Here is a 55,556-nt window from a genome sequence, read left to right as displayed (position 1 = left end):
GGGCTCGCACGCTGGACCGGCCCAACGAGCGCGGCATCGGCCGCAACTACTTCACTTATGCGGTCAAGCACAAGGACGCCAGCGTGCTGGCCAAGACGCTGGAGCAATTGCTGACCGGCTCGCGCCTGCGCAGCAGTGCCACGGCCACGCCGGCTGGAACGGGTGTAGGCAACGCCCAGGCCGCCGCCAGCAGCAGCGGCGCCAGCTCGGTGGTGGTGGACCAATCCACCAACACGCTGATCTTCCAGGTCGATGCCGATTCCTACTCGCAGATCGCGGCGTTGCTGCAGACCCTGGATCGCCCTGCCAAGGGCGCGCTGATCGAGGTCACCGTGGCCGAGCTGACGGTGGACGAGAAGAACCAGATGGGCGTGGAGTGGCTGTTCAGCCGCGATGTGGGCAACGGCCGCTACGTCAACGGCAGCACCATCGGTGGCACCGGCATCGGCAGCAGCGGCTTCAACCTGAAGGTGCTGGACGCAGCGGGCCTCGTGCATGCGGCCTTGAATGCGCTGGCCTCCAACAACCAGGCGACGATTCTCTCCAGCCCGCGCGTGCTGGCGCGTAATGGCGAGCAGGCGACCATCCAGGTGGGCCAGGAAGTGCCCATCATCACCAGCCAGCAGACCACCACCGGCACCGTGACCCTGCCGGGCCAGACCGGCGTGCTGCAGACCGTGCAGTACCGCAACACCGGCGTGATCCTCAAGGTCAAACCGGTGATCCACTCGGGCGACCAGATCGACCTCGAGGTGCAGCAGGAGGTGAGCGCGGCGCAGTCCACCAACACCGGCGTGAACGTTTCGCCCACCTTCAGCACCCGCAAGCTCGAAACCAAGCTGACCCTGCGCAATGGCGCCACCGTGATGATGGGCGGGCTGATCTCCAACAATGCGGGCAAGGGCAATGCCGGTGTGCCCTATCTGAAGGACCTGCCCCTGCTGGGCCAGCTGTTCGGCAGCCAGAACACCACCAACTCCAAGACCGAGCTGGTGGTGCTGATCACGCCCTACATCCTCAATGACAGCCACGACGCCGAGACCATGACCAACGCTTTCCGCAGCATGCTGGGGCCGTGGGCGCAGCCTGCTGCGGGCGCCGCATCCGCGGTGCTGGCGCCTACGCCGGCACCGGTGGCGACGCCGCCTGCGCTGCCCGCGCCCGCTGCCACGCGCACGCCTCCGGGCAATTGATCCGAAAGCGTCTTCTGCCATGCTGATCGGAGAACTGCTGCAGGCCAAGGGCCTGGTCAAGACCGCCGAGATCGAGAACGCCCTGCTGGTGCAGGCCAGCAAGGGCGGCAAGCTCGGCGAGGTGCTGGTGCGCCTGGGTGCGGTCTCGACCAGCAGCCTCTACGCCTGCCTGGCCGAGCAACTCGCCTGCCCCCTGCTGGCCCCGGCCGAGTTCGACGAGGCCGCCGCACGCGCCACCATGGAGCGCCTGCGCATGCCGGCCAGCTGGTGGCTGGACCGCCAGGTGCTGCTGGCCGAGACGGAGGCCGGTCTGCAGGTGGCCAGCACCGACCCGCTGGACATTGATGTGCGCGAGGCCCTGGCCGAGGAGCCGCTCGCCGCTGCCCACCATTGGCGCCTGCTGCTGCCCGCCGATGCCGAGGCGCTGGCCCAGCGCCTGCGCCAGCATGCCCAGGGTCAGAGCGGCAGCCTGGACGCGCGCACCCTGCGTGAGCTGGCCGAGGACGCCCCGGTGGTGGCCTTTGTCAACAACACGCTGGCGCAGGCCCTGGAGGCGCGTGCCTCGGACATCCATGTGGAGCCGGGCGAACGCGAATGCACGCTGCGCTTTCGCATCGACGGTGTGCTCCACACCCGCTCGACGATGCCCATGGACCGCTATCCGGCCATCGCCTCGCGCGTCAAGCTGATCGGCGGCCTGGACATCGCCGAGCGCCGCCTGCCGCAGGACGGCCGCATCGGCACGCGCGTGGCGGGGCGCGAGGTGGACATCCGCATCTCCTCCATCCCGGCCGTGCATGGTGAATCGCTGGTGCTGCGCCTGCTGCCCAAGGAACGTGGCGACATCGGCATGCACCGCATCGGCATGGAGCCGGACCATATGGACCAGTTCCAGGACTGGCTGCAATGGCCTAACGGCCTGGTGCTGGTGACGGGCCCCACCGGCTCGGGCAAGAGCACCACGCTTTACAGCGCGCTTTCGCATATCAACGATGGCGTGCGCAAGCTCATCACGGTGGAAGATCCGGTGGAATTGCGCCTGCCCGGGGTGGTGCAGATCCAGACCCAGGCCGACATCGGCTACACCTTTGCGCGCGCGCTGCGCTCCATCCTGCGCCACGATCCGGACGTCATCATGGTGGGCGAGATCCGCGATCGAGAGACCGCCGAGATCGCCATCCAGGCGGCGCTCACCGGCCACCTGGTGCTCGCCACCCTGCATACCAACGATGCGTTGTCGGCGGTGAACCGGCTGGTCGACATGGGCATCGAGCCCTATCTGGTGGCGGCCGCGCTGCGTGCCGTGATGGCGCAGCGTCTGGTGCGGCGCCTGTGCCCCAGCTGCGCCCAGCCGCACAACGATCCGGAACCGCTGGCACAGCGCTGGGCACGCCTGGCGCCGCGCACGCCGGCCGCCGCCAATTTGCCGGCGCAGCCGCAGTGGCTGATGGCCAAGGGTTGCGCGGCCTGCTCGGGCACCGGCTTCCGCGGTCGCGTCGGCATCTATGAGCTGGTGACGGTGACGGCACCGCTGCAACACGAGATCGCGCAGAACGCGCCGATCGAACGCCTGTTGGAGCTGGCCAACCAGGATGGGCGCCGCTCGATGGTGGACGACGGCTTGATCAAGACCTCGCGCGGCCTCAGCACCCTCGACGAAGTGATGCGCGCGGCCAGCGCGCAGGACGAGTAGGCGGCGCCCCATGCAGAGCTTCAAGTACCGCGCCCAGGACGCCTCGGGCCGCGAGGTCAGCGGCCAGCTGGAGGCGGGCAGCGAGGCCGATGCCGCACGCGAACTGCTGCGCCAGGGCCTGCGCCCCTTGCAGCTGCAATCCAGCGCGCCGCCCGCGGCGGCCGCTGTGGCGCTGGGCCGCCAGCGTGCCATCACGGTGGCGGATCGCGTGGTCAGCCTGCGCGAGCTGGGCACGCTGCTGAAGGCCGGCGTGGCGCTGGACGAGGCACTGGAATCGCTGGCCACCGGCCACGCCGCCAGCGGTGTGGGCGCCAGCATGGCGCGCGCCCTGGCCGATGTGCGTGCCGGGCAGAATCTGTTCGACGCGCTGACGGCCAGTGGGCTGGGCCTGCCGGAGCATTTGCTGACCCTGGTGAAGGTGGGCGAGGCGAGCGGCCAATTGGCCGCCGCACTGAGCGACGCGGCCGAACAGCTGGAGCTCTCGCGCCGTACCAGCGCCGAGGTGCGCAGCGCCCTGATCTATCCGACCGTGCTGGTCACCGCCGGCCTGGCCGCGGTGCTGATCATCTTCGTGGGCGTGATCCCGCGCTTTGCGCCGCTGCTGAAGAGCGCGCGCGGCAACGTGCCCGAATTCTCGATGTGGGTGATCGAGACGGCCGTCTTCATGAAGGCCAATCTGCTCTGGCTGGGCCTGGGTGCTGCGGCGCTGCTGATGGGGTTGGTGGTGGCGTTCTCGCGTGCAGCCGTGCGTCAGGGCCTGATGGATCGCCTGGCCATGGCCCCGCTGGTGGGGCCATGGCTGCGCGATGCCGAGGTGGGCCGCTGGGCCACGCTGATGGGCACCATGCTGCGCAACCGCGTGCCCTTGCTGGAGGCGCTGCGCCTGTCCATGGGTGCCGCCGGCCTGCGCGATTTCCGCCTGCTGGTGTCTTCTGCGGCGCGCGAGCTGGAGCATGGCCGCAGCCTGTACGAGTGCCTGCGTCACTCGCCCTGGATACCTCCGGCCCGGCTGAATCTGATCAAGGTGGGCGAGCGCTCCGGCACGCTGGACGCCATGCTCAGCTCGCTGGGCAGCATGCAGACCGATACGGCGCGTGAGCGTCAGAAGCAGGCGATGGCCTTGATCGAGCCGGTGGCCATCCTGGTGATCGGTGCGGTGATCGGCGTGCTGATGGTCTCAGTGATGATGGCCATCACCAGCATGAACAGCGGCGCCGTGTAAGTCGTCAAAGGGCTGGGTCTCGCTCGGACCCAGGCGTGCCGCACGCGCCTGCATGAAGGCGGCGATCTCGGCCGGGGAGTTCAAGCGACGCTGCGCCAGGGCCGGCACCAGCTCGCGCAGCGAGGTGGTGCTGACCGGGCCATCGAACTGCAAGCCCTTGCCCGCGGCCTGGCTAAACCAGACCATGAAGGGCACATGCTGGTCGCCCGCGCTCTTGCCGGCGCTGCCGCTGCCCGGGCCGCGCTGGCGTTCGTAGATGCCGGCCCAGAGCTCCTTCTCGCGCAGCCAATGGTCCGAGGTCAGCACCATGGCCACGTCGCCCTGGGCGGCCTGCAGCGCGTCGCGCAGCTCGCTGACCACGGTCTGCAGCAGATCCAGATTGGCCTGGTAGTCGAGCGCCAGGCTTTGCGCGCGGCCGCCCGCCAGCGCGATGGGCGGATGCGGCACGTTCAGATGCAGCCACACGACCTGGTTGCCCGGGTCGGCGAGGGTCTGGCGAGCCTGCGCGCGCAGCGCCGCCAGCGTGGCGCTCCACTGGCGCAGAAAGTCGGAATAGGGGTAGTCGAATTCCTGGCCGCGCTTGACGCTGCGCGTCAGGGCCGCCCACCAGCCGGGGAAGAACTGCACCGGCTCGGCATGGCAGCGCCGCGCGCCGCGCGCGATGGCGCAGTAGTCGTGATAGAAGCCCACCACGCCATAGCCGATGCCGGCCTCGTCCAGGTCGTTGAACAGGCCGGCATGAGCCTGGTCGAAGCGTTCGCCGCTGCGGTTTTCCAGATAGCCCGCGCCGCCGCTGTCCAGTGCGCCGAAGCGCCGGCCCTGCAGCATGCCGGGAATGGATACCAGGGTGTTGGGCCCCGCCGGCATGGCCCGTGTGGCCACAAAGCCCTGTGCCTGCATCTCGCGCAGCGGGCTGCGATCGAACAGGCCCGCGCGTTGCGAAATCTCCAGATCCCATTCGTCCAGCACCAGTACCAGTGTGCGGCGCAGGGTGGGCTGCAGGGTGGCGGGGGCAGGTCTTGCCTCGACAGATTTCACCAGGCTTAGCAGGTAGCCGGGCATGCCGGGTTGCAGCGCAAACATCGAGAGCATCGCCACGGCGGCGGCCGATGCCAGGCGCCATTGCGCTTCCAGTTGCAGGCGCCAGACCGCCAGCGCGGCGCCCAGCACGCAGGCCGTCAGCAGGGCCAGCTTGAGCATGCCGCTGAGCGCGAGGCCGGCGGCGAGCGAGCGGCGAAAGATCTGGAACAGCGCCACGAAGAGCAGGGCCAGCAGGAGGCCTCGGGCCGCGCCAGCCAGCCAGCGCGGACGCCGCGGCTGGTCCAGCACCGCGCCCAGCAGGGCCAAGCCGGCCAGCAGCGCAGCCAGGGCCCAGGCCTCATCGAGGTAGACGCGCGGCGCGAAGGCGAGATAGAGCGAGGAGGTGCTTTGCAGAACGCTCTCGGAGAGCGCGATCGCTGCCAGCGCGGCCAAGCCCAGCAAGGCGTAGCGCAGGCCTTGGCGCAGCGGCGAGGCCTCGCTCATCATCGGCGCGTCAGCAGCAGCAACTCGCGTTGCTCGGAGATGCGGATGCTTTGCGTCACGCTGAACCAGGGCGCTGCCGCGGCCACAAAGGCTTCGCGGCTCCAGCCCTCGTACAGCGCCAGATTCGCCGCGGCGATCTCGATGAAGCGCGGGTCATCGCGCGGCACGAACTCGATCAGCAACTGGCCGCGGCCATCGCGGCAATACCCCGCCACGGTCTCGAAGACCTGCGCCAGCGGCAGTCGCTCGGTGACGGCCAGGTGATGCACCACCGCCAGCATCAGCACCAGATCGAATTGCTGGTGCAGGCGGGCCGGCAGGGCCAGGGTCTCGGCCAGGCGCCAGCCGGTGGCCGGTGTGGGGCGCGCCATATTCGCGTGCAGGCACTGGATGGGCAGGCGCTCGGCTCGGGCCTGGCGGTGCAGGTCTTCCAGCGCGTTGAGGTCGTCGTCCAGGGCCAGCACCTGCGCCCCTTGGGCCACGGCCAGGCGCGAGAACTCGCCGCTGTTGGCGCCTACGTCCAGCACCTGTGCATAGGGGCGCGCGGCCAGGATTTGCGCCACAGCGGCACGCTTGGCCTGCAACTCGGCGTCGCCATAGTGGTCGCGGTTGACGGTGTATTCGCTCCAGGTGCTGGTGCCGCGGCAGGCGGCAGCCAGGCGCTCGACGAAGCCACGCAGGTTCTTCAGCAGCCAGGGGGTGCTGTCGGCGGCGGGCTTGGCCGCGCGGGCGGGGCCTGGCTTGTGCTCGGTGTGCGCAATGCGGCGGCGCTCCAGGCGTGCCGGCAGGCGCACGTGCAGCAGCATGGCCAGATTCCACTGCGCATGCCAGGGCACATAGCTGGCCACCTCGGCGGCCTTCAGGCCGTCGCGATGGGCCAGGAAGATGTCGCGCGGGCTGCGGCCCAGCTCGGCCACCGCCAGCAGCGGCAGCACGAAATGGCGCACGAACTGGCCGTAGGCCTCCCAGCCGGGGGCGTCGTCGTCGCGGCGCTGGCGCAGCGAGAGCAGGTCGCAAAAGCGCGGCTGCGGTCCATCGAACAGCACGTTGTTGGCGGCGGCGTCCTTGAGGGTCCAGCCCTGCGCCCAGGCGCGCGCCTGGATGTCCAGGGTCAGCAGGGCGGCATCGGCCAGCATGCCCGGCGTCCACTCGAAGGGGTAGCTGGGCCAGCGCACGCGCGCATGTTCCAGCAGCAGACCGCCGCCTTCCAGGGCAGGGTGCTCGGTGGCAGGGATCAGCAGGCCGTCACGGCACAGCGAGGCGTAGAGCTCGCTCGCCAGCAGGCTGTACGTTGCCTCGGCAGCCTCGGGGCGTACATGGCGCCATATCCTCGCACCGTCGTCCTCCACATGGCCGGACGGGTCGCGAAAGCTCAGGCTCATCAGGAACGGTCCCGGCCGAAGCGCCGCTTGATGGCGCGCCAGATTTCCTTGGGGTTGCGCAGGTAATAGAGCGCGCCCACCGCTGCGGCGATCAGGCCCTGGATGATCAGGTGCGCCGAGCCGCCGTCGATGTACGCATGGGCGAAGCCGGTGGTCGCCATCAGCATCAGCAGGACCAGCAGGGCGTAACGGAAGAAGGGCATGGGGCGCAACTCGAAGGCGGAACGGGTGACCGGACCGGCTTGGCAGGCAAGGCGATCCAGGGGCCGCATATTACCAGCCGGGCCTGCGCCGACCCGGGGCAGGGCGGCCTCGTACAATCCGCGGCCTTTGCGCATCCAACCTCTTACTCCCCGCTGCACCGGCCCTGGCTGCCGGTGCCTGGCCCCATTGTCTTGAAGCTCGCCCGGCATACCTTTTTCAACCTGCTCGGCCTGGGTGCGCCCCTGCTGTTCGCGCTGGTGTCCATCCCGGTGCTGGTGCGGGTGCTGGGGCCCGAGCGCTTCGGCCTGCTGACGCTGATCTGGGCGGTGACCAGCTATTTCGGCCTGTTCGATCTGGGTCTGGGTCGGGCGCTGACCCAGCAATTGGCGATCACCCTGGACCGCAAGGACGACGGGCAAGTGGGCCCGCTGAGCGCCACGGCGCTCGCCTTGATGGCCGCGCTGGGCCTGGTGGGTGGCGCGCTGATGATGGCCTTGGCACCCTGGGGTGTGGACCTGATCAAGCAGCTGCCCGATCGCCAGGAGGCCATCAACGCCACGTTGGTGATGGGTCTGGCGATGCCCTTCATCGTGCTCACCGCCGGGCTGCGCGGCATGCTGGAGGCTTGCCATGCCTTCGAGGTGCTGAATTACATCCGCCTGCCCATGGGCTTGTGGACCTTCGTCGGACCCTGGCTGGTGGTGCTGTGGCGTGGCCCCGACCTGTTCACCATCACCGTGGCCCTGGCCGCTGGGCGGGTGTTGGCCTGCGCTGTGCACGGCTGGCTGGCCTGGCGCGCGCTGCCGCAGCTGCGTGGCCGCCTGCGCCTGCAGCGCGCCTGGTTGCGCCCCTTGCTGGTATCGGGCGGCTGGCTCACGCTCAGCAATCTGGTGAGCCCCTTCATGGGCTATGTGGACCGCTTCGTGATCGGTGCGAGCGTGTCCGCCGCCGCGGTGGCCTTCTATGCCACGCCGCAGGAAATCGTCACCAAGCTCTGGATCATCCCGGGCGCGCTGACGGCGGTGCTGTTCCCCGCCTTTGCCGCCCAGGTGGCCAAGCAGGATGGCTCGGCCTGGGGCCTGTTCGATCGCGCCGTGGCCACGCTGTTCGTGGTGCTCCTGCCCATCACCGCGGCGCTGGCCCTGTTCGCGCACGAACTGCTGGGCTGGTGGATAGGGCCCGAGTTCGCGCGTCAGAGCGGCCCCATCCTGCAGGTGTTTGCGCTCGGCATCCTGATCAACTGCCTGGCCCATGTGCCGCTCACCTGGCTGCATGGCGCCGGCCACTTCCGTGCGCCGGCCCTGCTGCATTGCGCCGAGCTGCCGCTGTTTGTGCTGGCCCTGTGGCTGCTGAGCGCGCGCTGGGGCTTGATGGGGGCAGCGCTGGCCTGGTTGCTGCGCATGCTGCTGGATTCTGCGGCCCTGTTTGCGCTGGTGTGGCGTGAGCGCGGCGGCGCCGCGGGTGCGGCCGCAAAGCATGGCATGCTCGTGCCGGCCGCGCTGGCGCTACTGGCTTTTGCCGGCCTGGGCCTGGGCAGCGCAGCCTGGCGTGCGGCCTGGCTGCTGATGGTGCTGGCCGCTGCCGCGACAATGGCGGCGTCGCTCTACCGCGCATCACGCCCTTCCCATTGAAGCTCCCGCCGATGAATCCCACGCCGCTCGTCAGCATCGTCACCCCGGTCTACAACCAGGCCGAGTACCTGGCCGCGACCATGCAAAGTGTGCTGGCGCAGGACTATCCGGCGCTGGAATACATCGTCATCGACGATGGTTCCAGCGACGACTCGCTGGCGCTGGCGCAGCGCCTGGCCGACGCGCATCCCGGGCGGGTCACCGTGCTGACGCAGGCCAACGCCGGTCAGGCCGCCACCCTCAACCGCGGCTGGGGTCTGGCGCGCGGCGAGGTCCTGGCCTATCTCAGCTCGGACGACTGCCTCTGCCCGGGCGCCGTCACGGCCATGGTGCAGGCCCTGCAGGCGCGCCCCGCGGCGCCGGTGGTCTATTGCGATTTCTGGCTCATCGATGCGCAGGGCCGGCGCCTGCGCGAGGTGCAGACCGAGGACTTCAGTGCCGAGCGCCTGGCGGTGGACCTGGTCTGCCAGCCGGGCCCCGGCGCCTTCTTCCGCCGCAGCCTGTTCGATCGGACGGGCGGCTGGAACGCGGCGCTGCGTCAGGTGCCCGACTTCGAATTCTGGCTGCGCGCCGTCAACCAGGGCGATTTCGTGCGCGTACCGCAATACCTGGCCGAATACCGCATCCACGAGGGCTCGGCCTCGTTCCGCGTCATGCCCGTGGCGCGGGCCGAGGAGATCATCGGCGTGGTGAGCGGCTTCTGGGACGCACGCGCCCAGCAGCAGGGCCGGGCGCGCTCGATGGCCAAGGCGCTCAGCATCGCGGCCAAGAACCATGCGCAGTCCGGCCGTGTGTTCCCGGCGCTGCGGCGTTTTGCGCAGGCACTGGGCCAGCGCCCGGCGCTGGCGCTCGAGCTCGCCATGTGGCGGCAGTTGCTGGTGGGTTTTCTGCGCCGCTCCTGGTACCAGGCCAAGAGCTGGCGGAAGGCGGCTTGAGTCATGAAGGGTAAATTCTTCTGGCTGGGGCTGCTGCCTACCATGCTGCTTTTGGCTTGGCAGGCAGACCAGGCGGTGCAGCATGGTGGCCTGTACTGGCCCTTCACCTTCCTCAACATCGCGCTGCTGGTGGTGATGCGTGTGGCACCGGTGTCGTGGTTCTACAGTTTCCTGGCCGGCTTTTATGTGCTGGGCTGCTGGTTCAAGGTGATGGTGCATCACATCGCCGACTATCCGTATGTGGAGCCCGCTGGCAACTTCAGCGGTTCCGGCGCCGAGTGGCAGGAGTACTACCTGTTTGCCGGCGCCATGGGTGCTGCGATCTTGCTCGCCCGGCTGTTGACCGTTCCCTTTGCGTCGTCCAAACCGGTGGCCGAGGCGGACTTTCACTACCGGGCAGGTCCGGTCGGGACCGGCGAGTGGTTAGGGTTGATAGGCGCGGCGCTCGTGTTCTACATCATCAACAACCTGTTCGCCTTTTTCGTTACGGGCGTGAACACCAAGCTGAGTCTGCCCTTCGGGCTCAATGCGCCGCTGGCCTTCATGGCCCTGGTGGGCGTGGCGGTGGTGCTGGCGGCCTATGTAGCGCGCGACGTGCAGGCGAAAGGTTATCTTCGCCCGGGCGTGGCGTTGGCGGTGCTGGTCGTGACCGCGACTGCGTCTGTCTCCATGGCCAGTCGTGCCGCCATCGTCATGCAGGCGGTGCCCGTGCTGATGGGCGCCTATTACCTGCAGTCGCGCTGGCAACGCGTCAAGCTCAGCAAGGCGCCGGTGCTCTTGTTTGCGATCTTTGTGCTGGTGGTGCTGGTGGCGGTGTCGATTTATCGCGTCCGCGTTTTTTCGGGCGCCGGCGCCGGCGATACCGAGATGATGTCCTTCTTCCTGCTTGAAAGCGCGCTGCTGGTGGTGGATCGGTGGGTTGGTGCCGAGGCCATCATGGTGGCGGTCTCCGAGCCCACACGCTCGCTCGAAATGTTCTGGCGTCTGATGGGGGAGAGTCCGGCGATTGGCGCGGATTCAATCTATCAGCTGCTGTCCGGGGGCAAATACGAGTTGCTCAATGGTCTGACCTTTCTCACCTTGCCTGGCTACTTCGGCGTGATCGGCTTGCAGGGGCAGGTGCTGGCGATTTTTGGCTTGGTGATGCTGATGATGTTCTTGGGCTTGGCCTACGAGCGCCTGATGAATTGGCTTCTGCGCGGGCAGGTGGTGCCTGTCGCGCTGATTTGCGCGTCCATAGCTAACGCCCTGACGCAGCTGAGCTTCCCCATGCTGTTGCCACCCTTCCTGTTTCAAATGACGGCGCTGGCGGCATTGCTCGGTGTTTACATGCGGCGCAGCATGGGGCTTCAGCGAACTCAGCGCCCGCGTCATGGTCCGAACGACTACCGGGCTACGCACCGTGCTCCCGCGTAACTAGCACTTGCATTACATTCCCTGGGCCGGCGTCAGATCGGTGTACAGGGAGTGGAATAGAAGTGTTAGTGACGGATACGCCGTTACAAGCGCGCTGCGGCCGTGTTGCTGCGCGGCACTCGGTGCTGCCGCTTGTGATTTTGCTGATGACAGTTGGACCTGCCATCCCTGTGGGTGCAATTGGCTCTTCTGCCGGGCCTCATGTGCTGGGGCTGCTATTGCTGGGGGCGTGGCTACTTGCAGATGGGCGAGGGCCGGGGCACCTTTTGTGGGTATTCGCGTTTTCGGTCGGGCTACTAACGCTTCATAGCGTGATCGCCGCCGTTTTTTCACCTTGCCGCGATCTGCTGGCCAAGTCCGTCCTAAGCTTGCTGATGTTGTGTGCCGTGTTGTTCGCATGCACACAGGTGGCCTCGGCGGACAGGCTTGAACGCCTTGGCCGGATGCTGGTCGGCGTGGCAGTGTTTGTGACTGCATCGGTGGTGCTGGACAAGATTTATCTCCTGCTATCAGGAGCGTCGGACTTGATTCGTCCCAGTGGCATCTTTCTTGAGCCCAGTCATTTGGCGCTGGCCATTGCGCCCGTACTCGCTGCATTGATCGCTGCGCGCTCCCCCTGGGAGCGCCTGCTCGGGTGGATCTGCGCATTGCTAGTCTTTTTGCTCTCGGGGTCGGCGACCTTGTTTGTCGTGCTCGCTGCCTGCCTGGTTGCGACGTTGGCCAGCGGCCGCGTTGGTGTGGGGCGTCTGTTGGTGCGGATGGGCTTTGGCACGCTCGCTCTGCTGAGCCTGATCTGGCTGTCCCCGTTTCGGGATGCCTTTGTTGAACGCGTAGCCGGCGTGGCGAACTTTGGGGCGGACTCCAACTTGTCTAGCGTGGTTTACGTCCACGGCTGGCAACTCGCTCAGGCAAATGCTGAGGCGACGCTGGGCCTGGGGCTAGGCGTGAACAGGATGGGCTGTGAACCTCGACCGGTGACGTCCGCGGGCGAAATCCTCGACTACTTCGACCTGGGTGACGGCAATTACAACGACGGATCTTTCACATTCGCCAAGGCGCTGAGCGAGTTCGGCCTCTTGGCCCTGGCGCTGTGGGCGTTCATGTTCGTGCGGCTGTGGAAGGCCGTGCGACGCAGCCAGGCTAGCGAAGGTGAGCGCTTTCATCAGCATCGCGCGTACTTGATTTCAGCAGCCCTGGTCGCGGTGTTTGGCTCACTGGTGCGCGGCACGGGTTATTTTGCGGGAACGTTCTTGCTGGGTGTGATCGCCCTCATGATGTTGGCTCGCGAGGACATCTGGCGCTGAACTCCTGCAAAGCAGTGGGAAAATGCGCGACCCGCCCTGTTGGGGCGAAGCCTGTTCCGGCAACGCTTACAACATCGAAACCCAGCACCACAACATGATGAGGCCCGCCAGCCATGCCCAAGCAGGAAGCCAAGTGAAGGAAGAGATCGTCCAACTGATCGTCGCGCGCCTGACGCGCGATGCCGAACCACTGGCCGCGGCCTTCGAGGCGTCGCGCAGCGAGGTGGGCGTGCGCTACTGCTGCGTCGACGATCTGTTGCCCGAGGAACTGGCCCGCCGCATTCATGAGCGCTTTCCCAAGCCCGAGGCGATGCGCCTGATGGACAGCTTCCGCGAGAAGAAATACACCAGCAAGAGCTTCGATAAGTTCGACCCGCTGCTGGCCGACATCACCTTTGCGGTGCAGGATCCGCGCGTGCTGGCGGTGGTGGAGCGCATCACCGGCATCCAGCAGCAGATCCCCGATGCCAGCCTCTACGCCGGCGGCTTGAGCGCGATGACGCAGGGTCACTTCCTCGGGCCCCATATCGACAACTCGCACGAAGCGTCGCGCCAGTACTACCGCACGCTCAATCTGCTGTACTACGTGTCGCCCGACTGGTCGCTGGAGAACGGCGGCAATCTGGAACTGTGGGACCGCCAGGTGCGCCAGCGCGCCACCATCGTCAGCAAGTTCAATCGCCTGGCGTTGATGGAGACCACGCCGACGTCCTGGCATTCGGTCAGCCAGGTCGCGGTGGACCGCACGCGCTGCTGCGTGTCCAACTACTACTTCTCGCCGCGTTCGCCCACCGGCAGCGACTATTTCAACGTCACCTCCTTCAGCGCCTGGCCGAACCAGCCGGTGCGCCGCGCGCTGGCGCGCCTGGACAACGGCCTGCGCCAGGCGGTGCGCTGGCTGGCACCGCAGGGCCTGGGCAAGAAGGACGTCTACGAAGGACCCAAGCAGTGAATTTCGACAGCGCCCGCGGGCGCTTGCTGCTGTATGCGCCGAATGTGCATACGGGTGGCGGTTTCGTGCTTCTGAAGAGCCTGCTGCAGGCCTGGCCGGCCGAGCGTCGCCTGGTGGCCTGGCTGGACGAACGTGCCCGTGCGCAGCTGCCGCTGCCCGAGGGCGCGCAGGTTCACTGGGTGCGGGCCGCGCCGGCCTCGCGCCTGGGTGCCGAGTTTGCGCTCGCGCGCGCGGGCCAGCCGGGCGATCGCGTGCTGTGTTTCCACGGCCTGCCGCCGCTGTTGCGCAACCGCGCCTCGGTGCAGGTGTTCCAGCAGAACCGCAATTACCTCGGCCAGGTGCCTCTTTCGGCCTTTGCCTGGCGCACCCGCCAGCGCCTGCGCTTCGAACAGGCAGTGAGCCGCTGGCGCCGCCACCTGGTGGATGCCTACTGGGTGCAGACCGAGTCGATGGCGCGGGCTTTGCAGGACTGGTGGGGCGAGGGCCAGGCGGCACCGGTGCGCGTGCTGCCCTTTGTGCCGACATTCGCACCCGCACTGCCTGAGCCAGCACGGGGCGCGCTGCAGCCCTGGGACTTCGTCTATGTCGCCGATGGCGAGGCGCACAAGAACCACCGGCGCCTGGTGGAGGCCTGGGTGCTGCTGGCGCAGCAGGGCTTCAAGCCCAGCCTGGCGTTGACGTTGTCGGCGCGCGATGGCGCGCTGAATGCATGGCTGGACCAGCAGGTGGCCACGCATGGCCTGGCCATCCGCAATCTGGGCCAGATGGACCACCAGGCCGTGCTGGCGCTCTATGGCCAGGCACGCGCGCTGGTGTTCCCCTCCCTGGGCGAGTCCTTCGGCCTGCCGTTGATCGAGGCCAAGGCCATGGGCCTGCCCATCCTGGCCGCCGAGCTTGATTTTGTGCGCGATGTCTGTGAGCCCGCCCAGACCTTCGACCCGCACTCGGCCGTGTCGATCGCGCGCGCGCTGCGACGCTTCCTGCAGCAGGCCGAAGCGCCGCGAACGCCGGCCACGGCCAGCGAGTTCCTTGCACGGCTGATGGACGGGGCCGCATGAAGGTGCTGCTGCTGAGCCAGCACTTCTGGCCCGAGTCCTTCCGCATCAACGAGGTGGCCCAGTCCCTGGTGGAGCAGGGTTGCGAGGTGACGGTGCTGACCGGCAAGCCCAATTACCCCGAGGGTCAGGTCTTTTCCGGCTACCGGGTGGGCGGGGTGCAGCGTGAGCGCCACGAGGGCTACGAGATCGTGCGTGTGCCCCTGCTGCCACGCGGCCAGGGTGGGGCGCGCAAGCTGGTGCTCAACTACCTGTCCTTTCTCTGCTGCGCCAGCGTGTTGGGGCCCTGGGCCCTGCGCGGTCAGCGCTTCGATGTGATCTTCGTCTACGGCACCTCGCCGATTCTGCAGGCGATTGCGGCCATCGTGCTGAAGTGGATCAAGCGGGCCGCGCTGGTGACCTGGGTGCAGGATCTGTGGCCCGACAGCCTGCAGATCACCGGCTTTGTGAAGAACCCGCGCCTGCTGGCCGCGGTGGCCGTGGTGGTGCGCTGGATCTACCGGCGCAACGATCTGCTGCTGGTGCAGTCCGAGGCGTTCGTGGCCCCGGTGCAGCGCATGGCCGGCGGCACGCCGGTGGCGGTGCACCACAACCCGGGCGACCGCGCGCTCAGCGCCAGCGGCAGCGCCGCGCTGAGCTTCAAGCCGGGCCTTTTTCACATCGTGTTCGCCGGCAATCTGGGCACGGTGCAGGCGCTGGAGACGGTGCTCGATGCGGCCGAGCTGCTGGGGCCGAACAGCGGCATCCACTGGCACATCATCGGCAGCGGTGCCCGTGGTGCCTGGCTGGCCGAGCAGGTCCGGGCCCGTGGCCTCGGCCAGGTGACGCTGCCGGGTCGCTTCGAGCCGGCGCAGATGCCCGCCATCTTTGCCCAGGCCGATGCCTTGCTGGTGAGCCTGATCGGGGGCGAAGCGATGAGCCAGACCATTCCGAGCAAAATACAGGCCTATTTGGCGGCCGGCCGGCCGCTGTTGGCCTCAATGGACGGGGAGGGCGCGCGGGTCGTGAACGAGGCGGGTGCGGGCCTCAGCAGTCCGGCGCAGGACGCAGCGGCACTGGCCGTGGCGGCGCGCCGCCTGCAGGCGATGAGCCCGGCCGAGCGCGCCGCCATGGGCCGGGCGGGCCAGCGCTACTTTGACGAATATTTTGAGCCGGCGAGGCTGGCGCGGGCCCTGCGTGCACAGTTCGAGCGCGCAAGAGCCGGGCATGAAAGAAGCAGTGAATGACAAGCAATGATGTGAACAAGCCCTCGGGCAAACGCCGCCTGCTGGTGCTGGGCGCCAGCGGCATGCTGGGCAATGCGGTGCTGCGCTGGTTCGAGCAGGACCAGAGCTTTGAGGTGTTCGGCTCGGTGCGCAGCCTGGGCAGCGTGAAGGGCCTGCAGGCCAAGGCGCCGGCCGCGCGGTTTGTGCCGGGCGTGGACGTCGAGAGCCTGGACAGCCTGACGCGGCTGTTCGCCCAGGTGCGGCCGGACCTGGTGGTGAACTGCATCGGCGTGGTCAAGCAGCTGGCCGAGGCGGATGACCCGCTCACCGCCATTCCCATCAATGCGCTGCTGCCGCATCGGCTGGCGCGCTTGTGCCAGGTGGCCGGCGCACGCCTCATCCATGTGAGCACCGACTGCGTGTTCTCGGGTGCGCGCGGCGGCTATGTGGAGAGCGACGCCTCGGATGCCTACGACCTCTATGGCCGCAGCAAGCTGATGGGCGAGGTGGACTACGAGAACGCCATCACCCTGCGCACCTCCATCATCGGTCATGAGCTGGCCAGCGCCCATGGCCTGGTGGGCTGGTTCCTGGCGCAGCAGGGGCCGGTGCGCGGCTTTACCAAGGCGGTCTTTTCCGGCCTGCCCACGGTGGAGCTGGCACGCGTGATCCAGCAGCATGTGATCCCGCACCCCGAGCTGCGCGGTACCTATCACGTCTCGGTGGCGCCCATCAACAAGTACGAGCTGCTCAAGCTGGTGGCCGCCGCCTATGGCCGCAGCAATGAGATCGCACCCGACGACAAGCTCGTGATCGACCGCTCGCTCAATTCCGAACGCTTCCGCGCCGTCACCGGCTACGTGCCGCCGAGCTGGCCGGAGCTGGTGCAGCGCATGCGCGACTTCGCTTAAGCCTTTCTAAGATTTCGAGAGTTCCATTCCATGTTCAAAGACAAAGTCCTGCTCATCACCGGTGGCACCGGCAGTTTCGGCAACGCGGTGCTGCAGCGCTTCCTGAAGTCCGACTTCGCCGAGATCCGCATCTTCAGCCGCGACGAGAAGAAGCAGGAGGACATGCGCATTGCGCTGAAGAGCGACAAGGTGAAGTTCTACATCGGCGATGTGCGCGACTACGACAGCGTGCACGACGCGCTCAATGGCGTGGACTATGTGTTCCATGCCGCCGCGCTCAAGCAGGTGCCGTCCTGCGAGTTCTACCCGATGGAAGCGGTGAAGACGAATGTGATCGGCGCCGAGAACGTCATGCGTGCGGCCATCGCGCAAGGCGTCAGCCGTGTGGTGGTGCTGTCCACCGACAAGGCGGTCTACCCCATCAACGCCATGGGCATGTCCAAGGCCATGATGGAAAAGGTGATGGTGGCCAAGTCGCGCCTTTGTGACCCCAGCAAGACCGTGCTCTCGGCCACGCGCTATGGCAATGTGATGGCCTCGCGCGGCTCGGTGATCCCGCTGTTCCTGCAGCAGCTGCAGGACGGCAAGGCGCTCACCATCACCGACCCGGCGATGACGCGCTTCCTGATGTCGCTGGAAGAATCGGTGGACCTGGTGCTGTACGCCTTCGAGCATGCGCGCCCGGGCGACATCTTTGTGCAGAAGGCGCCGGCCTCCACGGTGGGCGATCTGGCCGAGGCGATGCGCCAGCTGCTCAAGCTGGAGAACGAGATCAAGATCATCGGCACGCGGCATGGCGAGAAGCTGTACGAGTCGCTGGTCTCGCGCGAGGAGATGGCGCGCTCGGAGGACCTGGGCGGCTATTACCGCATCCCGGCCGACTCGCGCGACCTCAACTACGCCAAGTACTTTGTGGAGGGCGAGACGGCCATCTCCAGCATCGACGACTACACCTCGCACAACACCAAGCGCCTGACGGTGGACGAGGTCAAGCAGGTGCTGCTGCAGCTGGACCTCATCAAGGAGGCCCTGCATGCTTAAGGTCATGACCGTGGTCGGCACGCGGCCCGAGATCATCCGGCTCTCGCGCGTGATGGCGCAGCTGGACCGGCATTGCGAGCATGTGCTGGTGCATACGGGCCAGAACTACGACTACGAGCTCAACGAGGTGTTCTTCAGCGATCTGGGCATCCGCAAGCCCGATCACTTCCTGGAGGCCGCCGGCGCCACCGCCGCCGAGACGATTGCCCAGGTGATCATGAATGTGGACAAGGTGCTGGAGCAGACGCAGCCGGATGCCTTGCTGATCCTGGGCGACACCAACAGCTGCCTGGCCGCGATTGCCGCCAAGCGCCGCAAGGTGCCGATCTTCCATATGGAGGCGGGCAACCGCTGCTTCGATTTCCGCGTGCCCGAGGAGATCAACCGCCGCATCGTTGATCACACCTCGGACATCAACCTCACCTACAGCCAGATCGCGCGCGACTACCTGCTGCGCGAGAACCTGCCGCCCGACCAGGTGATCTGCACCGGCAGCCCGATGCGCGAGGTGATCGAGCATTACCGCCCCGGCATCGAGGCCTCGGACGTGCTGGCGCGCCAGGGCCTGACGGCCGGCAAGTACTTCGTCGTCAGCTCGCACCGCGAGGAAAACGTCGACTCGCCCGAGAACCTGCAGCGCCTGCTGCAGATCATGAACACCCTGGCCGAGCGTTACCAGGAGCCGGTGATCGTCTCCACCCACCCGCGCACGCGCAAGCGCCTGGAGACGCTGCTGGCCCAGCAGCCCATGCATGCGCTGGTGAACTTCATGAAGCCCTTCGGCTTCCTGGACTACATCAAGCTGCAGAGCGGCGCGCGCGCCGTGCTCTCTGACAGCGGCACCATCACCGAGGAATCGTCCATCCTCAACTTCCCGGCCCTGAACCTGCGCGAGGTGCACGAGCGGCCCGAAGGTTTTGAAGAGGCGGCGGTGATGATGGTGGGCCTGGACGTGGCGCGCGTGCTCGATGGCCTGGCCATCCTGGCGACCCAGCCGCGCGGCGACGAACGCCTGCTGCGCCTGGTGAATGACTACGCGCCCGCCAATGTCTCCGACAAGGTGCTGCGCATCATCGTCAGCTACACCGGTTTCGTGAACCGCAAGGTCTGGCGCAAGCCCGGCGCCTGAGCTCAGGGTTATCGACCTTGCCGGCCGCTAGAATCGCGCCCAGTTTTCCGCCGAGCCTGGCTCGGCCCTGCCTATCCGCACCGGCGGCTGGCCTACGACGCTTTGTGCCCATGACCTCACCACTTCGCAGTGCCTTTGCCTTCACCGCCCGTCGCTGGACGGGTTTGCTGTCAATGCTCCTGCTGGCGGCCGTGCTGCAGGAGCCCGCGCTGGCGCAGGCCATCCCGGGCATCTCCAACGACCAGCTGCCCACCTCGGGCGGACCGGTGCGGTTGAGCCAGCCGCTCTCGCAGAAGAAGAATGGCGAGAAGGACCGCAGTGGCAAGGACGGCAGCCGCAGCGATCGCCGTGATGCCGATCAGGACTGGGTCAAGCCCGTCTACAAGCCCAGCGAGTTCGAGCTCTTTGTGCGCCAGCTGGCTGGCATCACCAAGGTGCAGGGCGAGCGTCTGGACGACGAAGGGCGCGATGCCTTGCGTCGTTTCGGTGCCGACCTGGTGACCGGCCGCAACTTTGACACCGAGGCCGCCACCGAAGGCGCCAGCCTGGTGCCCGACGACTATCTGCTCGGCCCGGGCGACGAGGTGATGATCAATCTCTGGGGCTCGGTGGAAGCCAATCTGCGCCTGGAAATCGATCGCAGCGGCCGCATCGCGATCCCGCGCGTGGGCATGGTCTCGCTCACAGGCGTGCGCTACGCCGACCTGCGCCAGGTGATCTCGCAACGCGTGGCGGCCCAGTTCCGCAATTTCGACCTGTCGGTGGCCCTGGGCCAGGTGCGCGCCGTGCGCATCTATGTGACCGGTTTCGTGCAAAAGCCCGGCGCGCTCTCGGTGAGCGGGCTTTCCACCGTGCTGCATGCCCTGATGGCCGCCGGCGGCCCCACCGGCGTGGGCAGCTACCGCAGCATCCAGCTGCGCCGCGGCGGCCAGCTGGTGAGCAATTTCGACCTCTATGACCTGCTGCTGCGCGGCGACCGCAGCGGTGACCGCGTGCTGCGCAACGACGACGTGGTGCATGTAGCCGCGGTGGGCGCACAGATCGGCGTGATCGGCAGCGTCAACAAGCCGGCCGTGTTCGAGCTCAAGGGCAACGAGACGATTGCGGATGCGCTGGCGATGGCCGGCGGGCTGTCGGCCGTGGCGAACCGCAACACGGCGGTGGTGCACAGGCTTGACGAGCGCGTGGGCCAGGCCCTGCGCGACGTGGATCTGAAGAAGGACCTGAGCCAGCCCATCGGCAATGGCGATGTGCTGCGGGTGGCGAGCGTGGCCGACATGGCGCGCCCGGCGCTGCGCCAGAGCAAGCGCGTGCGCGTGGAAGGCGAGGTGCAGCGCCCCGGCGATTACCTGCTGCCCGCTGGCAGTTCGCTGCGCGACGCGCTCAACGCTGCGGGCGGCCTGACCCCGGAGGCCTTCCTGTACGGCGCCGAGTTCACGCGCGAAACGGTGCGCGTCTCGCAGATTGAAAACTACGACCGTGCCTTGCGTGATCTGGAAGCGGAGCTGACGCGCGCCTCCGTGACGCAGAAGGAAAAGGTCGTGCCGCCAAGCGACAGCACGGTGGCCCGCGGCACCGAGCAATCGCGCCTGCTGGATCGCCTGCGCTCGGTGCAGCCGACCGGCCGGGTGGTATTGCAGTTCGGCCCCGCCGACGCGCAGTTGCCCGAACTTTCGATCGAGGATGGCGACCGCCTCTACGTGCCCGCCAAACCCTCGGCGGTCAACGTCTACGGCAGCGTGTTCAACAGCGGCAGCTATCTGTTCACCGCCGGCCGCTCGCTCGAGCAGTACCTGGGCATGGCCGGTGGTGCTACGCGCAGTGCCGACAAGGGCAGCGTCTTCGTGGTGCGCGCCAACGGCAGCGTGGTGAGCAATCTGGCGCGCGCCGGCTGGAACTTCGGTGGCGGCCGGGTCGAGGCCCTGCAGGCCTTGCCGGGCGACACCATCTTCGTGCCCGAGGACATGTTCCGCGTTGGTGACAGACAGGATCTGAAGGACTGGTCGCAGATCCTTTATCAATTCGGCTTGGGTGCGCTGGCACTCAAGAACCTGAAGTGAGCCCCGAACACGCGAGTGCAGCCTTGAATTCGACTAACCCCATGAGTTCGCAGGCAGGGCCTGCGGGTGCCGACGGCCTGGACCTGGTGCTGGAACTGGCGCGTCACACGCGCAAGATCGTCGGCGCCTCCTTCCTGATCGGCTGCCTGGCGCTGGGTGCGACCTATCTGGTCAAGCCCACCTTCACCGCGGCGGTGGTGCTCTTGCCGCCGCAGCAGCAGCAGTCGCTGGCGACCTCGGCGCTATCGTCGCTGGGCGCCTTGGCGGGCCTGGCCGGCGGCGCGGCTGGCATCAAGAGCCCGATGGATCAATACGTGGCCCTGCTGCAGAGCACCACCGTGGCCGACCGCCTGATCGAGCGTTTCAAGCTGGCCGAGGTCTACGACGAGGAACTGCGCTCGGATGTGCGGCGCCGTTTCTGGGCCAATCTGCGGGTGGCGGCCGGGCGGCGCGATGGCCTGATCACGATCGAGTTCGATGACAAGGACGCGCAGCGCGCCGCCGCGCTGGCCAATGCCAGTGTCGACGAGTTCCGGCGCATCACCTCCGAGCTGGCGATCACCGAAGCGCAGCAGCGCAAGGTCTTCTTCGAGAAGCATCTGAGCGAAACCAAGCAACGCCTCGCCGCTGCCCAGCAGGGGCTGGCGGACAGCGGCATCTCCACCGGCGCCTTGAAGGCAGAGCCCAAGGCGGCCGCCGAGGGCTATGCCAAGCTGAAGGCCGAGTACACCGCCGCGCAGGTGCGCCTGCAGGCCATGCTCAGCAACTTCACGGCCAATGCGCCCGAGGTGATGCAGCAGCAGTCCGGCATGGCGGCGCTGAAGGCGCAACTGGACAAGCTGGAGAGTGCCGGCAACGCCGCGCCCGACAATGGCGCCGGCTACATCAGCAAGTACCGCGAGTACAAGTACCAGGAAACCCTGTTCGAGCTGTTCTCGCGCCAGTACGAATTGGCGCGCGTGGACGAGAGCCGCGAGGGTGGTCTTGTGCAGGTGGTGGATGCCGCCCAGGTGCCGGACAAGAAGAGCAAGCCCAAGCGCGCGGTGATCGCGCTTTCGGCCACGCTGGTGAGCGGCGTGCTGATGGCCTTGTTCGTGTTGATGCGTGCGCGTTGGCGCATGGGCGACAGTACGCCCGAAGAGCGCGCCAAGCTGGGCAAGATCTGGCCGGCTCTGTGGGGGCGTGCGTAAGCGGGGGCCTAACCCCTTCGGAGCCGAACCAAGCCCCCATGTTCTCCACATTTGCCCTGAGCTTCGCGGTCGCGGTGGTGCTGACCCTGCTGATCGTGCGCTCCTCGCGCCTGCATGCGCGGCTCTCGGCGGACCACGATTTTTCCGGTCCGCAGAAGTTCCATGCCCGGCCCGTGCCGCGAGTGGGCGGTATCGGCATCTTTGTCGGGTTCACGGCAGGCGCACTGCTCTGGGCCTACAAATCGGCCGAGGTGCGCGAGCCCACGCTGGCGCTGCTGGTCTGCTCCTTGCCTGCTTTCTGCGCGGGCTTGCTGGAGGACTTCACCAAGCGGATCAGCCCCGCCTGGCGCATGCTGGCGCTGGTGTTGGCGGCCTTCCTGGGGGCCTGGTTGCTGAATGCGCGCATCGGCTACACCTCCATCCCCGGCGTGGATGCCATCGCCGCGACCTCCATCGGCGCGGTCGTGCTGGCAGTGTTCGTGGTTTCGGGCGTGGCCAACTCGATCAACATCATCGACGGCTTCAATGGCCTGGCCTCGATGTGCAGCGTCATCATGCTGACCGGCGTGGCGGCTGTGGCCTTCACCGTTGGTGACCCATGGATTGCCATCAGCGCCCTGCTGGCGGTGGCCGCGACGCTGGGCTTCTTCGTCTGGAACTACCCGATGGGCCTGGTGTTCCTGGGCGACGGCGGGGCCTATTTCCTGGGCTTTGTATTGGCCGAGTTGAGCATCCTGCTGATCGCGCGCAATCCGGATGTCTCGCCACTCTTCCCCTTGCTGCTGTGTGCCTATCCGGTGGTGGAGACGGTGTTCTCGATGTATCGGCGCAAGGTCGTGCGCGGCCGGCCGATGGGCATGCCCGACGGCGTGCACCTGCACAGCCTGATCTATCGCCGCCTGATGCGCTGGGTCATCGGCAGCCGCGACGCCAAGGTGCTGACGCGTCGCAACTCGCTCACCGCGCCCTATCTATGGGTGGTGTGTTCCTTCTCCACCATCCCGGCGGTGATCTGGTGGGATGACACCGGCGCGCTGGCGATTGCGCTGCTGCTGTTCGCGCTGGCCTATGTGAGCACCTATTGGCGCATCGTGCGTTTCCGCACGCCGCGCTGGCTCGTCTTCAAGCGCTGAATTCGGTGAAAACCCGAGGTATCGCGCTCTCAGGCGATAATCGAGGTCATGACCGACATTAAAGAGAACGAAGTCGCTGCCGATCCGACGCCTGCGCGCTTCGATACGCTGCCCCTGGACGCCAAGCTCTTGCGAGCCGTGGATGACTCCGGCTACACCAGCATGACGCCCATCCAGGCCAAGGCCATCCCCATCGTGCTGGCGGGCCAGGATGTGATGGGCGCGGCCCAGACCGGCACCGGCAAGACGGCAGCGTTCTCCATCCCCCTGCTGCAGCGCATGCTCAAGCATGAGAACAGCAGTGCCTCGCCGGCCCGCCACCCGGTGCGCGCGCTGGTGCTGGCGCCCACGCGGGAGCTGGCCGATCAGGTGGCCAACAACGTCAAGGCCTATTCCAAGCACACCAATCTGCGCGTGGCCTGCGTGTTCGGCGGCATCGACATGAAGCCGCAGACGCTGCAGCTGAAGGCTGGCGTCGAGGTGCTGATCGCCACGCCGGGCCGTCTGCTGGACCACATCGAGGCCAAGAATGCGGTGCTGAACCAGGTCGAGTACGTGGTGCTGGACGAGGCCGACCGCATGCTGGACATCGGTTTCCTGCCCGACCTGCAGCGCATCCTCAGCTACTTGCCCAAGACGCGCCAGACCCTGCTGTTCTCGGCCACCTTCTCGCCCGAGATCAAGCGCCTGGCCGAAAGCTATCTGCAGAACCCGCAGCTGGTGGAAGTGGCGCGCCCGAACGCCACCGCCACCAATGTGGAACAGCTGTTCTACAGCGTCACCGATGACGAGAAGCGCCCGGCGGTGCTGAAGGTGCTGCGCGAGCGCAGCATCAAGCAGGCCATCGTGTTCGTGAACTCCAAGCTGGGCTGTGCACGCCTGGCGCGTTCCTTCGAGCGCGACGGTCTGCGCACCAATGCCCTGCATGGCGACAAGTCGCAGGACGAGCGCCTGAAGGCGCTGGAAGCCTTCAAGCGCGGCGAGGTCGATGTGCTGGTGTGTACCGATGTGGCCGCACGCGGCCTCGACATCGCCGATCTGCCCGCCGTCTTCAACTTCGACGTGCCCTTCAATGCCGAAGACTATGTGCACCGCATCGGCCGTACCGGCCGCGCCGGCGCATCGGGTGTTGCGGTGACCCTTGTGGGCAAATCGGATGCGCGTCTGATCGCCGACATCGAGAAGCTGATCAAGAAGAAGATCGACCTGGATGCGATCGAGCTCGACGAGGAGCGGCCGCGCCGCCCGCGTCGCGAATACGAGGACCGTCCGGCCGAGCCGATGGCAGCCGCGCCGGCCGCCCCGCGCCCCAGCTACCGCGCGCCCGCGGCGCCGCGTGACCCGCTGTTCGACCAGCCCTATGAGGCGCGCAACAACGGTGAGGCGGCGGCCTGGGAAAAGACTCCTGCCAATGCCGCATCGGTGGGCAAGGGCCTGTCGAGCTACATCAAGCCCAAGAAGAAGGTGGCGGCGCTGTTCGGTGCCAAGCGTGCGCCGGTGGCCGAAGCCACCGAGACCGCCGAGTCCTGATCAGGCCAAGAGGGCAAACACCGCCGGCACCTTGTCCGGCAAGCTGCCCGGCTGCTGCTTGCGCCATTCGGCCACGCTGGCGCTGCGCGTCCAGCCCTGCGCCAGGCTGATGCCGCAGCTGATCGACAGGCGCGTGCCCGGCTTCAGTTGCGTCAGCAAGGCCTCCAGCAGGGCGCTGTTGCGGTAGGGCGTCTCTATCATCAGCTGAGTCTGCTGCTGGCGCAGCGATTGCGCCTCCAGCTCGCGGATGCGCGCGCCGCGCTGTGCCGCGTCCACCGGCAGATAGCCCACGAAGGCAAAGCTCTGGCCGTTCAGGCCGCTGGCGGCCAGGGCCAGCAGCAGCGAGCTGGGCCCGCTCATGGGCACCACCTCGATGCCCGCGGCATGCGCTGCCGCCACCAAGATCGCGCCCGGGTCTGCCACGGCCGGCAGGCCGGCCTCGGAGATCAGGCCCAGATCGTGGCCCGCCAGGGCAGGGGCCAGCAGCGCCTGCCAGGCCTTGTCGGTCTCGGGCGTCGGCTTGTGCTGGCCTTTGGGCGGCCGCGGCAACTCATTGATCTGCAGCTGCTGCAGCGGCTGTGCCAAGGGGCAGATGGCATCGACCCGCTTCAAGAAGGCGCGCGTGGTCTTGGCATTCTCGGCCGCCCAGTGGGTGAGGCGCGCAGCGGTGTTGATGACCTGCTCGGGCAGCACCTCGCGCAGGTCCACCGCAGCCCCTTCGACACCGAAGTCGAGTGTGTTTGGCACCAGGAAAAGGCGCCCCAGCCGCCCGCTCATCGTGCAGCTCCATGCAGCAGCGGGTCGAGGCCGGCCCGGCGCAGCAACTGCGCCGTGCGTATCAGCGGCAGGCCGATCAGGGCCGTCGGGTCGTCGGATTCGATCGCGGCGAGCAGGCTGATGCCCAGGCCTTCGGACTTGGCGCTGCCGGCGCAGTCATAGGGCTGCTCGGCGTGCAGGTAGTTGTCGATCTCGGCATCGCTGAGTTCGCGGAAGCGCACCCGTACCGGGGCCAGGTCTTGCGCTGCAAAGTCGCTCGCCCGGCAGACCACGGCCAGGGCGGTCTGGAACACCACGCTGCGGCCGCTCATGCTGCGCAGCTGCGCCTGCGCGCGCGCATGCGTGCCGGGCTTGCCTATGCTTTGGCCGTCCAGATCGGCTACCTGGTCCGACCCTATCACCACGGCGTCGGGGAAGCGTGCGGCCACGGCCTGCGCCTTGGCCAGGGCCAGTCTGTTGGCCAGGGCGGCGGGCGTTTCGCCGGGCAGCGGGCTTTCGTCCACCTCGGGCGAGCAGACGTCGAAGGGCAGGCGCAGGCGCTCCAACAGTTCGCGGCGGTAGCGCGAGGTGGAGGCCAGGATCAGGGGGCGGGGCAGGATGCTCATGGGGCGGATTGTCCCATCGGCGCCCTTACACTTGCGGCATGAAAGAGCGAGTTGTTGACCCCCTCAAGCTGGATGTCGAGGCCTTTGCCCGCGATGGCGCCAGCCTGCAGGGAAGCTGGCCTGCCAGCACGTTGGAGCGCATCGCCGAGAGCGCGGCGCCCGAGGCGCCCGTAGGCGATTGGCCGCCGGTGCAATGGACGGTGCGCGGCGAGCGCCGCACTCCGCGTGGCGGCGAGGCCGAGATCTGGCTGCATCTGGAGGCCGATGCCCGCGCGCAGCTGACCTGCCAGCGTTGCCTGAAGCCGGTGGAGGCGCATGTGGCGTTCGCGCGCTGGTTCCGCTTTGTGCGCGACGAGGCCGTGGCCGCCGAGCTGGATGCCGACAGCGAGGAGGACGTGCTGACCCTCACGCGCCATCTGGATCTGCGCGAGCTGGTGGAAGACGAGTTGCTGCTGGAGCTGCCCCTGGTGCCGCGCCACGATAGCTGCCCGGAGCCGCTGCCGCGCCCGCTGGAAGACGAGGACGATGCGGCCATCGAAGAGGAGCGGCCGAATCCCTTCGCCGCCCTGGCGGCGCTGAAGGGCAAGGGCCGCGCGCAGTAAGCCGCTCGCCGGGCTTTCTTCCGGGCCGGAAGCCGTGCTAGAATCGCGGGCTTTCCCGGTTCATCAATCGCAAATTTGATTTACCGGGACGCCGAGGCGTCGGTGGCGGGCTGGTCTTTTTGCATCTAGGGTGCAGCAAGACACCGTGACCCGCCGAGCAAGCCTCAATCACCGAAGCCGAAGGAGAAATCATGGCCGTTCAGCAAAACAAGAAGTCGCCGTCCAAGCGCGGTATGCACCGTTCGCACAATGCCCTGGTTACTCCGGGCACCGCCGTCGAGCCCACCACGGGCGAAGTGCACCTGCGTCACCACATCAGCCCCAATGGCTTCTACCGTGGCCGCAAGGTCCTGAAGACCAAGGCTGACGCCTCCTAAGACATGGCTGGCTGCGGCCGCCCCGGCGCGCCGCACGCACTTCGCATGTTTGTACAAAGCCCGGCTCATCGCTTGCGCGTTGCCGGGCTTTTGTGCTGTCTGGTCGCTGTAATCGGGGCGCCGCGCCCGTCACCTGGTCTGCGGGTGCGCCCGCTTGTTCCTGTCATGCGCCTCGCGTAAGGTCGCCGGCTTGACGCCAGGCTCCGCTGCACACCTCCCGTTCCCATGTCTTCTTCCGTCCCCATTCAGCCCGCCGATGGCGTGGTGCGCCTCTCCGTCGATTGCATGGGCGGCGACCACGGCCCGAGCGTGACCCTGCCGGCCTGTCGCGCCTTTCTTGCGGCGCATCCGCAGGCCGAGCTGCTGCTGGTCGGGCGTGGCGAGGCGCTGGCCGAAGCCAAGGCCTGGCCGCGCTGCACCGTCGTGCCCGCCACCGAGGTGGTGGAGATGGACGATCCGCTCGAAGTCGCCTTGCGTCGCAAGAAGGATTCGTCGATGCGCGTGGCCATCAACCAGCTGAAGGCGGTGGATGGCGTGGCGGCGGCGCATGCCTGCGTCTCGGCCGGCAATACCGGCGCCCTGATGGCGGTGGCGCGCTATGTGCTCAAGACCCTGGAAGGCATCGATCGCCCGGCGATTGCCAGCGTGATGCCCAACCAGCGCGGCGGCTTCACCACCATGCTGGACCTGGGTGCCAATGTCGACTGCAGCGCCGAGCATCTGCTGCAGTTTGCGGTGATGGGGTCGGCTCTGGTGTCCGCCGTCGATGGCAAGGCCGAGCCCAGCGTCGGCCTGCTCAATATCGGCGAAGAGGTCATCAAGGGCAATGAGACCATCAAGCGCGCCGGCGAGTTGCTGCGTCAGGCCGCGGCCGCGGGCCAGCTGAACTTCTACGGCAACGTGGAAGGCAACGATATTTTCAAGGGTACGACCGATCTGGTGGTCTGCGATGGTTTCGTCGGCAATGTGGCGCTCAAGACCGCCGAAGGCCTGGCCACCATGATGACCACCTTCATCAAGCTGGAGTTCGGCCGCAACCTGCTCACCAAGCTGATCGCGCTGCTGGCGTTGCCGGTGTTGCAACGCTTCAAGAACCGCGTCGACCATCGCCGTCTGAACGGCGCGGCCCTGCTGGGTCTGCGCGGGCTGGTGTTCAAGAGTCATGGCTCGGCCGACGCCCTGGCCTTCGAGACGGCCTTGAACAGGGCGTATGATGCCGCCCGCAACCGGTTGCTGGACCGGGTTCACGACCGCATCATCGCCACGCTGCAAGCCATGCCCGCACAGACGGGCGAGCCCGCGCCCGGCGATGCAGGAGACAAGGTGGCCAGCGCCGCCCAAGCTGCATGACGACTACTAGCGCCACCCCCATCGGAACATCGGCCCCCCGCTTCGCCCGCATCCTCGGTACGGGCAGTTACCTCCCTCCCAAGCGCCTGACGAATGCCGAGCTGGCTGCGCAGCTGGCCAAGGATGGCATCGAAACCTCGGATGAGTGGATCGTCGAGCGCACCGGCATCCGGGCGCGTCACTTTGCCGACGCGGGTGTCGCGGCCAGCGATCTGGCCTTGCCGGCGGCGCGCGCCGCGCTCGAGGCGGCCGGCATCGCCGCCAGCGAGATCGATCTCATCATCGTCGCCACCTCCACGCCGGACATGGTGTTCCCGTCCACCGCCTGCCTGCTGCAGCACAAGCTGGGCATCGCGGGCGGCGCGGCCTTCGACGTGCAGGCGGTCTGCTCGGGCTTTGTCTATGCCCTGACAGTGGCCGATTCGATGATCAAGACCGGCGCTGCCAACAAGGCCCTGGTGGTCGGCGCCGAGGTGTTCTCGCGCATCCTGGACTTCAAGGATCGCACCACCTGCGTGCTGTTTGGCGACGGCGCCGGTGCCGTGGTGCTAGGCGCCAGCGCCACCCCCGGCATCCTCGCCAGCGAGCTGCATGCCGATGGCAGCCATGCCAACATCCTGTGCGTGCCGGGCACCGTCGCCGGTGGCCAGGTGCTGGGCGATCCGCTGCTCAAGATGGACGGCCAGGCCGTGTTCAAGCTGGCCGTGGGCGTGCTCGAGAAGGTGGCGCGCTCGGTGCTGGCCAAGGCCGGCCGCAGCGATGCCGACATCGACTGGCTGATCCCGCACCAGGCCAATATCCGCATCATGCAGGGCACGGCCAAGAAGCTGAAGATGCCCATGGACAAGCTCATCGTCACGGTGCACGAGCATGGCAATACCTCGGCGGCCTCGATTCCGCTGGCGTTGGACGTGGCGGTGCGCAGCGGCAAGATCAAGTCGGGTGACACCGTGATGCTGGAAGGCGTGGGCGGTGGCTTCACCTGGGGTGCCGTGCTGCTCGACTTCTAAGAACTCAAGGAAACGAGACATCAAGATGAGTGCGAACTTTGCATTCGTGTTCCCCGGCCAGGGCTCGCAGGCCGTGGGCATGCTGGACGCCTGGGGTGATCACCCCGCGGTGAAGCAAACGCTGGACGAGGCCTCGGCCGCGCTGGGCGAAGACATCGCCGCGCTGATCAAACAAGGCCCCAAGGAGCAGCTGGACCTCACCACCAACACCCAGCCGGTGATGCTCACCGCGGGCATTGCCTGCTATCGCGCCTGGATCGCCGAGACCGGCCTGACCCCGGCCGCCGCCGCCGGCCATTCGCTGGGCGAGTACACCGCGCTGGTGGCTGCCGGCGCCCTGAGCCTGGCGCAGGCCCTGCCGCTGGTGCGCTTCCGCGCCCAGGCCATGCAGCAAGCCGTGCCGGTGGGCGTGGGCGCGATGGCCGCCATCCTGGGCCTGGAGGCTCAGGCCGTGCGTGAAGGCTGTGCCCAGGCCGCCGCCGCGGTGGGCGAGGCCGTCGAGGCGGTGAATTTCAACGACCCCAAGCAGACCGTGATTGCCGGTACCAAGGCCGGCGTCGAGAAGGCCTGCGAGCTGCTCAAGGCGACGGGTGCCAAGCGCGCGCTGCTGCTGCCGGTGTCGGCGCCCTTCCACAGCAGCCTGATGAAGCCGGCTGCGGAGGCCTTGAAGGCCAAGCTGGCGGCCACCGAGTTCGGGGCCCTGCAGTTTCCCGTCATCAACAACATCGACGTGGCCGTGGCCAGCGACGCCGATGCCCTGCGCGATGCCCTTTACCGCCAGGCCTTCGGCCCGGTGCGCTGGGTCGAGGTGGTGCAGGCCTTGAAGGCCCGCGGCCTGAGTCACATCATCGAGTGCGGCCCTGGCAAGGTGCTGGCCGGCATGGCCAAGCGCATCGATGCCGAGATCGTCAGCACCACGGTGCTGGACCCGGCTTCGCTGGCCGAAGCCAAGACCCTGCTGGGCTGAAACATCATGAGTGAATCCAAGCAAGTTGCCCTCGTCACCGGCGCCAGCCGCGGCATCGGACGCGCCATCGCGCTGACCCTGGCCGAGCAGGGCTATACCGTCATTGGCACGGCCACCAGCGAGTCCGGCGCCGCCGCCATCACGGCCGCCCTGGCGCCCCTGGGCGGCCGCGGCATGAACCTGAATGTGAACGACGCGGCGGCCGTGGAAGCGGCCGTGGACGAGATCGTCAAGGCGGACGGCGGCCTGCAGGTGCTGGTCAACAACGCCGGCATCACGCGCGACACCCTGTCCATGCGCATGAAGGACGAGGACTGGGATGCGGTGCTGGACACCAATCTCAAGGCGGTGTTCCGCATGAGCCGTGCGGTGATGCGCACGATGATGAAGCAGCGCTACGGCCGCATCGTCAACATCACCTCGGTGGTGGGTGCCTCCGGCAATGCCGGTCAGGCCAACTATGCCGCCGCTAAGGCCGGCGTGGCGGGCATGACGCGTGCGCTGGCGCGCGAGCTCGGCAGCCGCGGCATCACGGTGAACTGCATCGCCCCCGGCTTCATCGCCACCGACATGACCGAGGTGCTGCCCGAGGCCCAGAAGGCCGCCCTGCTGGCCCAGATTCCGCTGGGTCGCCTGGGCGAGCCCAAGGAAATCGCCGACGCGGTGGCCTTTCTGGCCTCCAAGGCGGCTGGCTACATCACCGGCACCGAGCTGCATGTCAATGGCGGCATGTACATGAGCTGAACTGTTTAGCGGCGCGACACCCTGTGTTGCGCCCACCGGATTCGCCCGGCCGGTGAGGGCCTGCTAGAGTGCGGGTCGCAGTGCTGTCAGCCTGCGTCCGCCACCCCGCGCTAGGGGTGGCACTCTAGAGGCCTTAGAATCCCGGGCTGTTCCTTGCAATCCACTCCTGGAGGAGTCATGAGCGATATCGAAGCACGTGTCAAGAAAATCATCGCCGAGCAGCTCGGCGTGCCTGAAGCCGATGTGACCAATGAGAAGGCCTTCGTGGCTGATCTGGGCGCCGATTCTCTGGACACCGTGGAACTGGTGATGGCACTCGAAGACGAGTTCGGCATCGAGATCCCCGACGAAGAAGCCGAGAAGATCACCACGGTGCAGCTGGCGATCGACTACGCCGTCAAGCACCAGAAGGCTTAAGGGCTCAGGCCCTTCAGCGTTTCTTCCTCAACCGATCCCCGTACCGCATGAGCCGTCGTCGCGTCGTCGTCACCGGTCTCGGTCTGATCAGCCCCGTGGGCAACACGGTGGCGACAGGCTGGGCCAACATCCTGGCCGGTCAGTCCGGCATCGACCGCATCACCCGCTTTGATGCCTCGGCCTATGCCTGCCAGTTCGCAGGCGAGGTCAAGGGCTTCGACGTGGCTGAATACATGTCCACCAAGGAAGCGCGGACCATGGACCGCTTCATCCACTACGGATTGGCGGCATCGATTCAGGCGGTGCAGGATGCGGGCTTGCCGACCGGCGACGCCCTCACCGAAGAGCAGGCCGAGCGCATCGGCGTGCTGGTTGGATCGGGCATCGGTGGTCTGCCGATGATCGAGGAAACGCATGCGGAGTTGACGGCGCGGGGCCCGCGCCGCATCTCTCCGTTCTTTGTGCCGGCCTCGATCATCAACATGATCTCGGGTCATGTGTCGATCAGGTTCGGTTTCCAGGGACCGAACCTGGGCATCGTCACGGCCTGCACGACCGGCTTGCACAGCATCGGTGAAGCCGGACGGCTGATTGAATACGGCGATGTGGACGTGATGGTGGCCGGCGGTGCCGAGTCGACCGTCTCGCCGCTGGGCGTGGGCGGCTTTGCGGCCGCACGCGCGCTCTCCACGCGCAACGATGATCCCAAGACGGCCTCGCGCCCCTGGGACAAGGATCGCGACGGCTTCGTGCTGGGCGAGGGCGCCGGTGTGGTGGTGCTGGAAGAGTACGAGCACGCCAAGAAGCGCGGCGCCAAGATCTACTGCGAGCTGGTCGGTTTCGGCATGGGCGCGGATGCCTACCATATGACCGCTCCCAATGTGGACGGCCCCAAGCGCTCGATGCGCGCGGCGCTGCGCAATGCCGGGCTGAACCCCGATCAGGTCAACTACATGAATGCCCACGGCACCTCGACGCCGCTGGGTGACGTGAACGAAACCAACGCCATCAAGCTGGCCTTTGGCGACCACGCCAAGCAGCTGGTGGTCTCGTCCACCAAGTCCATGACCGGCCATCTGCTGGGTGGCGCGGGTGGCATCGAGTCGGTGTTCACGGTGCTGGCGGTGCGCGATCAGATCGCGCCGCCCACTATCAACCTCTTCAACCAGGATCCCGAGTGCGACCTGGACTACTGCGCCAACACCGCGCGGGAGATGAAGATCGAATATGCGGCCAAGAACAATTTCGGCTTCGGCGGCACCAACGGTACGCTGATCTTCAAGCGCATCTGAGGCCGTGGGCGATGCGGTCGGCCCTGCGCCATCCGCCTGCCTTCAGCGTCACGCTCAACCCAGATCCTGCTTGGCGGGCTCTGGGTTGTGTGCTTTCAGGGCTGGCTGTTGCGGGCCTGGTGGCGACGCTGCTGCAACACCTGACCCCGACCTTGGCTGCCCCGGCATGTGCCGCCGCGCTGCTGCTGGCGGCTGCCGCTGCGGCCTGGCTGGCGCGCACCCTGGGCTGCCGGGACTATCGCTACCGCCTGCGCTGGGACGGGCAGGCCTGGTGGCTGGCCAGCGGCGAGCAGCCGGAATTGCCGGTACGCGTCAGCGTTGCGATGGATCTGGATCACTGGCTGCTGTTGCGGGCACAGCGCCCCGGTTGGCGCCTCGCCTGGTGGCCGCTCTATCTGCCCCTGGCTGAGGCGGCGGCGCAAGCGCATTGGCCGGAACTGCGCGCCACGCTGTTCGCCGCCAGCCAGGCATGACTTCGGTGCACCGGGGGGTGAGTGCCGGCACAATCGGCCTACCAGTTTTTGCGAGGCCATGTGCCATGTTGCTCAGCCAGCCGGTCCGACGCTTTTTCCTTCTCCTGCCGCTGATGGCTGCCGCCCTGCAGCTGCAGCTGCAGCTGCAGCCCGTGCAGGCGCAGACCGCGCCCGTCCAGCCGGCCCTGCCCGACTTCACCCAGCTGGTGGAGCGCGTGGGCCCGGCGGTCGTCAACATCCGCACCTCGGAGCGGCTCAAGGCCAACCCCAATATGCCGGAGCTGGACGAGCAGATGCTCGAGTTTCTGCGCCGCTTCGGCATCCCGGCGCCGAACCAGCGCCGCGGTGCGCCGCGTGGCGACGACGATCAACCGCAACGCCGCGGGGTCGGCTCGGGCTTTCTGATCAGCACCGACGGTTATGTGATGACCAATGCCCATGTGGTGGACGGTGCCGACGAGCTGCTGGTGACGCTGACCGACAAGCGCGAGTTCAAGGCCAAGCTGATCGGCACCGATGCCCGCACGGACGTGGCGGTGGTGAAGATCGAGGCCGCCGGCCTGCCGGCGGTGAAGCTCGGCGACGTCAGCAAGCTCAAGGTGGGCGAATGGGTGCTGGCCATCGGTTCGCCCTTTGGTTTCGACAACACCGTCACCGCCGGCATCGTCAGTGCCAAGGCGCGCGACACCGGCGATTTCCTGCCCTTCATCCAGACCGACGTTGCCATCAACCCGGGCAATTCGGGCGGGCCGCTGCTGAATATGCGCGGCGAGGTGGTGGGCATCAACTCACAGATCTACAGCCAGTCGGGCGGCTTCATGGGCATCTCTTTTGCGATCCCGATCGACGAGGCGCAGCGCGTGGCCGAGCAGCTGCGCAACGGTGGCCGCGTCATCCGTGGCCGCATCGGCGTCGACCCGGTGGACGTCAGTCGCGAGGTGGCCGAAGCCATCGGCCTTGGCAAGGCAACGGGGGCGATGGTGCGGCGTGTCGTCGAGGGCAGCCCGGCGGAGAAGGCCGGCGTGGAAGGTGGCGATGTGATCGTCAAGTTCGACGGCAGGGCGGTGGAGAAGGCCAGCGACCTGCGCCGCGTCGTCGGTGCCACCAAGCCCGGCAGCAAGGTCAGCCTGCAGGTATTCCGCCGCGGTGCCTACAAGGATCTGCCCATCGTCGTTGGCGAACTGGAGGACGAGAAGCCGCAGCGCGCCAGCGAGGCCGCCCCGAAAGTGGCGCCGGCCCTGGGCCTGACGGTGTCTGATCTGTCCGATGCACAGAAGCGCGAGCTGAAGCTTCGCGGCGGCGTGCGCGTGGATGCGGCCGAGGGCGCGGCAGCACGCGCGGGACTGCGCGAGGGGGATCTGATTCTGGCCCTGGATAATGCCGAGATTGCCAGCGTCAAGCAGTTCCAGGCGGCCATTGCCAAGCTGGACAAGGCCAAGGTCGTGAGCCTGCTGGTGCGGCGCGCCGATGCGGTGAATATCGTGCTGCTGAAGCCGGGGCGCTGAGTGCCGGCGTCCGAGTCTGGTGGCGGGTCTTTCCGTAATGTGGAAATTCAGCGCTGACGGCGTGGCTGGCGCGGCGGTTGCGGCAGGCCGGGTCGGACCCGATCTGGCTTCGTCGGCTGCCTGAGACGGGCGATTGATTCATCGATCGGATAGAATCCTGGCCTTCCAGGGCCGCTTTGCACGCATCGGGACGGGACAATGCGGGCAGGCTTGGACCGCGCCTCAAACATCCACAGGATATCCAGACGGAATTGTGGATAAGTTGTGCATAAGTTTGATGTTGGCGGCCCGCAACGACGGGAAATGCAGCAACGGTGCGGTTTCCAGGCGGGGGCTTTTGGCTACAATGAAGGCCCAACAAGCAGTTGCCATACGTTTTGTTGGAAGGCGCGTCACCGTTTCGACGTGCCTTTTTTTTATGTTCGGCACGGCCCTCCGGGCCTTCACATCGCTTCGCGATATGAGCCTTCCATGCAACGGCTTCGCCGTTGAAGCTTCCGGCCGAACAGACCGCGATTGAGTCCATGAATCACATCCGCAATTTTTCCATCATCGCCCATATCGACCACGGCAAGAGCACGCTGGCGGATCGCATCATTCAGCGTTGCGGGGGGCTCTCGGATCGGGAGATGGAAGCGCAGGTGCTGGACTCGATGGACATCGAGCGCGAGCGCGGTATCACCATCAAGGCGCAGACTGCCGCGCTGCAGTACACCGCCAAGGACGGCAAGACCTACAACCTCAACCTCATCGACACGCCCGGGCATGTGGACTTCTCGTATGAGGTGAGCCGCTCGCTCTCGGCCTGCGAGGGCGCCTTGCTGGTGGTGGACGCCAGCCAGGGCGTGGAGGCGCAGACGGTGGCGAACTGCTACACCGCGCTGGACCTCGGCGTCGAGGTGGTGCCGGTGCTCAACAAGATGGATCTGCCCAATGCCGATCCGGACAATGCCAAGGCCGAGATCGAGGACGTGATCGGCATCGACGCCGACAACGCCATCCCCTGCAGCGCCAAGACCGGCATGGGTATCGACGAGATCCTCGAGGCCGTGATCGCGCGCATGCCACCGCCCAAGGGCGAGGTCGATGCGCCGCTGCGCGCCATGATCATCGACTCCTGGTACGACGCCTATGTGGGCGTGGTGATGCTGGTGCGCGTGGTCGACGGCACGCTGAAGAAGGGCGAGCGCATCCGCATGATGGCGTCCAACGCCGTCTACCCGGCCGACAATCTCGGCGTGTTCTCGCCCAAGTCCGAGCCGCGCGAGCAGCTGAACGCGGGCGAGGTGGGTTTCATCATCGCCGGCATCAAGGAGTTGCAGGCCGCCAAGGTGGGTGACACCATCACGCTGGAAAAGAAGCTGCCCAACAACCTCGGCCCGGCCGAGGAGGCGCTGCCCGGCTTCAAGGAAATCCAGCCCCAGGTGTTCGCGGGCCTGTACCCGACCGAGGCGAGCGAGTACGACTCGCTGCGCGACGCGCTCGAGAAGCTCAAGCTCAACGACTCCTCGCTGCGCTACGAGCCCGAGGTCAGCCAGGCGCTGGGCTTCGGCTTCCGCTGCGGCTTCCTGGGCCTGCTGCACATGGAGATCGTGCAGGAGCGCCTGGAGCGCGAGTTCGACCAGGACCTGATCACCACCGCGCCCAGCGTGGTCTACCAGGTGGTGATCGGCGACGGCACGGTGATCGAGGTCGAGAACCCGTCCAAGATGCCCGAGGTGGGCCAGATCGCCGAGATCCGTGAGCCCATCGTCACCGTGCACCTCTACATGCCGCAGGACTACGTCGGCCCGGTGATGACCCTGGCCAACCTGAAGCGCGGCAGCCAGATCAATATGGCCTACCACGGCCGCCAGGTCATGCTCACCTACGAGATGCCGCTGGCCGAGATCGTGCTGGACTTCTTCGACAAGCTCAAGAGCGTGTCGCGCGGCTACGCCTCGATGGACTACGAGTTCAAGGAATACCGGGCCTCCGATGTGGTGAAGGTCGACATCCTCATCAACGGCGACCGGGTCGACGCGCTGTCCATCATCGTGCACCGCGCGCAGAGCCAGTACCGCGGCCGTGCGGTCGCCGCCAAGATGCGCGAGCAGATCCCGCGTCAGATGTATGACGTGGCGATCCAGGCGGCGATCGGCGCCAACATCATCGCGCGCGAGAACATCAAGGCGATGCGCAAGAACGTGCTGGCAAAATGCTATGGCGGCGACATCACCCGCAAACGCAAGCTGCTGGAAAAGCAGAAGGCGGGCAAGAAGCGCATGAAGCAGATCGGTACCGTCGAGGTGCCGCAGGAAGCCTTCCTCGCCATCCTCCAAGTCGACGATTGAACGAACCACAGGACTCCATGAGTGCGCTGACCGGAATTCTTTACGCTGTCCTGATCGCCTACCTGGGTGGCTGGTACACCGGCTACTGGAGCGGCAACTTTTCGCTGCTGCTCTTCATCCTGACCGCGGTGACGATGGCCTATTGGCTGGCGGAGCGCTTTCACTTCCAGCCGGCGCGCGAGCGCGCCGCTGCCGATCTGCTGGCCAGCGATACCAAACGCCGCGAGGCCCTGGCCGCGCAGGGCATTGCGCGTGTGGATGGCAATGTGGAGGGCGCGCGCGAGGAGATCCTGCGCCAGCCCTGGTGGCTGGACTGGACCGCCGGCCTGTTCCCGGTGATCCTGATCGTCTTTCTGCTGCGCTCCTTCCTGTTCGAGCCCTTCAAGATCCCCTCGGGATCGATGGTGCCGACCCTGCTGGTGGGCGACCTGATCCTGGTGAACAAGTTCCACTACGGCGTGCGCCTGCCGGTGATCAACAAGAAGATCATTGCCAACCACGACGTGGCGCGCGGCGATGTGATGGTGTTCCGCTACCCAGAGGACACCAGCATGGACTTCATCAAGCGCGTGGCTGCTGTCCCCGGCGACGAGGTCAGCTACCTGAACCAGCGCCTCTACATCAATGGCCAGCTGGTGCCGGTGCAGTCCCAGGGCGATTATTACGACGAAGACTCGATGCAGTACCGCCAGCGCTTCAGCGAGAAGCTGGGCGAGAAGGAGCATCAGCTGCTGGTGAACACGCAGCGCCAGCCGCTGTTCCGCCCGGATCGCAAGGATGGGCCGTTCCCCTTCCAGGAGAATTGCAAGTACAGCCCCGAGGGTGTGACTTGCAAGGTGCCGGCCGGCCATTACTTCATGCTGGGCGACAACCGCGACAACTCGCGCGATTCGCGCTTCTGGGGCTTCGTGCCGGACGAGAACATTGTGGGCAAGGCCTTCTTTGTTTGGATGAATTTCGGTAATCTGAAACGCATTGGCTCCTTCAACTGAGCCGCATCAGCACAAGACGGGGGATGAGATCCATGAGGCCTATGCGCAGACACCAGCAGCGTGGTTTGAGCCTGCTCGGCTTGTTGTTCTGGGGAGCGTTGCTCGGCTTCACGGCCGTCGTGGGTCTGCGCGTCGTGCCCACGGTGATCGAGTTCTACACCATCCAGAGTGCGGTCGACCGCATCGCCAAGGGCAACCCGGCCACCGTGCCGCTGGCGCGTGCCGAGTTCGAGCGCATCAAGCAGGTCGAATACTCGATCGCCAGCATTGACGCCAAGGATCTGGTGATCACCAAGGAAAACGACAAGGTGCTGATCAGCTTCGCTTATGCGAAGCAGGTGGAGCTTGGCGGCCCGGTCTCGCTGGTGATCAAGTACGAAGGACGTTCGCACTGAGCAAGCTCATGAAGACGCCGCTGGATTCCCTGCAGCAAAGGCTCGGCTATCAGTTTGCCGATCCGGGCCTGCTGGTGAGGGCGTTGACGCATCGCAGCTTTGGCGCCGATCACAACGAGCGCCTGGAGTTCCTGGGCGACGCGGTGCTGAGCCTGGCGGTTTCGAGCCTGCTGTACGCGCGTTTCGCGGGCTCCGACGAGGGCGACCTGACGCGCATACGCGCCCATCTGGTGCGTGAGGATAGCTTGCACCGCCTGGCCCTGGGCATAGGTCTGCCCGAGGTCTTGCGCATGAGCGAGGGCGAGGCGCGCGGCGGCGGCGCCCAGCGCCCCTCGATCCTGGCGGATGCCACCGAGGCCATCATTGGCGCGGCCTTTCTGGACGGCGGATATGCCGCCGCGCTCGAACTGGTGCGCGGCCTGCTGGGCGATCTGATCAACGGTTCGGTGAGCGACAACTGGGCCAAGGATGCCAAGACCGCGCTGCAGGAGCTGCTGCAATCGCGCCGCCTGGCGGTGCCCACCTACCGCATCACCGAGACCCGCGGCCAGGCGCATGCCCAGACCTTTGCGGTCGAATGCGCGGTGCCGGCGCTGAATCTGGCCAAGAGCGGCGAGGGCCGCTCGCGGCGCGCCGCCGAGCAGGACGCGGCACGGCGTATGCTTGATGAATTGATGGCGCGTGACAAGCCCGGCACCGGCTTGCGCGACTGAGACCCTGACGACTCCTTTTTGCCTGGGGCGGCCACCAGCCGTCACACCATGAACAACATCACCAACACCCCCGAGTCCGAGCAGGGCGCGAGCCCGGCGCAACGCTGCGGGCTGATCGCCATCGTCGGCCGCCCCAATGTGGGCAAGTCGACCCTGCTGAACGCGCTCGTCGGCCAGAAGGTCAGCATCACGTCCAACAAGGCGCAGACCACCAGGCACCGCATCACCGGCGTGCGCACCGTCGACGAGGCGCAGTTCGTGTTCGTCGATACGCCCGGCTTCCAGACCAAGCACAACGCGGCCCTGAACCGCAATCTGAACCGTACCGTGCATGGCGTGCTGTCCGATGTGGATCTGGTGCTGTTCGTGGTCGAGGCCGGCCGTTTCGGCCTGGACGACGCCAAGGTGCTGGCCCTGCTGCCCGACGACAAGCCGGTGGTGCTGATCGCCAACAAGCTCGATGCCGTGCATCGCCGCGCCGAGCTGGCGCCCTGGCTCAAGGGCATGCAGGAGCGCCGCAACTTCAGCGAGTTCGTGCCGCTCTCGGCCAAGAAGGAGGCCGACGTGCAGCGCCTCTTCAAGATCCTCAAGCCCTATCTGCCTGAGCAGGGCTGGTTCTACGACGAAGACGCGCTGACCGACCGCAGCGAGAAATTCCTCGCCAGCGAGATCATCCGCGAGAAGCTGTTCCGCCTCACCGGCGACGAGCTGCCCTACACCTCGACGGTGGTGATCGACAAATGGGAAGACGAGGGCGAGCTGCGCCGCATCTCCGCCTCCATCGTGGTCGAGCGCGATGCCCACAAGGGCATGGTGATCGGCCAGGGCGGCGAGTTGCTCAAGCGCATCGGTTCCGAATCGCGCCAGGAGCTCGAGCACCTGATGGACGGCCGCGTGTTCCTGGAACTGTGGGTCAAGGTGCGCTCCGGCTGGGCCGATAGCGAGGAACACCTGCGCTCCTACGGCTACGAGTGAGCTTGTGAGCCCCCCAGTCACTTCGCTCCTGCCCCCGAGGGGCGCCGCCCGGCTTGGGGCGGCCCGGCGCCGGGCATGAGCGCACGTGCCACGCGTGCTCCCGCCGCGCAGCTGGCCTATGTGCTGCACCACTACGACTGGAGCGAATCCAGCCTGATCCTGGACCTGTTCACGCGCGAGCAGGGCCGGCTGGCGGTGGTGGCCAAGGGTGCCAAGAGGCCTTACTCGCAGCTGCGCGCGGTGCTGCTGCCCTTCCAGCGCATCCAGGTCAGCCTGTCCAAGCCAAGCAAAGGCGACGGCGGCCCCGAGGTGCAGACGCTGCGCGCCGCCGAATGGGCCAGCACCCACGCCATGCCGGCCGGCGCGGCGCTGTTCTCGGGCTACTACCTGAACGAGCTCTTGCTCAAGCTGCTGGCGCGCCAGGACCCGCACCCCCAGCTCTTCGATGCCTATGCCCAGACCCTGCCGCTGCTGCACGCCAGCGAGGATGCGCAGTCGCAGGCGGCCCTGCGCGCCTTCGAGCTGCGCCTGCTGAACGACAGCGGCCTCCTGCCGGATCTCAGCGTCGTCACGCCCACCCAGCTGCCGCTGGAGCTGGAGCGCAGCTATGTGCTGACGGCCGAGTCCGGTATCGTGCCGCCCAGCCATGCGGGCGCGCACTTCAAGGGCGCCGAGCTGATACAGCTGCAGGCCGCCTTGCTGCATGGCAGCGTCGAAGCCCTGCAGCAGGCCTGCATGGGGGCGCTGCCCGCACTCAAGACGGCGCTGCGCGGCCTGCTTCACTATCATCTGGGCCACAAGCCCCTGCGCACGCGTGGCGTGATGCTGGATGTGCAGAAACTCCTCGCCTGAGTCGATCCGACCATGAACCCTTTGGTGGCCCCCGAGGCCTCGCGTCATCGCGACGCGCGCTGCGCCCTCTCCGTCAACGTCAACAAGGTGGCCCTGCTGCGCAATACCCGGCATCTGGGCATTCCCAGCGTGATGCGCGCTGCCGAGCTGTGCCTGCTGGCGGGCGCGCAGGGCATCACCGTGCATCCGCGCCCCGATGCCCGCCACATCCGCAGCGAGGATGTGCATGAGCTGGCCGCGCTGCTCAAGACCTGGCCCCAGGCCGAGTACAACATCGAGGGCAACCCGACGCAGAACCTGATGGATTTCGTGCGGGCGCTGCGTCCGCAGCAGGTCACTTTTGTGCCGGACAGCGAAGACCAGTTCACCTCCGACCATGGCTGGAACCTGCCCGCCGATATGGCGCGGCTGCGCCCGCTGATCGCCGAATGCAAGGCGCTGGGCGTGCGCGTGAGCCTGTTCATGGACCCGCTGCCGCAGGCCATGCCGCTGGTGGCCGAGCTTGGTGCGGACCGTATCGAGCTCTATACCGAGACCTATGCGAGCGCCTATGGCACACCTCGCCAGGCCGAGGTGCTGGCGGGCTTCACGGCCACGGCCAACGCGGCGCTGGCGGTGGGCCTGGGGATCAACGCCGGCCACGATCTGAACCGCGACAACCTCACGACCTTTTTGCGCGAGGTGCCCGGTGTGCAGGAGGTCTCGATCGGCCATGCCCTGATCGCCGACGCGCTCGAACTGGGCTACACGGAAACGGTGCGCGAGTATCAGCGCGCCATTCAACGCGCTTACAGCCTGTGATCTACGGCATCGGCACCGACGTCTGCGACATCCGCCGCATCGCCGACACCCTGGCGCGCCGTGGCGAGCGTTTTGCCGAGAAGGTGCTCGGCCCGCACGAGCTGGAGGTCTTTCGCGCGCGCCGCGCCAAGGTCGAATCCCGCGGCATTGCCTACCTGGCCACGCGGTTCTCGGCCAAGGAGGCCTTCTCCAAGGCCATCGGACTGGGCATGCGCATGCCGATGAGCTGGCGCGCCTGCGAGATCGTCAAGGCGCCCAGCGGCAAGCCCGAGCTGCGGCTGCACGGCGCGCTGGCGCAATGGTTCGAGGCCAGTGGCCTCAGGGCCCATGTCAGCGTCAGCGACGAGACCGACTACGCCACCGCCTTCGTGGTGGTGGAAACCATGGAATGAACAATCAATGAACGACACGCCGCACGCCCCCGTGGTGCTGGACATTGCCGGCACCCAGCTGAATGCCGACGACCGCCGCCGCCTGGTCCATCCGCTGGTGGGGGGCTTGGTCCTGTTCGCGCGCAATTTCGAAAGCCGCGACCAGCTCACCGGGCTCACCGCCGAGATCAAGGCCATACGCCCCGACATCCTGATCGCCGTCGACCAGGAGGGCGGCCGCGTGCAGCGCTTCAAGACCGGCGGCTTCACCCATCTGCCGCCGGCACGCCGGCTTGGCGAGCTGTGGATGGAAGATGCGATGCGGGCCACGGCGGCCGCCACGGCCACCGGTTATGTGCTGGCCGCCGAGTTGCGCGCCTGCGGCGTGGACCTGAGCTTCGCGCCGGTGCTGGACCTGGACCATGGCGAGAGCAGCGTGATCGGTGACCGCAGCCTGCACCGCGATCCGCGCGTGGCGGCCCTGCTGGCCAAGAGCCTGGCCCATGGCCTGCTGCTGGCCGGCATGCACAGCTGCGGCAAGCATTTCCCGGGGCATGGCTTCGTCACGGCCGACAGCCATGTGGACGTGCCGGTGGACAAGCGCAGCCTCAAGGCCATCCTGGCCGAGGATGGCCAACCCTTTGCCTGGCTGAGCCTGAGCCTGGCCGCGGTGATGCCGGCGCATGTGATCTATCCCAAGGTGGACAGCCGCCCGGCGGGCTTCAGCGCGCGCTGGCTGCAGGAGGTGCTGCGCGAGCGCCTGGGCTTTGGCGGCGCCATCTTCAGCGACGACCTGGGCATGCGCGGCGCGCGCGTGCTGGAAGGCCGCGAGATCGGTTACACCGAGGCCGCGCTGGCGGCCCTGCAGGCCGGTTGCGACATGGTGCTGCTATGCAACCAGAGCCTGGTGGATGCCGGTGCCGCGCTGGACGAGTTGCTTGACGGCCTGGTGCGGGCGGCCGCGCGCGGCGACTGGCTGCAGGAGCCCGACAGCGAGTCGCGCCGGCTCGACCTGCTGCCGCAGACCGTGCCGCTGACCTGGGACGAGCTGATGCGCAATCCGCGCTACCTGGCCGCGGTGGAGCAGTTGGGCTGAGCCGCAAGACCTGACCCCACCAAATGAAAACGCCGCTGAGCGCAAGCCCAGCGGCGTTTTTGTCGTTGCGGGGCCGAGCGGGGTTTTAGCCCCCCCTGCCATCAGCGCTGCTCGAAGGGCAGGGTGACCTGCGCCAGATCCTTGCGCGTCTCCACCAGCACCAGCGGGCCGGCGTCGATCTCGACCAGAGGCGGGCGCTCGCGCGGCACATGCACGGGCTTGGGTTCGGCGGCAATCGCCTCCTGCACCACACGCACCTTGTCGGCGTCGGAGTTGACCCATTGCAGGCCCACGCCCTCGGCGATGGCTTGCAGATCGTTCACCGGCAGCTCGAAGGCCGGCACCACCGGCGCGGCGACCGGCGCCACGGGTGCTGCGACCACCGGCGTTGCCGGGGCAGCGATCGCTGCGGGAGCGGGTGCCGGCGGCGGTGCGGCGGGTTCGGCCGGCGCGGCCAGTTCCATCTGCTGCGGTGCCTGGGCGGCCGGGCCCGGCTCGGCCATGCCTTCGGCCTGCGCCTCATCGGCCGCCATGCCTTCGCCGCGCTCGCGGCGGTTGCGGCCACCACGGCGGCGGCGGCCATCGCGGGCCTGGGGTTCACCGGCCTCGTCGGCAGCGGCGGGGGCCTCGGTGCCTTCGGCGGCTTCGGCCGGCTCGGCAGCAGCGGCTTCGGCCTGCTCCTGGTTCAGCTCGGTGCCCTCGACGCCTTCAGCGGCGCGGTCATCGCGGTCGCGGCCACCACGGCGGCGGCGGCGGCGGCCCTGGCGCTCTTCGCTGCCGGCCTCGTTCGCTGCCAGGCCTTCGGGCAGTGTGTCCTGGAAGGCCGGGTTGTCGAGTTGCGCATCGCTGGGCTCGGCCTGCAGGGCCGCGCTGTCCACACGAGCTTCTTCGTTGCGCTGCGGGCGCTCGGCACGTTCGCCGCGCTCGCCACGCGGGCGACGGCCTTCGCCGCCACGCTCGCCGCGCTCGGCACGTTCCGTGCGCTCGGGGCGCTGCTCGCCAAGCGCCAACTCGGGCTTGTCGTTGCCGCGCTCATTGCGGCGGCCGGCGCGCTCCTGGCGCTCGGGGCGCTCGCCACGCTCCTGGCGCTCGCCGCGTTCGGCGCGCTGGCCGTCCTGCGGCTTGCCATCGGCGCGGGCCTCGCCGCGCTTGCTGCGCTCGCCACGTTCGGCGCGCTCGCCGCGTTCGCCACGACCACCGCGGTCGCCGCGATCACGGCGGCCATCGCGGCCACCTTCGCGCTTGCCGTCCTTGCGGCCTTCGGCGGCCGGCTTGGCTTCCACGGCCGGGGCCGGAGCCTCGGCCGGTGCGGCCACGAACAGCTTCTTGATCCAGCCGAAGAAGCCACCGCCGGCGGCCGGCGCAGCCACCGGTGCAGCCACGGGCTCCACGGCCACGGGCTTGGGCGCCGGCGCGGTGGGCATGGGTGCAGCGCCTTCGGGCATGATGCCCTTGACCACCGGCTCCTGCTTGCTCTTGCCCTTGTCGTCGCTGCCGCGGCGGGTGATGCCCACCTCGTCCTGCGGCTCTTCGATCATGGTGTAGCTGGCCTGCAGGTTTTCCAGGCGCGGATCGTCGTGGCGCAGGCGCTCGAGCTTGTAGTTGGGCGTCTCGAGATGCTTGTTGGGCACCAGCAGCACGGTGACGCGCTGCTTCAGCTCGATCTTGGTGATCTCGGTGCGCTTCTCGTTCAGCAGGAAGCTGGTCACTTCCACCGGCACCTGCACATGCACGGCGGCGGTGTTGTCCTTCATCGCTTCTTCCTGGACCATACGCAGGATCTGCAGCGCCGAGGACTCGGTGTCGCGGATGTGGCCGGTGCCATTGCAGCGCGGGCAGGTGACGTGGTTGCCTTCGCTCAGCGCCGGGCGCAGGCGCTGGCGCGAGAGCTCCAGCAGACCGAACTTGCTGATGGAGGCGAACTGCACGCGGGCGCGGTCGCTGCGCAGGGCGTCGCGCAGGCGCTGCTCCACCTCGCGGCGGTTCTTCGACTCTTCCATGTCGATGAAGTCGACCACGATCAGGCCGCCCAGATCGCGCAGACGCATCTGGCGCGCGATTTCGTCGGCGGCTTCCAGATTGGTGCGGGTGGCGGTTTCCTCGATGTCGCCGCCACGGGTGGCGCGCGCCGAGTTCACGTCCACCGAGACCAGGGCCTCGGTGTGGTCGATCACGATCGCGCCGCCCGAGGGCAGGTTGACGGTGCGGCTGTGCGCGGTCTCGATCTGGTGCTCGATCTGGAAACGGCTGAACAGCGGCGCGTCGTCGCGGTAGCGCTTCACGCGATGGCCCTGGTCGGGCATCACGTGGTTCATGAACTGGTGAGCCTGCTCGAACAGGTCGTCGGTATCGATGAGGATCTCACCGATGTCGGCGGTGAAGTAATCGCGGATGGCGCGGATCACCAGCGAGGATTCCTGGTAGATCAGGAAGGCGCCCTTGCCACCCTTGGACGCGTCGTCGATCGCGGTCCAGAGCTTGAGCATGTAGTTCAAGTCCCACTGCAGCTCGGCGGCGCTGCGGCCGATGCCGGCGGTGCGCGCGATCAGGCTCATGCCCTTGGGGTACTCGAGCTGGTCGAGGTTTTCCTTCAGCTCTTCGCGGTCCTCGCCCTCGATACGGCGGCTCACGCCACCGCCGCGCGGGTTGTTGGGCATCAAGACCAGGTAGCGGCCGGCCAGCGAGACGAAGGTGGTGAGCGCCGCACCCTTGTTGCCGCGCTCTTCCTTTTCCACCTGCACCAGCAGTTCCTGGCCTTCCTTGATGGCGTCCTGGATCTTGGCATTGCGCACATCCACGCCGTCGCGGAAGAACTGGCGCGAGATTTCCTTGAAGGGCAGGAAACCGTGGCGGTCTTCGCCGTAGTCCACGAAGCAGGCTTCGAGCGAGGGCTCGACCCGCGTCACCACGGCCTTGTAGATATTGCCCTTGCGCTGCTCGCGGCCTTCGATTTCGGTTTCGAAGTCCAGCAGTTTCTGGCCATCAACGATTGCGAGGCGCCGCTCTTCCGGCTGCGTCGCATTGATCAGCATACGTTTCATCAGTACTCCTCACGCACCCCAGGCCTTCCAGGCCATCAGGGCGCGCAGCATCACGACGTCCACTGGCTGTGACACCAGCGGGCGACCCATAAGCTGCACGAGAAACGCGGTGGAACCGAGGAAGGAATCGCCCTGGACTGCTGGAGATCTGCTTTGCTAAGCGATCAGCCCTGCAGCGTTGGCGCGTGCCCTCGGGTAGGCGGCGCGGCGAACTCCATCCCCGCTGCGCAGGCGTGCCATGACGCCTGCGGCCCGTTCGCGGCTGTCTGCGAGGGCCCGACCGGCATCAAACCGGGGCTGCGCTCGCGAGCGGCAAAGGGTGGGGGGATTGGTGGAGATCATCCGCGAGGAACTACCGAGTGCTGGCATGAGGCGCGCCGACTCTTGATCGGATCGCCTCACGCGATGAAAACCTTATTCGTGCCCGTCGTGGCCCCATACAGGCCACGCCAGGCGTGGTTCGAACTGCGTTGCTCTTCCGCACTGCAGCGCTGGCCGCCCGGTCACTTGGGGACAGGGCCCGCCCGCGTCGCAGACGCGTTGCATCACCGTTTGTGGATGCCTTGAAACCCCTGTTCGCACATGAGCTTCACGCATCCGCCTCTCTTGCGCCTTCGGCTTACCCCGGCTCAGGCCCGGGTAAAATCTGAAAAATCAAATACTTAGAGCGCAATCGTGGCAAGCAGCATTATACGGGCTAAAGGCCGCCCCAAGGTCGGGGGGGGCGCCCGCAGCGCGGCGCGCTCGCCAGCAAGGCCCGCCCAGCCCGTACCCGCGCCGAAACCGAGCGCGGCGGCGCCCGCGCCAGTAGCGGCACCGGCGCCGGCGCCGGCCGTGCGCCTGCTCACCATCGACGAAGCTTCGGAAGGCCAGCGCCTGGACAACTTCCTCTTGCGCGAGCTCAAGGGCGTACCCAAGACCCATGTCTATCGCGTCATCCGCGCCGGCGAGGTGCGCGTGAACAAGGGCCGGGCGCATGCCGATACGCGCCTGAACTTGGGCGATGTGGTGCGCGTGCCGCCGGTGCGCCTGCCCGAGCGCGTGGTGGACGAGGCCGCCAAGTTCGTGCCGGCCAAGGAATTTCCGATCGTGTTCGAGGACGAGCAGTTGATTGCCGTCAACAAGCCCGCCGGCGTGGCGGTGCATGGCGGCTCGGGCGTGAGCTTCGGTGTCATCGAGCAGCTGCGTCAGGCGCGGCCGCAGGCCAAGTTCCTGGAACTGGTGCACCGGCTCGACAAGGAGACCTCGGGCCTGCTGCTGATCGCCAAGAAGCGCAGTGCGCTCACCAAGCTGCAGGACCAGTTCCGCGAGCGTGAAACGGGCAAGACCTATGCGACGCTGGTGACGGGCGAGTGGGCGGCGAACAAGAAGGTCATCGATGTGGCGCTGCTGAAATTCACCGGCGCGGACGGTGAGCGCTGGGTGAGGGCGGTGACGAACTCGCACGATCCGCAGGCCGAGCAGGCCAAGCGCTCCGTCAGCCTGGTCAAGGTGGTCGAGCGTTTGCCGGGCCACAGCCTCTTGGACGTGACCATCAAGACCGGCCGCACCCATCAGATCCGCGTACACCTGGCGCATGAGGGTCACCCCATCGTGGGCGACCCCAAGTACGGTGACTTCGAGGCCAACCGCGCGATGGCGCGCGGCGCGCTGCGTTTCGACCGCATGTTTCTGCACGCCAAGCGCCTGCGCTTCATCCACCCCGCCAGCGGCGCGGAGATCGAGTTGCTGGCACCCTTGCCGCCTGAATGTGAGAACTTGATCGCGGCCCTGCGCGCGCAACCATGACACCCAAGCAGTTTGATTTGATCGTGTTCGACTGGGACGGCACCCTGTTCGACTCCACCGCCCTGATCACGCGCTGCATCCAGGCCGCGGCGCGCGACCTGGGGCTGCCCGTGCCGGAAGCCGCCGATGCCGCCTATGTGATCGGCCTGGGGCTCTACGACGCGCTGGCGCGCGTGGTGCCCGATCTGCCGCGCGAGCGCTATGCCGAGCTGGGCCAGCGTTATCGCCACCATTACTTCGCCGCCCAGCATGAGGTGGTGCTGTTCGAGGGCGTGCTTGAGCTGCTGGCGGCGCTGAAGGCGCGCCACCACTGGCTGGCCATCGCCACCGGCAAGAGCCGCCGGGGCCTGGACGAGGCACTGCAATCGGTGCAGCTGCAGGGTGTGTTCGACGGCAGCCGCACCGCCGACGAGACCGCCGGCAAGCCCGATCCGCGCATGCTGCACGAGCTGATGCGCGAGTTCGGCGCCGCGCCCGAACGCACCCTGATGATTGGCGACACCACCCACGATCTGCAGCTGGCCTTGAACGCCGGCGCCGCACGGCTTGGCGTCAGCTATGGCGCGCACGATCACGCCAGCTTCCATGCGTTTGAACCCCTGCACATCGCCCACGATGTGCCCGACCTGCAGCGCTGGCTGCTCGAACATGCCTGAGACCGACGACATCCAACCCATCCCCCTGTGCCCCTCGGCCGAGCTGCAGGAGCGCGGTCGCGCACACAGCTTCGACGTGCTGCAGTACCGCCAGCCGGCGCGCGCCTTTGCGCTGCGCTTCGAGGGCCAGGTGGTGGCCTATCTGAACCGCTGTGCCCATGTGCCCACCGAGATGGATTGGCAGGAGGGCGAGTTCCTCGACAGCGACAAGCAGTACATCATGTGCTCGATCCACGGCGCGGTCTACGACCCACTCTCCGGACGTTGCGTGACCGGCATGTGCGGCCGCATCGGACTGACCAAGATCGAGGTGCAGGAGCGCGAGGGCCAGGTCTATTGGTATCCTTCCCGCGACACCAAGCCGGCCTTTGAAGACTGAGCCCTATGAATCCCAATGATGAACTGCCGCGCCCCGTGCCGGATGCCACCGCCAATCCCGAGGACATCCTCAGCACGCTGGACGCGCCCAGCGCCGCCGCCGCGGCACGCCCGGCGGCGCCGAATGCCTACGAGAAGCTGCTGGAGCATTTCGCCACCGAGTACCTGAAGGACCGGCGCAGCGATCGGCGCTGGAAGACCTTCTACCGCGTGGCCTGGCTGGCCTTCTTCGTGTTCGTGGCCTGGAGCCTGTTCTCGCAGCGCCACCATGTGAGCTCGACCAATACGCCGCACACCGCCCTGGTGGAGGTGCGCGGCGAGATCGCGGCCGATACCGAGGCGAGCGCCGAGCTGCTGCTCTCAGCCATCAAGAACGCCTTCGAGGACCACGGCGCGCAGGCGGTGGTGCTGCGCATCAACTCGCCCGGCGGCAGCCCGGTGCAGGCCGGCATCGTCTATGACGAGATCAAGCGCCTCAAGGCCAAGCATGGCAAGAAGGTCTACGCCGTGGTGGAGGAGATGTGCGCCTCGGGCGCCTACTACATCGCCGCGGCCGCCGACGAGATCTATGTGGACAAGGCCTCCATGGTCGGCTCGATCGGCGTGCTGATGGACGGCTTCGGCTTTGTCGGCCTGATGGAGAAGCTGGGCGTCGAACGGCGCCTGCTCACCGCCGGTGAGAACAAGGGCATGCTGGACCCCTTCACGGCGCAGAACGCCAAGCAGCGCGCCTATGCGCAGGCCATGCTGGACCAGATCCACCAGCAGTTCATCACGGTGGTGAAGGAAGGCCGTGGCGCACGCCTGCACGAGACGCCCGAGATGTTCTCCGGCCTGTTCTGGAACGGCGAGGAGGCCGTCAAGATGGGCCTGGCCGACGAGTTCGGCAACCTCGACTACGTGGCGCGCGAGGTGGTCAAGGCCGAGGAAGTGATCGACTACACGCCGCGCGACAACGTCGCCGAACGCCTGGCCAAGCGCTTTGGCGCGGCCATGGGCGAGGGCGCGGTGAAGGCGGTGCGCAGCCTGGCACCGCTGCGCTGACCGGCGCCCTCAGCTGCAGCCTCCTCAGGGCTGCAGATAGCTGGTCTTGACGCTGGTGTAGAACTCGGCCGCGTAACTGCCCTGTTCGCGCGAGCCCATGCTGGAGCCCTTGCGGCCGCCGAAGGGCACGTGGTAGTCGACCCCGGCGGTGGGCAGGTTCACCATCACCATGCCGGCCTGGGCATGACGCTTGAAGTGGCTGGCATGCTTGAGCGAGCCGGTGCAGATGCCGCTGGCCAGGCCGAAGGGCGTGTCGTTGGCCAGTTCGAGGGCATGTTCGTAGTTCTCGGCCGGGATCAGGCTGGCCACCGGGCCGAAGATTTCCTCGCGGCAATGCTGCATGGCGTTGTCGCAGTCGGCGAACAGGGCCGGCTGCAGATAGTGGCCAGGCGCCTCCAGGCCGAGTGCCTCGCCGCCCGCCACCAGGCGCGCGCCCTCGGCGCGAGCGATAGCGATGTAACGCAGATCCTGGGCCAGCTGGCTTTCGTCCACCACCGGGCCAATCTGCGTGCCTGCGGCCAGCGCATGGCCCACGCGCAGCTCGCGCGTGGCCTGCGCCAGCGCCTCCAGCAGGCGCGGGTAGATGCCCTTGGTGACAATGATGCGCGAGGAGGCCGTGCAGCGCTGGCCGGTCGAATAGAAGGCGCCCTGCACGATGCAGTTCACCGCGGTGGCTAGGTCGGCATCATTCAGCACGACTTGCGGGTTCTTGCCGCCCATCTCCAGCTGGAACTTGGCGCCGCGCATCACCGCGGCCTGAGCCACGCGCTGGCCGGTGCCCACCGAGCCGGTGAAGCTCAGCGCCTGCACGCGCGCATCGTTCAAGAGGGCCTGGCCCACCACGCTGCCGGGGCCCATCACCAGATTGAACACGCCCTCGGGCAGGCCCGCGCGGCTGATGATCTCGGCCAGCGCCCAGGCCGAGCCCGGCACCAGTTCGGCCGGCTTGAACACCACCGTGTTGCCGAAGGCCAGGGCCGGCGCGATCTTCCAGGCGGGAATCGCAATCGGGAAATTCCACGGCGTGATCAGGCCCACCACGCCCACCGGCTCACGCGTGACCTCGATCTCCACCCCCGGCCGTACCGAGGCCAGCTTGTCACCGCGCTGGCGCAGCGCCTCCTGGGCGAAGAACTTGAAGATCGCACCGGCGCGCGCCACCTCGCCCACGCCCTCGGGGCGGGTCTTGCCTTCCTCCCGGCTCAGCAACTCTCCCAGCTCGTCCTTGCGGGCCAGGATCTCGCTGCCGATGCGGTCCAATGCGTCGGCGCGCTGTTGCGGGGTGGAGAGGCCCCAGGCGGGCGCAGCGGCGTGGGCGGCGGCGATCGCCAGCTCGGCCTGGGCGGCGTCGGCCTGGGCATAGCGGCCGATCTCGTCGCGCGTGTCCGAGGGGTTGATATTGGCGCGGCTGCTGGCGCCGGCCAACCATTGGCCGGCGATGAAATTGGCGTGCGGGGTCGGGGTCATCGGAGCTCCTTTTTGGGATATTGTAGATATATCTAGCCGCCGGAACCGAACGCTATTTGGTCAAAATCAGCTTGCCCAGCGAGGTCAGGCGCAGACGATAGACCTGATCGCCATGGGCGATCTCGAGTTCGCGTGCGTCGCCCAGCAACTGCCTGCTGCACAGGCGCCGCAAGGGCGGGGTGTTTGCGTCCTTGGCGGGCGCGCCGCCGCCTTCTTCCGGGGCGAGGGGGCTTGGACGGTGTTGCTTGACCTTGATCATGGTAAACATGATAAATGCGAACTATTCGCAATATTGGATTTGCCGGGCGCCGGGCAACTGGAAGGCTTCCCGTCGCCGGCCGGGGCCCGCACAATCGGTGCCTGCCCGGTGCAAGGAGAGCGATATGAAAGGCGATGCCAAGGTCATCGAATACCTGAACGCCCAGCTGAAGAACGAGCTGACCGCGATCAACCAATACTTCCTGCATGCCCGCATCCTCAAGAGCTGGGGCTACGAGGGGCTGGCCAAGCACGAGTACCAGGAATCCATCGAAGAGATGAAGCATGCCGACAAGCTGATCGAGCGCATCCTGATGCTCGAAGGCCTGCCCAATCTGCAGGACCTGGGCAAGCTCTTCATCGGCGAGACGGCGGTGGAGGTGCTGCATTGCGACCTCAAGATCGAGATGGGCTCGCACCCCCTGCTCAAGGACGCCATCGCCTATTGCGAGAGCGTGCGCGACTATGTCTCGCGCGAGGTGCTCGAGGCCATCCTCAGCGACACCGAGGAACATATCGACCATCTGGAAACCCAGATCGCGCTGGTGGGTCAGGTGGGCGAGCAGAACTGGCTGCAGAGCCAGCTTGGCAGCGCAAGCTGAGAGCGGCCAGGGGTTTTCAATCATGTATTGAGAACCGTTCGCATTTGCGATAGGATATGAGCTATTCGCTGCAGCTCCTGTCGCAAGCCATGATCATCTGTCTGTGCCACCGTGTTTCCGACCGCGATATCCGCCGGGCCGTGGATGCGGGCCTGCGCAATTTCGAGGTCTTGCAGGACGAGACCCGGCTGGCCTCGGGTTGCGGGAGTTGCCATGACTGCGCGCGTGCGGTGTTCGACGAGGCCCTGGAGCGGCAAGCCTGCTCCTGTGCCGCGGCACGCGAAGCCCAAGCGGCCTGAGCCATGAGCAGCGGCAAGGCACCCGAACTCGGACAGGTCGCGCAGACGGTCAGCAACGTCGATGCGGCGCTGGGCTTTTATCGCGACGCCCTGGGCCTGCCCTTTCTTTTTGCCGCCGGGCCCGAGCTGGCGTTCCTGCAGATGGGCAGCGTGCGGCTGATGCTCAGCACGCCCCAAGGGCATGGTGCGGTGGGTGCCAACTCGGTGTTGTATTTCCGCGTGGACGCGCTCGCAGAACGTTATGCCGAGCTGCTGGCGCGCGGCGCCCGCGCCGAGTCGGCCCCGCATCTGGTGGCGCGCATGCCCGACCACGAGCTCTGGATGGGCTTTGTGCGCGACCCCGACGGCAATCTCGTCGGCTTGATGGAAGAGCGCCGCTAGAACGACCAGCTGCTGGCCAGATAGGCCAGGCGGCGCTGCGGCAGCTGTGCGATCACGCTGGCAGCCGGCCCGCCCCAGCTGCGCAGGCCGGCGTCGATGCGCCAGCGATTGCCGGTCCAGGCCAGCGAGGCGGTGACGATGCGGCCGCCGTCCTCGGGCGTGTAAAGCAGGTCCAGCGCCGGTTGCCAGGCCTCGTGATCCCAGGCCAGGCGCACAAACACATTGCGGCGGTGCAGGCTGCTGTTGCCAAAGGCCTGGGCCTGCCAGGCCAGGTTGCCGGCGGCGGCACCCTGCAGCGTTGCGGGCATTTGGCTGGCGATGGTCTTCAAGCCCCCGTTGTGGTTCGCCCAGTCGCGCCATTGCGCGGCGCTGAGCGCGTTGCCGTCCCACCAGGCCTCCGCCATCAGGCTGAGGCGGTTTTCGCCGGTCCAGCTGGCGCCCAGCAGGGCCTGCTGGCGCCGCCCCAGCGCTTCGACCTGCCACGGGGAGGCGGGCAATAGCGCGGCTGTGCCGTTCCGGTTGCGCCAGATCTCGTTGCGACGCGCGTAGCGCCAGGAGGCATGCAGCTCGATGCTGTCGCTGGCCACCCAGGCCGCGGCGGCCCCCAGGCTCTCATGGGTGTGCTCGCCCAGGCGTGCGAAGCCGTGCAGGTCCAGCGCGCCGCGGCGTTGGTAGACGCGCAAGGCCAGCGCCTGCTCGTCGCCGAAATGCGCCTGCTGCCTGGGCTCGGGGTTGACCCAGACCAGGCTCCAGGCCGTCTCGGCGCTGAAATACTCGGCCTGCAGCAGGGGCCGGCCGCGCGGCATGTTGGAGAGCAGGGTGCGGCGCTCTTCCTGCGCCACCACGTCGTTGGGCCGGAAGGCGTAGCCCACGTCCCAGGCGACGAGCTTGCGGCCGGCGCTGAATTGCCAACCCAGGGCCTCGCCTGACAGGTAGAGCTCCTGCAGCGCCGCCCTGGAGCGCGGCGGCAGGCCGTCGAGGCGGCTGTGCTGCAGGCTCAGCGCCGCCGTCAGCGGGCCGGCCGAGGCGCGCAACTCCGCGTCCAGCAAGGCGCCGCTGCCGGCTTGCGGGGCGGTGCCCGCCTGCAGCGCGTTCGCCGCGGCCAGCGGGCCCAGCGCGGCCGCACTGCGCTCCTGCCATTGGCCGCGCAGCTGACCAGTCAGTTCGGCATGCGCGCTGCCGGTCAGCAGGGCCAGCGCGAGCAGGGCGGATGGGATCACGGCCCTCATTCCAGACTCGGGCTGCGCGCCAGGAACATCGGGTTGAACCAGGCCTCCGGCACCTCCCGTGGCTTGCGCGCCAGGTAGCGCACATGGGTCAGCTTCTTGTTGCTGAGCGCATCCTGCAAGGCCATCTCCAGCACCATGGACTGGGCCTTGTCCAGCACAAAGCTCGCTTGCTTGGCGAGCTTCTCCGACTGCACATACAGCTCGGCCCGGAGCGGCTCGTGGCGCTGCTTGCCTACCCACAGCTCGATGCGCTGGTAGCTCACGCTCTTGCGCCTGGCCTTCAGGCTCAGGTGCAGGCAGGCGGCCTCGCCGCAACGCTCTTCGCCCAGCAGCTCGCCCTCGTAGTCCTCGGCCCAGGAGAGCGTGGCGATGTCGCCGGTGGAGGCGTCGCCCAGCAGCTTTTGCGTCGGCGTGATGCGCATGGGGCGCTGGCTGCCTGGCATCAGCAGCCAGAAGTCGTCGCCCAGCATCAGCACCTTCTGGCCCTTCTCGGCGGGGCTTTGCATCAGCACCAGCGAGCGGTGGCCGGGCTGGCTCAGCACCGTGTAGCGGCGCTCCTTCTCGATGCTGGCGTCGGCGTTCAACACCTCCACCTGGGTGTCGATCTGCTGCTGATCGGCGCCCGCGCGGTAGCGGTCGGCATCGCGCAGCAGCGCAGCCACATCGGCGGCCTGGGCTGTGCCAAGGCCCAGCGCAAGCGTCAGCAAAACTATGGTCTTTATCTTCATGGCCAATCCTTCAGGTATGGGCGAGGGCGTCGACGATGGGCTTGGCCACGGTCTTGCGGGCCACCGCGGCGGAGGCCAGCATGGCCAGGGTCAGCATCGCCAGCAGGGTGGCGGCGTAGAGGCCCGCATCGATCGCCACCTGCAGCGGGTAGCCGCGCGAGTAGCCCGGGGGCGGCGGCATTTCCACCGGCAGCACATAGAGCAGCAGGCTCAGGCCCAGCGCCAGCAGGGCCCCCAGCAAGGCACCGCCACCGCCCAGCAGCATGCCCTCTAGCGCCAGGCTTTGCAGCAGCTGCGAGGGCAGGGTGCCGAGCGCGCGCAGCGTGCC

Annotated in this window: 54 protein-coding genes (2 of these 54 only partly in view); 43 read left to right on the top strand and 11 right to left on the bottom strand. The window is 67.3% G+C overall.

Annotated elements, in window-relative coordinates:
- The 3 genes in view from AC3WQY_RS03115 to AC3WQY_RS03105 are tightly spaced (at most 19 nt apart) and all read left to right on the top strand, a layout consistent with a single transcriptional unit that may run on beyond the window.
- Window positions 1–1,193, top strand: the 3' portion of a protein-coding gene (locus AC3WQY_RS03115; protein WP_492705701.1) for a secretin GspD/PilQ domain-containing protein. The gene continues 1,060 nt to the left of window position 1, outside the view; only the last 1,193 of its 2,253 coding nucleotides appear in the window; the start codon falls outside the window, past its left edge; it ends in the stop codon at window positions 1,191–1,193.
- Between the two features lie 19 nt (window positions 1,194–1,212).
- Window positions 1,213–2,886, top strand: coding sequence for a GspE/PulE family protein (locus AC3WQY_RS03110; protein ID WP_492705699.1), 1,674 nt, complete (start codon window positions 1,213–1,215; stop codon window positions 2,884–2,886).
- A gap of 10 nt (window positions 2,887–2,896) precedes the next feature.
- Window positions 2,897–4,108 (top strand): type II secretion system F family protein, encoded by a 1,212-nt coding sequence (locus tag AC3WQY_RS03105; protein ID WP_492705697.1) that lies wholly within the window; start codon window positions 2,897–2,899, stop codon window positions 4,106–4,108.
- On the opposite strand, the gene AC3WQY_RS03100 is transcribed toward AC3WQY_RS03105, so the two are convergent.
- The 3 genes from AC3WQY_RS03100 to AC3WQY_RS03090 are packed head-to-tail and all read right to left on the bottom strand — an operon-like array spanning window position 4,064 to window position 7,217.
- The gene (locus AC3WQY_RS03100) at window positions 4,064–5,632 is read right to left on the bottom strand and encodes a sulfatase-like hydrolase/transferase (protein WP_492705695.1); all 1,569 of its coding nucleotides are present in this window, start codon (window positions 5,630–5,632) and stop codon (window positions 4,064–4,066) included. The two genes, AC3WQY_RS03105 and AC3WQY_RS03100, sit on opposite strands and share 45 nt — an antisense overlap.
- Window positions 5,632–7,014, bottom strand: coding sequence for a class I SAM-dependent methyltransferase (locus AC3WQY_RS03095; protein ID WP_492705693.1), 1,383 nt, complete (start codon window positions 7,012–7,014; stop codon window positions 5,632–5,634). Before AC3WQY_RS03095 ends, AC3WQY_RS03100 begins: the two co-directional genes overlap by 1 nt.
- Window positions 7,014–7,217 carry a hypothetical protein gene (locus AC3WQY_RS03090; protein ID WP_285231050.1) on the bottom strand — a complete coding sequence of 68 codons (204 nt, stop codon included), beginning with the start codon at window positions 7,215–7,217 and terminating at the stop codon, window positions 7,014–7,016. Before AC3WQY_RS03090 ends, AC3WQY_RS03095 begins: the two co-directional genes overlap by 1 nt.
- 192 nt (window positions 7,218–7,409) lie before the next feature.
- Between AC3WQY_RS03090 and AC3WQY_RS03085 the strand changes: the two genes are divergently transcribed.
- The 14 genes from AC3WQY_RS03085 (at window position 7,410) to AC3WQY_RS03020 (ending at window position 24,710) form a co-directional block, all read left to right on the top strand.
- Window positions 7,410–8,849 carry a flippase gene (locus AC3WQY_RS03085; RefSeq protein ID WP_492705691.1) on the top strand — a complete coding sequence of 480 codons (1,440 nt, stop codon included), beginning with the start codon at window positions 7,410–7,412 and terminating at the stop codon, window positions 8,847–8,849.
- Between the two features lie 11 nt (window positions 8,850–8,860).
- Window positions 8,861–9,784, top strand: a complete 924-nt coding sequence (locus tag AC3WQY_RS03080) for a glycosyltransferase family 2 protein (RefSeq protein ID WP_492705689.1) — start codon at window positions 8,861–8,863, stop codon at window positions 9,782–9,784.
- A 3-nt stretch (window positions 9,785–9,787) separates the two neighbouring features.
- Entirely contained in the window at window positions 9,788–11,200 is a 1,413-nt protein-coding gene (locus AC3WQY_RS03075) for a hypothetical protein (protein WP_492705687.1), read from the top strand.
- A gap of 68 nt (window positions 11,201–11,268) precedes the next feature.
- Complete coding sequence (locus AC3WQY_RS03070; protein WP_492705685.1) at window positions 11,269–12,504, top strand: hypothetical protein; 1,236 nt, start codon at window positions 11,269–11,271, stop codon at window positions 12,502–12,504.
- A gap of 133 nt (window positions 12,505–12,637) precedes the next feature.
- Window positions 12,638–13,456 (top strand): 2OG-Fe(II) oxygenase, encoded by an 819-nt coding sequence (locus tag AC3WQY_RS03065; RefSeq protein WP_492705683.1) that lies wholly within the window; start codon window positions 12,638–12,640, stop codon window positions 13,454–13,456.
- On the top strand, window positions 13,453–14,514 hold the full coding sequence (locus tag AC3WQY_RS03060) for a glycosyltransferase (protein ID WP_492705681.1): 1,062 nt from the start codon (window positions 13,453–13,455) through the stop codon (window positions 14,512–14,514). The genes AC3WQY_RS03065 and AC3WQY_RS03060 overlap by 4 nt, the downstream gene beginning before the upstream one ends.
- A complete protein-coding gene (locus AC3WQY_RS03055) occupies window positions 14,511–15,737 on the top strand; it encodes a glycosyltransferase family 4 protein (protein WP_492705679.1) in 1,227 nt (408 codons plus the stop codon). The genes AC3WQY_RS03060 and AC3WQY_RS03055 overlap by 4 nt, the downstream gene beginning before the upstream one ends.
- The gene (locus AC3WQY_RS03050) at window positions 15,734–16,627 is read left to right on the top strand and encodes a dTDP-4-dehydrorhamnose reductase family protein (RefSeq protein ID WP_492705677.1); all 894 of its coding nucleotides are present in this window, start codon (window positions 15,734–15,736) and stop codon (window positions 16,625–16,627) included. Before AC3WQY_RS03055 ends, AC3WQY_RS03050 begins: the two co-directional genes overlap by 4 nt.
- A 30-nt stretch (window positions 16,628–16,657) precedes the next feature.
- Window positions 16,658–17,668: an SDR family NAD(P)-dependent oxidoreductase gene (locus AC3WQY_RS03045; RefSeq protein WP_285231058.1), complete on the top strand. Its 1,011-nt coding sequence runs from the start codon at window positions 16,658–16,660 to the stop codon at window positions 17,666–17,668.
- A complete protein-coding gene (gene wecB, locus AC3WQY_RS03040) occupies window positions 17,661–18,797 on the top strand; it encodes a non-hydrolyzing UDP-N-acetylglucosamine 2-epimerase (RefSeq protein ID WP_492705674.1) in 1,137 nt (378 codons plus the stop codon). The genes AC3WQY_RS03045 and wecB overlap by 8 nt, the downstream gene beginning before the upstream one ends.
- A 110-nt stretch (window positions 18,798–18,907) precedes the next feature.
- Window positions 18,908–20,857 carry an SLBB domain-containing protein gene (locus AC3WQY_RS03035; protein WP_492705672.1) on the top strand — a complete coding sequence of 650 codons (1,950 nt, stop codon included), beginning with the start codon at window positions 18,908–18,910 and terminating at the stop codon, window positions 20,855–20,857.
- A gap of 41 nt (window positions 20,858–20,898) precedes the next feature.
- Entirely contained in the window at window positions 20,899–22,047 is a 1,149-nt protein-coding gene (locus tag AC3WQY_RS03030; RefSeq protein ID WP_285231061.1) for a GNVR domain-containing protein, read from the top strand.
- A 38-nt stretch (window positions 22,048–22,085) separates the two neighbouring features.
- Window positions 22,086–23,180, top strand: a complete 1,095-nt coding sequence (locus AC3WQY_RS03025) for an MraY family glycosyltransferase (RefSeq protein ID WP_492705670.1) — start codon at window positions 22,086–22,088, stop codon at window positions 23,178–23,180.
- A 48-nt stretch (window positions 23,181–23,228) separates the two neighbouring features.
- Window positions 23,229–24,710: a DEAD/DEAH box helicase gene (locus AC3WQY_RS03020; protein WP_285231063.1), complete on the top strand. Its 1,482-nt coding sequence runs from the start codon at window positions 23,229–23,231 to the stop codon at window positions 24,708–24,710.
- Here AC3WQY_RS03020 and AC3WQY_RS03015 read toward each other — a convergent pair whose 3' ends face one another.
- Entirely contained in the window at window positions 24,711–25,487 is a 777-nt protein-coding gene (locus AC3WQY_RS03015) for an SAM-dependent methyltransferase (protein WP_492705667.1), read from the bottom strand.
- Window positions 25,484–26,092, bottom strand: a complete 609-nt coding sequence (locus AC3WQY_RS03010; protein WP_492705665.1) for a Maf family nucleotide pyrophosphatase — start codon at window positions 26,090–26,092, stop codon at window positions 25,484–25,486. Before AC3WQY_RS03010 ends, AC3WQY_RS03015 begins: the two co-directional genes overlap by 4 nt.
- A gap of 38 nt (window positions 26,093–26,130) precedes the next feature.
- Here AC3WQY_RS03010 and AC3WQY_RS03005 point away from each other — a divergent pair, with 38 nt between their 5' ends.
- From AC3WQY_RS03005 to nagZ, 19 genes are all read left to right on the top strand, one after another.
- Window positions 26,131–26,694, top strand: a complete 564-nt coding sequence (locus AC3WQY_RS03005) for a YceD family protein (RefSeq protein ID WP_492705663.1) — start codon at window positions 26,131–26,133, stop codon at window positions 26,692–26,694.
- Window positions 26,695–26,885: 191 nt separating this feature from the next.
- Complete coding sequence (gene rpmF / locus AC3WQY_RS03000) at window positions 26,886–27,071, top strand: 50S ribosomal protein L32 (RefSeq protein WP_285231067.1); 186 nt, start codon at window positions 26,886–26,888, stop codon at window positions 27,069–27,071.
- A 225-nt stretch (window positions 27,072–27,296) separates the two neighbouring features.
- Complete coding sequence (plsX, locus tag AC3WQY_RS02995) at window positions 27,297–28,421, top strand: phosphate acyltransferase PlsX (RefSeq protein WP_285231068.1); 1,125 nt, start codon at window positions 27,297–27,299, stop codon at window positions 28,419–28,421.
- The gene (locus AC3WQY_RS02990) at window positions 28,418–29,431 is read left to right on the top strand and encodes a beta-ketoacyl-ACP synthase III (protein WP_492705660.1); all 1,014 of its coding nucleotides are present in this window, start codon (window positions 28,418–28,420) and stop codon (window positions 29,429–29,431) included. Before plsX ends, AC3WQY_RS02990 begins: the two co-directional genes overlap by 4 nt.
- A gap of 25 nt (window positions 29,432–29,456) precedes the next feature.
- Window positions 29,457–30,398 (top strand): ACP S-malonyltransferase, encoded by a 942-nt coding sequence (gene fabD, locus AC3WQY_RS02985; protein WP_492705658.1) that lies wholly within the window; start codon window positions 29,457–29,459, stop codon window positions 30,396–30,398.
- 6 nt (window positions 30,399–30,404) lie between these two features.
- Complete coding sequence (fabG, locus tag AC3WQY_RS02980) at window positions 30,405–31,142, top strand: 3-oxoacyl-ACP reductase FabG (RefSeq protein WP_492705656.1); 738 nt, start codon at window positions 30,405–30,407, stop codon at window positions 31,140–31,142.
- A gap of 177 nt (window positions 31,143–31,319) precedes the next feature.
- Entirely contained in the window at window positions 31,320–31,559 is a 240-nt protein-coding gene (gene acpP, locus AC3WQY_RS02975) for an acyl carrier protein (protein ID WP_058936430.1), read from the top strand.
- Between the two features lie 47 nt (window positions 31,560–31,606).
- Window positions 31,607–32,851 (top strand): beta-ketoacyl-ACP synthase II, encoded by a 1,245-nt coding sequence (gene fabF, locus AC3WQY_RS02970; RefSeq protein ID WP_285231072.1) that lies wholly within the window; start codon window positions 31,607–31,609, stop codon window positions 32,849–32,851.
- Window positions 32,852–33,003: 152 nt separating this feature from the next.
- A complete protein-coding gene (locus AC3WQY_RS02965; protein ID WP_492705654.1) occupies window positions 33,004–33,324 on the top strand; it encodes a hypothetical protein in 321 nt (106 codons plus the stop codon).
- Window positions 33,325–33,437: 113 nt separating this feature from the next.
- Window positions 33,438–34,829, top strand: a complete 1,392-nt coding sequence (locus AC3WQY_RS02960) for a DegQ family serine endoprotease (RefSeq protein WP_492705653.1) — start codon at window positions 33,438–33,440, stop codon at window positions 34,827–34,829.
- A gap of 524 nt (window positions 34,830–35,353) precedes the next feature.
- A complete protein-coding gene (gene lepA / locus AC3WQY_RS02955; RefSeq protein ID WP_492705651.1) occupies window positions 35,354–37,162 on the top strand; it encodes a translation elongation factor 4 in 1,809 nt (602 codons plus the stop codon).
- Between the two features lie 17 nt (window positions 37,163–37,179).
- Window positions 37,180–38,154 (top strand): signal peptidase I, encoded by a 975-nt coding sequence (gene lepB / locus AC3WQY_RS02950; protein WP_285231076.1) that lies wholly within the window; start codon window positions 37,180–37,182, stop codon window positions 38,152–38,154.
- 41 nt (window positions 38,155–38,195) lie between these two features.
- Window positions 38,196–38,549 carry a DUF4845 domain-containing protein gene (locus AC3WQY_RS02945; RefSeq protein WP_492705649.1) on the top strand — a complete coding sequence of 118 codons (354 nt, stop codon included), beginning with the start codon at window positions 38,196–38,198 and terminating at the stop codon, window positions 38,547–38,549.
- Between the two features lie 8 nt (window positions 38,550–38,557).
- Entirely contained in the window at window positions 38,558–39,262 is a 705-nt protein-coding gene (gene rnc / locus AC3WQY_RS02940; protein ID WP_285231078.1) for a ribonuclease III, read from the top strand.
- Window positions 39,263–39,310: 48 nt separating this feature from the next.
- Window positions 39,311–40,237, top strand: a complete 927-nt coding sequence (gene era / locus AC3WQY_RS02935) for a GTPase Era (RefSeq protein ID WP_285231079.1) — start codon at window positions 39,311–39,313, stop codon at window positions 40,235–40,237.
- A gap of 75 nt (window positions 40,238–40,312) precedes the next feature.
- Complete coding sequence (gene recO, locus AC3WQY_RS02930; RefSeq protein WP_492705646.1) at window positions 40,313–41,089, top strand: DNA repair protein RecO; 777 nt, start codon at window positions 40,313–40,315, stop codon at window positions 41,087–41,089.
- A 12-nt stretch (window positions 41,090–41,101) separates the two neighbouring features.
- Window positions 41,102–41,890 (top strand): pyridoxine 5'-phosphate synthase, encoded by a 789-nt coding sequence (locus AC3WQY_RS02925; protein ID WP_492705643.1) that lies wholly within the window; start codon window positions 41,102–41,104, stop codon window positions 41,888–41,890.
- Complete coding sequence (acpS, locus tag AC3WQY_RS02920) at window positions 41,887–42,282, top strand: holo-ACP synthase (protein WP_492705641.1); 396 nt, start codon at window positions 41,887–41,889, stop codon at window positions 42,280–42,282. Before AC3WQY_RS02925 ends, acpS begins: the two co-directional genes overlap by 4 nt.
- A 7-nt stretch (window positions 42,283–42,289) precedes the next feature.
- Complete coding sequence (gene nagZ / locus AC3WQY_RS02915; RefSeq protein ID WP_492705639.1) at window positions 42,290–43,357, top strand: beta-N-acetylhexosaminidase; 1,068 nt, start codon at window positions 42,290–42,292, stop codon at window positions 43,355–43,357.
- Between the two features lie 101 nt (window positions 43,358–43,458).
- Here the strand turns inward: nagZ and AC3WQY_RS02910 are convergent, their stop codons facing one another.
- Entirely contained in the window at window positions 43,459–46,398 is a 2,940-nt protein-coding gene (locus tag AC3WQY_RS02910; protein WP_492705637.1) for an Rne/Rng family ribonuclease, read from the bottom strand.
- Window positions 46,399–47,232: 834 nt separating this feature from the next.
- Between AC3WQY_RS02910 and AC3WQY_RS02905 the strand changes: the two genes are divergently transcribed.
- The 4 genes from AC3WQY_RS02905 to AC3WQY_RS02890 are packed head-to-tail and all read left to right on the top strand — an operon-like array spanning window position 47,233 to window position 50,264.
- Window positions 47,233–48,186 carry an RluA family pseudouridine synthase gene (locus tag AC3WQY_RS02905; RefSeq protein WP_285231085.1) on the top strand — a complete coding sequence of 318 codons (954 nt, stop codon included), beginning with the start codon at window positions 47,233–47,235 and terminating at the stop codon, window positions 48,184–48,186.
- On the top strand, window positions 48,183–48,842 hold the full coding sequence (locus AC3WQY_RS02900; RefSeq protein WP_285231086.1) for an HAD-IA family hydrolase: 660 nt from the start codon (window positions 48,183–48,185) through the stop codon (window positions 48,840–48,842). Before AC3WQY_RS02905 ends, AC3WQY_RS02900 begins: the two co-directional genes overlap by 4 nt.
- Window positions 48,835–49,221 carry a Rieske (2Fe-2S) protein gene (locus AC3WQY_RS02895; RefSeq protein WP_285231087.1) on the top strand — a complete coding sequence of 129 codons (387 nt, stop codon included), beginning with the start codon at window positions 48,835–48,837 and terminating at the stop codon, window positions 49,219–49,221. The genes AC3WQY_RS02900 and AC3WQY_RS02895 overlap by 8 nt, the downstream gene beginning before the upstream one ends.
- A 5-nt stretch (window positions 49,222–49,226) precedes the next feature.
- Window positions 49,227–50,264, top strand: a complete 1,038-nt coding sequence (locus AC3WQY_RS02890) for a S49 family peptidase (protein WP_285231088.1) — start codon at window positions 49,227–49,229, stop codon at window positions 50,262–50,264.
- 24 nt (window positions 50,265–50,288) lie between these two features.
- On the opposite strand, the gene AC3WQY_RS02885 is transcribed toward AC3WQY_RS02890, so the two are convergent.
- The gene (locus AC3WQY_RS02885) at window positions 50,289–51,731 is read right to left on the bottom strand and encodes an aldehyde dehydrogenase family protein (protein WP_492705633.1); all 1,443 of its coding nucleotides are present in this window, start codon (window positions 51,729–51,731) and stop codon (window positions 50,289–50,291) included.
- 52 nt (window positions 51,732–51,783) lie between these two features.
- Window positions 51,784–51,990, bottom strand: a complete 207-nt coding sequence (gene hemP, locus AC3WQY_RS02880; RefSeq protein ID WP_492705631.1) for a hemin uptake protein HemP — start codon at window positions 51,988–51,990, stop codon at window positions 51,784–51,786.
- A 124-nt stretch (window positions 51,991–52,114) separates the two neighbouring features.
- Between hemP and bfr the strand changes: the two genes are divergently transcribed.
- The 3 genes from bfr to AC3WQY_RS02865 all read left to right on the top strand — a co-directional run bounded on the left by bfr (window position 52,115) and on the right by AC3WQY_RS02865 (window position 53,271).
- Entirely contained in the window at window positions 52,115–52,591 is a 477-nt protein-coding gene (gene bfr, locus AC3WQY_RS02875) for a bacterioferritin (RefSeq protein ID WP_492705629.1), read from the top strand.
- An 89-nt stretch (window positions 52,592–52,680) separates the two neighbouring features.
- Complete coding sequence (locus tag AC3WQY_RS02870) at window positions 52,681–52,890, top strand: (2Fe-2S)-binding protein (RefSeq protein ID WP_492705627.1); 210 nt, start codon at window positions 52,681–52,683, stop codon at window positions 52,888–52,890.
- 3 nt (window positions 52,891–52,893) lie between these two features.
- On the top strand, window positions 52,894–53,271 hold the full coding sequence (locus tag AC3WQY_RS02865; protein ID WP_492705625.1) for a VOC family protein: 378 nt from the start codon (window positions 52,894–52,896) through the stop codon (window positions 53,269–53,271).
- Here the strand turns inward: AC3WQY_RS02865 and AC3WQY_RS02860 are convergent.
- The 3 genes in view from AC3WQY_RS02860 to AC3WQY_RS02850 are tightly spaced (at most 10 nt apart) and all read right to left on the bottom strand, a layout consistent with a single transcriptional unit that may run on beyond the window.
- Window positions 53,268–54,491, bottom strand: coding sequence for a hypothetical protein (locus tag AC3WQY_RS02860; RefSeq protein ID WP_492705623.1), 1,224 nt, complete (start codon window positions 54,489–54,491; stop codon window positions 53,268–53,270). The genes AC3WQY_RS02865 and AC3WQY_RS02860 overlap by 4 nt on opposite strands.
- Before the next feature lie 5 nt (window positions 54,492–54,496).
- On the bottom strand, window positions 54,497–55,228 hold the full coding sequence (locus AC3WQY_RS02855; protein ID WP_492705621.1) for an outer membrane lipoprotein-sorting protein: 732 nt from the start codon (window positions 55,226–55,228) through the stop codon (window positions 54,497–54,499).
- Between the two features lie 10 nt (window positions 55,229–55,238).
- Window positions 55,239–55,556, bottom strand: the 3' end of a protein-coding gene (locus AC3WQY_RS02850; RefSeq protein ID WP_285231096.1) for an ABC transporter permease. Its footprint extends 891 nt past the window's final position; only the last 318 of its 1,209 coding nucleotides appear in the window; its start codon lies beyond the right edge, outside the window; the stop codon is at window positions 55,239–55,241.

The sequence above is a fragment of the Roseateles sp. FW301-B2 genome (assembly GCF_058788955.1).
This window is presented reverse-complemented; position numbering and strand designations above follow the sequence as displayed.

Excerpts from the sequence above, each read along its gene's own strand:
- era (WP_285231079.1), top strand. The coding sequence starts at position 39,311 with ATGAACAACATCACCAACACCCCCGAGTCCGAGCAGGGCGCGAGCCCG.
- AC3WQY_RS03010 (WP_492705665.1), bottom strand. The coding sequence starts at position 26,092 with ATGAGCATCCTGCCCCGCCCCCTGATCCTGGCCTCCACCTCGCGCTAC.
- AC3WQY_RS03005 (WP_492705663.1), top strand. The coding sequence starts at position 26,131 with ATGAAAGAGCGAGTTGTTGACCCCCTCAAGCTGGATGTCGAGGCCTTT.
- AC3WQY_RS03055 (WP_492705679.1), top strand. The coding sequence starts at position 14,511 with ATGAAGGTGCTGCTGCTGAGCCAGCACTTCTGGCCCGAGTCCTTCCGC.
- hemP (WP_492705631.1), bottom strand. The coding sequence starts at position 51,990 with ATGATCAAGGTCAAGCAACACCGTCCAAGCCCCCTCGCCCCGGAAGAA.
- rpmF (WP_285231067.1), top strand. The coding sequence starts at position 26,886 with ATGGCCGTTCAGCAAAACAAGAAGTCGCCGTCCAAGCGCGGTATGCAC.
- AC3WQY_RS02885 (WP_492705633.1), bottom strand. The coding sequence starts at position 51,731 with ATGACCCCGACCCCGCACGCCAATTTCATCGCCGGCCAATGGTTGGCC.
- AC3WQY_RS03015 (WP_492705667.1), bottom strand. The coding sequence starts at position 25,487 with ATGAGCGGGCGGCTGGGGCGCCTTTTCCTGGTGCCAAACACACTCGAC.
- recO (WP_492705646.1), top strand. The coding sequence starts at position 40,313 with ATGAGCGCACGTGCCACGCGTGCTCCCGCCGCGCAGCTGGCCTATGTG.
- AC3WQY_RS02900 (WP_285231086.1), top strand. The coding sequence starts at position 48,183 with ATGACACCCAAGCAGTTTGATTTGATCGTGTTCGACTGGGACGGCACC.
- AC3WQY_RS03050 (WP_492705677.1), top strand. The coding sequence starts at position 15,734 with ATGACAAGCAATGATGTGAACAAGCCCTCGGGCAAACGCCGCCTGCTG.
- AC3WQY_RS02990 (WP_492705660.1), top strand. The coding sequence starts at position 28,418 with ATGACGACTACTAGCGCCACCCCCATCGGAACATCGGCCCCCCGCTTC.
- AC3WQY_RS02890 (WP_285231088.1), top strand. The coding sequence starts at position 49,227 with ATGAATCCCAATGATGAACTGCCGCGCCCCGTGCCGGATGCCACCGCC.
- AC3WQY_RS02925 (WP_492705643.1), top strand. The coding sequence starts at position 41,102 with ATGAACCCTTTGGTGGCCCCCGAGGCCTCGCGTCATCGCGACGCGCGC.
- AC3WQY_RS03105 (WP_492705697.1), top strand. The coding sequence starts at position 2,897 with ATGCAGAGCTTCAAGTACCGCGCCCAGGACGCCTCGGGCCGCGAGGTC.
- AC3WQY_RS02855 (WP_492705621.1), bottom strand. The coding sequence starts at position 55,228 with ATGAAGATAAAGACCATAGTTTTGCTGACGCTTGCGCTGGGCCTTGGC.
- AC3WQY_RS02870 (WP_492705627.1), top strand. The coding sequence starts at position 52,681 with ATGATCATCTGTCTGTGCCACCGTGTTTCCGACCGCGATATCCGCCGG.
- AC3WQY_RS03025 (WP_492705670.1), top strand. The coding sequence starts at position 22,086 with ATGTTCTCCACATTTGCCCTGAGCTTCGCGGTCGCGGTGGTGCTGACC.
- AC3WQY_RS02895 (WP_285231087.1), top strand. The coding sequence starts at position 48,835 with ATGCCTGAGACCGACGACATCCAACCCATCCCCCTGTGCCCCTCGGCC.
- fabD (WP_492705658.1), top strand. The coding sequence starts at position 29,457 with ATGAGTGCGAACTTTGCATTCGTGTTCCCCGGCCAGGGCTCGCAGGCC.
- AC3WQY_RS02960 (WP_492705653.1), top strand. The coding sequence starts at position 33,438 with ATGGCTGCCGCCCTGCAGCTGCAGCTGCAGCTGCAGCCCGTGCAGGCG.
- AC3WQY_RS03110 (WP_492705699.1), top strand. The coding sequence starts at position 1,213 with ATGCTGATCGGAGAACTGCTGCAGGCCAAGGGCCTGGTCAAGACCGCC.
- bfr (WP_492705629.1), top strand. The coding sequence starts at position 52,115 with ATGAAAGGCGATGCCAAGGTCATCGAATACCTGAACGCCCAGCTGAAG.
- AC3WQY_RS03035 (WP_492705672.1), top strand. The coding sequence starts at position 18,908 with ATGACCTCACCACTTCGCAGTGCCTTTGCCTTCACCGCCCGTCGCTGG.
- AC3WQY_RS03075 (WP_492705687.1), top strand. The coding sequence starts at position 9,788 with ATGAAGGGTAAATTCTTCTGGCTGGGGCTGCTGCCTACCATGCTGCTT.
- AC3WQY_RS02865 (WP_492705625.1), top strand. The coding sequence starts at position 52,894 with ATGAGCAGCGGCAAGGCACCCGAACTCGGACAGGTCGCGCAGACGGTC.
- plsX (WP_285231068.1), top strand. The coding sequence starts at position 27,297 with ATGTCTTCTTCCGTCCCCATTCAGCCCGCCGATGGCGTGGTGCGCCTC.
- AC3WQY_RS02945 (WP_492705649.1), top strand. The coding sequence starts at position 38,196 with ATGCGCAGACACCAGCAGCGTGGTTTGAGCCTGCTCGGCTTGTTGTTC.
- fabG (WP_492705656.1), top strand. The coding sequence starts at position 30,405 with ATGAGTGAATCCAAGCAAGTTGCCCTCGTCACCGGCGCCAGCCGCGGC.
- acpP (WP_058936430.1), top strand. The coding sequence starts at position 31,320 with ATGAGCGATATCGAAGCACGTGTCAAGAAAATCATCGCCGAGCAGCTC.
- AC3WQY_RS03090 (WP_285231050.1), bottom strand. The coding sequence starts at position 7,217 with ATGCCCTTCTTCCGTTACGCCCTGCTGGTCCTGCTGATGCTGATGGCG.
- AC3WQY_RS03020 (WP_285231063.1), top strand. The coding sequence starts at position 23,229 with ATGACCGACATTAAAGAGAACGAAGTCGCTGCCGATCCGACGCCTGCG.
- nagZ (WP_492705639.1), top strand. The coding sequence starts at position 42,290 with ATGAACGACACGCCGCACGCCCCCGTGGTGCTGGACATTGCCGGCACC.
- AC3WQY_RS03100 (WP_492705695.1), bottom strand. The coding sequence starts at position 5,632 with ATGAGCGAGGCCTCGCCGCTGCGCCAAGGCCTGCGCTACGCCTTGCTG.
- fabF (WP_285231072.1), top strand. The coding sequence starts at position 31,607 with ATGAGCCGTCGTCGCGTCGTCGTCACCGGTCTCGGTCTGATCAGCCCC.
- AC3WQY_RS03045 (WP_285231058.1), top strand. The coding sequence starts at position 16,658 with ATGTTCAAAGACAAAGTCCTGCTCATCACCGGTGGCACCGGCAGTTTC.
- AC3WQY_RS03080 (WP_492705689.1), top strand. The coding sequence starts at position 8,861 with ATGAATCCCACGCCGCTCGTCAGCATCGTCACCCCGGTCTACAACCAG.
- AC3WQY_RS03095 (WP_492705693.1), bottom strand. The coding sequence starts at position 7,014 with ATGAGCCTGAGCTTTCGCGACCCGTCCGGCCATGTGGAGGACGACGGT.
- lepB (WP_285231076.1), top strand. The coding sequence starts at position 37,180 with ATGAGTGCGCTGACCGGAATTCTTTACGCTGTCCTGATCGCCTACCTG.
- rnc (WP_285231078.1), top strand. The coding sequence starts at position 38,558 with ATGAAGACGCCGCTGGATTCCCTGCAGCAAAGGCTCGGCTATCAGTTT.
- wecB (WP_492705674.1), top strand. The coding sequence starts at position 17,661 with ATGCTTAAGGTCATGACCGTGGTCGGCACGCGGCCCGAGATCATCCGG.
- AC3WQY_RS03030 (WP_285231061.1), top strand. The coding sequence starts at position 20,899 with ATGAGTTCGCAGGCAGGGCCTGCGGGTGCCGACGGCCTGGACCTGGTG.
- lepA (WP_492705651.1), top strand. The coding sequence starts at position 35,354 with ATGAATCACATCCGCAATTTTTCCATCATCGCCCATATCGACCACGGC.
- AC3WQY_RS02910 (WP_492705637.1), bottom strand. The coding sequence starts at position 46,398 with ATGAAACGTATGCTGATCAATGCGACGCAGCCGGAAGAGCGGCGCCTC.